This is a genomic window from Kineosporiaceae bacterium (assembly GCA_016713225.1).
In the GTDB taxonomy this organism is placed as follows: Bacteria; Actinomycetota; Actinomycetes; order Actinomycetales; family Kineosporiaceae; genus JADJPO01.
Window position 1 is genome coordinate 1 of sequence record JADJPO010000008.1, and the last position, 43,409, is coordinate 43,409.

Annotated in this window: 29 protein-coding genes, 2 tRNA genes and 10 pseudogenes; 25 read left to right on the forward strand and 16 right to left on the reverse strand. The window is 71.4% G+C overall.

The window, feature by feature from the left end; translation table 11 throughout:
- Together IPK24_22220 and IPK24_22225 are read right to left on the reverse strand one after the other, a co-directional pair.
- Positions 1–382 (reverse strand): annotated as a pseudogene (locus IPK24_22220) (Nif3-like dinuclear metal center hexameric protein).
- Positions 383–808: 426 nt separating this feature from the next.
- Positions 809–1,172: pseudogene (locus tag IPK24_22225) on the reverse strand (DUF3052 domain-containing protein).
- A 249-nt stretch (positions 1,173–1,421) separates the two neighbouring features.
- Between IPK24_22225 and aceE the strand changes: the two are divergent.
- Positions 1,422–4,287, forward strand: a pseudogene (gene aceE, locus IPK24_22230) (pyruvate dehydrogenase (acetyl-transferring), homodimeric type).
- On the opposite strand, the gene IPK24_22235 reads toward aceE, so the two are convergent.
- Positions 4,196–5,005, reverse strand: coding sequence for a hypothetical protein (locus tag IPK24_22235; GenBank protein MBK8078191.1), 810 nt, complete (start codon positions 5,003–5,005; stop codon positions 4,196–4,198). The pseudogene aceE and the gene IPK24_22235 overlap by 92 nt on opposite strands.
- 228 nt (positions 5,006–5,233) lie before the next feature.
- On the opposite strand from IPK24_22235, the pseudogene ppk2 reads away from it, so the two are divergent.
- The 6 genes and pseudogenes from ppk2 to fabF all read left to right on the forward strand — a co-directional run bounded on the left by ppk2 (position 5,234) and on the right by fabF (position 11,214).
- Positions 5,234–6,199: pseudogene (ppk2, locus tag IPK24_22240) on the forward strand (polyphosphate kinase 2).
- Between the two features lie 122 nt (positions 6,200–6,321).
- Positions 6,322–7,468: pseudogene (locus IPK24_22245) on the forward strand (helix-turn-helix domain-containing protein).
- Between the two features lie 27 nt (positions 7,469–7,495).
- Complete coding sequence (locus tag IPK24_22250; protein ID MBK8078192.1) at positions 7,496–8,542, forward strand: ACP S-malonyltransferase; 1,047 nt, start codon at positions 7,496–7,498, stop codon at positions 8,540–8,542.
- Positions 8,529–9,481, forward strand: a pseudogene (locus IPK24_22255) (ketoacyl-ACP synthase III). Before IPK24_22250 ends, IPK24_22255 begins: the two are co-directional and overlap by 14 nt.
- Positions 9,482–9,561: 80 nt before the next feature.
- Positions 9,562–9,809, forward strand: a pseudogene (locus tag IPK24_22260) (acyl carrier protein).
- A 153-nt stretch (positions 9,810–9,962) separates the two neighbouring features.
- A pseudogene (fabF, locus tag IPK24_22265) lies at positions 9,963–11,214 on the forward strand (beta-ketoacyl-ACP synthase II).
- A 167-nt stretch (positions 11,215–11,381) separates the two neighbouring features.
- Here the strand turns inward: fabF and IPK24_22270 are convergent.
- Positions 11,382–11,869: pseudogene (locus tag IPK24_22270) on the reverse strand (DUF3145 domain-containing protein).
- Positions 11,870–12,150: 281 nt separating this feature from the next.
- On the opposite strand from IPK24_22270, the gene IPK24_22275 reads away from it, so the two are divergent.
- The 3 genes from IPK24_22275 (at position 12,151) to IPK24_22285 (ending at position 14,379) form a co-directional block, all read left to right on the forward strand.
- On the forward strand, positions 12,151–12,573 hold the full coding sequence (locus tag IPK24_22275) for a hypothetical protein (protein ID MBK8078193.1): 423 nt from the start codon (positions 12,151–12,153) through the stop codon (positions 12,571–12,573).
- Between the two features lie 73 nt (positions 12,574–12,646).
- Positions 12,647–13,732 (forward strand): S-(hydroxymethyl)mycothiol dehydrogenase, encoded by a 1,086-nt coding sequence (locus IPK24_22280; GenBank protein MBK8078194.1) that lies wholly within the window; start codon positions 12,647–12,649, stop codon positions 13,730–13,732.
- 5 nt (positions 13,733–13,737) lie between these two features.
- The gene (locus IPK24_22285) at positions 13,738–14,379 is read left to right on the forward strand and encodes an MBL fold metallo-hydrolase (GenBank protein MBK8078195.1); all 642 of its coding nucleotides are present in this window, start codon (positions 13,738–13,740) and stop codon (positions 14,377–14,379) included.
- 14 nt (positions 14,380–14,393) lie between these two features.
- Here IPK24_22285 and IPK24_22290 read toward each other — a convergent pair whose 3' ends face one another.
- Positions 14,394–15,413, reverse strand: coding sequence for a hypothetical protein (locus IPK24_22290; protein ID MBK8078196.1), 1,020 nt, complete (start codon positions 15,411–15,413; stop codon positions 14,394–14,396).
- Positions 15,414–15,554: 141 nt separating this feature from the next.
- Between IPK24_22290 and IPK24_22295 the strand changes: the two genes are divergently transcribed.
- Positions 15,555–15,628 (forward strand) — tRNA-Ile (locus IPK24_22295).
- Positions 15,629–15,653: 25 nt separating this feature from the next.
- Here the strand turns inward: IPK24_22295 and IPK24_22300 are convergent.
- Positions 15,654–16,334 (reverse strand): SDR family oxidoreductase, encoded by a 681-nt coding sequence (locus IPK24_22300; protein ID MBK8078197.1) that lies wholly within the window; start codon positions 16,332–16,334, stop codon positions 15,654–15,656.
- An 83-nt stretch (positions 16,335–16,417) separates the two neighbouring features.
- Between IPK24_22300 and IPK24_22305 the strand changes: the two genes are divergently transcribed.
- The 3 genes from IPK24_22305 to IPK24_22315 all read left to right on the forward strand — a co-directional run bounded on the left by IPK24_22305 (position 16,418) and on the right by IPK24_22315 (position 18,700).
- Positions 16,418–16,822, forward strand: coding sequence for a MerR family transcriptional regulator (locus IPK24_22305; protein ID MBK8078198.1), 405 nt, complete (start codon positions 16,418–16,420; stop codon positions 16,820–16,822).
- A gap of 57 nt (positions 16,823–16,879) precedes the next feature.
- Positions 16,880–17,866, forward strand: coding sequence for a pirin family protein (locus IPK24_22310; GenBank protein ID MBK8078199.1), 987 nt, complete (start codon positions 16,880–16,882; stop codon positions 17,864–17,866).
- A 63-nt stretch (positions 17,867–17,929) separates the two neighbouring features.
- Positions 17,930–18,700: a PIG-L family deacetylase gene (locus IPK24_22315; GenBank protein MBK8078200.1), complete on the forward strand. Its 771-nt coding sequence runs from the start codon at positions 17,930–17,932 to the stop codon at positions 18,698–18,700.
- A gap of 46 nt (positions 18,701–18,746) precedes the next feature.
- Here the strand turns inward: IPK24_22315 and IPK24_22320 are convergent, their stop codons facing one another.
- The 8 genes from IPK24_22320 to IPK24_22355 form a co-directional block, all read right to left on the reverse strand.
- Entirely contained in the window at positions 18,747–21,140 is a 2,394-nt protein-coding gene (locus IPK24_22320; GenBank protein ID MBK8078201.1) for an aminotransferase class III-fold pyridoxal phosphate-dependent enzyme, read from the reverse strand.
- 237 nt (positions 21,141–21,377) lie between these two features.
- Complete coding sequence (locus tag IPK24_22325; protein MBK8078202.1) at positions 21,378–22,433, reverse strand: transposase; 1,056 nt, start codon at positions 22,431–22,433, stop codon at positions 21,378–21,380.
- A 279-nt stretch (positions 22,434–22,712) separates the two neighbouring features.
- Positions 22,713–23,372 (reverse strand): peptidoglycan DD-metalloendopeptidase family protein, encoded by a 660-nt coding sequence (locus IPK24_22330; protein MBK8078203.1) that lies wholly within the window; start codon positions 23,370–23,372, stop codon positions 22,713–22,715.
- 3 nt (positions 23,373–23,375) lie between these two features.
- Positions 23,376–24,332, reverse strand: coding sequence for a phosphotransferase (locus tag IPK24_22335; protein ID MBK8078204.1), 957 nt, complete (start codon positions 24,330–24,332; stop codon positions 23,376–23,378).
- 10 nt (positions 24,333–24,342) lie between these two features.
- On the reverse strand, positions 24,343–25,728 hold the full coding sequence (locus IPK24_22340) for an NAD-dependent malic enzyme (protein ID MBK8078205.1): 1,386 nt from the start codon (positions 25,726–25,728) through the stop codon (positions 24,343–24,345).
- A gap of 95 nt (positions 25,729–25,823) precedes the next feature.
- Positions 25,824–25,896 (reverse strand) — tRNA-Asn (locus IPK24_22345).
- Positions 25,897–26,016: 120 nt separating this feature from the next.
- The gene (locus IPK24_22350) at positions 26,017–26,571 is read right to left on the reverse strand and encodes a hypothetical protein (GenBank protein ID MBK8078206.1); all 555 of its coding nucleotides are present in this window, start codon (positions 26,569–26,571) and stop codon (positions 26,017–26,019) included.
- A gap of 38 nt (positions 26,572–26,609) precedes the next feature.
- Positions 26,610–28,517: a DNA primase gene (locus IPK24_22355; protein ID MBK8078207.1), complete on the reverse strand. Its 1,908-nt coding sequence runs from the start codon at positions 28,515–28,517 to the stop codon at positions 26,610–26,612.
- A gap of 124 nt (positions 28,518–28,641) precedes the next feature.
- On the opposite strand from IPK24_22355, the gene IPK24_22360 reads away from it, so the two are divergent.
- Positions 28,642–29,175: a hypothetical protein gene (locus tag IPK24_22360; protein ID MBK8078208.1), complete on the forward strand. Its 534-nt coding sequence runs from the start codon at positions 28,642–28,644 to the stop codon at positions 29,173–29,175.
- 12 nt (positions 29,176–29,187) lie between these two features.
- On the opposite strand, the gene IPK24_22365 is transcribed toward IPK24_22360, so the two are convergent.
- Both IPK24_22365 and dusB read right to left on the reverse strand, forming a co-directional pair.
- On the reverse strand, positions 29,188–30,471 hold the full coding sequence (locus IPK24_22365; protein MBK8078209.1) for a deoxyguanosinetriphosphate triphosphohydrolase: 1,284 nt from the start codon (positions 30,469–30,471) through the stop codon (positions 29,188–29,190).
- 8 nt (positions 30,472–30,479) lie between these two features.
- Positions 30,480–31,682 (reverse strand): tRNA dihydrouridine synthase DusB, encoded by a 1,203-nt coding sequence (dusB, locus tag IPK24_22370; GenBank protein ID MBK8078210.1) that lies wholly within the window; start codon positions 31,680–31,682, stop codon positions 30,480–30,482.
- Positions 31,683–31,732: 50 nt separating this feature from the next.
- Between dusB and IPK24_22375 the strand changes: the two genes are divergently transcribed.
- From IPK24_22375 to IPK24_22420, 10 genes and pseudogenes are all read left to right on the forward strand, one after another.
- Positions 31,733–35,569 carry an amino acid adenylation domain-containing protein gene (locus IPK24_22375; protein MBK8078211.1) on the forward strand — a complete coding sequence of 1,279 codons (3,837 nt, stop codon included), beginning with the start codon at positions 31,733–31,735 and terminating at the stop codon, positions 35,567–35,569.
- A gap of 81 nt (positions 35,570–35,650) precedes the next feature.
- Complete coding sequence (locus IPK24_22380; GenBank protein ID MBK8078212.1) at positions 35,651–35,884, forward strand: type II toxin-antitoxin system Phd/YefM family antitoxin; 234 nt, start codon at positions 35,651–35,653, stop codon at positions 35,882–35,884.
- A complete protein-coding gene (locus IPK24_22385) occupies positions 35,881–36,270 on the forward strand; it encodes a type II toxin-antitoxin system VapC family toxin (GenBank protein MBK8078213.1) in 390 nt (129 codons plus the stop codon). The genes IPK24_22380 and IPK24_22385 overlap by 4 nt, the downstream gene beginning before the upstream one ends.
- A gap of 46 nt (positions 36,271–36,316) precedes the next feature.
- Positions 36,317–36,847, forward strand: a complete 531-nt coding sequence (locus IPK24_22390) for a hypothetical protein (GenBank protein ID MBK8078214.1) — start codon at positions 36,317–36,319, stop codon at positions 36,845–36,847.
- 138 nt (positions 36,848–36,985) lie between these two features.
- Positions 36,986–37,498, forward strand: coding sequence for a hypothetical protein (locus IPK24_22395; GenBank protein MBK8078215.1), 513 nt, complete (start codon positions 36,986–36,988; stop codon positions 37,496–37,498).
- Complete coding sequence (locus IPK24_22400) at positions 37,479–38,036, forward strand: hypothetical protein (GenBank protein MBK8078216.1); 558 nt, start codon at positions 37,479–37,481, stop codon at positions 38,034–38,036. The genes IPK24_22395 and IPK24_22400 overlap by 20 nt, the downstream gene beginning before the upstream one ends.
- Complete coding sequence (locus IPK24_22405) at positions 38,033–39,727, forward strand: 50S ribosome-binding GTPase (GenBank protein MBK8078217.1); 1,695 nt, start codon at positions 38,033–38,035, stop codon at positions 39,725–39,727. The genes IPK24_22400 and IPK24_22405 overlap by 4 nt, the downstream gene beginning before the upstream one ends.
- 157 nt (positions 39,728–39,884) lie before the next feature.
- Positions 39,885–40,229: pseudogene (locus tag IPK24_22410) on the forward strand (AAA family ATPase).
- A gap of 986 nt (positions 40,230–41,215) precedes the next feature.
- The gene (locus IPK24_22415; protein ID MBK8078218.1) at positions 41,216–41,998 is read left to right on the forward strand and encodes a hypothetical protein; all 783 of its coding nucleotides are present in this window, start codon (positions 41,216–41,218) and stop codon (positions 41,996–41,998) included.
- Positions 41,999–42,092: 94 nt separating this feature from the next.
- Positions 42,093–42,296 carry a hypothetical protein gene (locus tag IPK24_22420; GenBank protein MBK8078219.1) on the forward strand — a complete coding sequence of 68 codons (204 nt, stop codon included), beginning with the start codon at positions 42,093–42,095 and terminating at the stop codon, positions 42,294–42,296.
- The last annotated feature ends 1,113 nt before the right edge of the window (positions 42,297–43,409 follow it).

Sequence of the window (43,409 nt, forward strand, 5' to 3'; positions counted from 1 at the left end):
CAGGCCGAGCACCCGAGCGAGGCGTCGGAGACACCGAGCGCCGCGGCGTCCGCATTGGTGTGGGCGGTGTACGGGGCACAGTCGGCGCGCACCAGCCGATGCACCAGCCGAAGCCCGCTGGCGGTGGTGGCGAGCTACGCCTTGCACCGGGGCGCAGCAACGGCACGGGTGGTGGGTGAGCACCAGGTCGGCGTGCCAGTCGAGCGCCTCGTCGACCACCGCGGTCACCGGGTCGACGGCGAGCAACACCCGCCGGATCGGCGCTCGCGGATCGCCACCAGACCAAACCCACGCGATCCCAGTCACGGGCCCAGGTGGGGTCGTAGAGGTCCTTTCGAGGACGTCGATGACCTCGGCGAGGACAGGAGGACGAGGTGTCGATGGTCACCTTGGGCACACTAGTGCGGCGCCGCACCCGATGACGTCACTCGGCGCTCGACTGATAGCGACAAAACAGATTACTCAGAGCAAGTAACGGCGTGGAGGTGACGCTTCGTGACCGCTGGGCGAAGAATCATCGAACCGGCGGGCCCGCTTCTCGACCAGTCGACCGCCGACCGTTCGACCACCGACGGCCCGACCGCCACTGGTCCACCGCCAACGGTGGGCGGCCGGACTCGAACAAACGACACCCGCAGTGTAGGCGCCTCGGTGCTCTACCAACTGGGCTACAGGCCCCGAGGGGACGAGTCTGCCCGAACGCGCAACCGCACAACAACGCCATCGTGCGGCCAGGCGTCAACCACCGGGTACACAGATCGAGCTGCCTCGAGACTCACCGCCGTGGTGAGCACCGGCCGGCGCCGGGTCAGCGCCAGCCACCTCGCGGGGTGGCCAGCCGGGTTCGGTCCAGTCCGCACAGGCGCTGACCGTGCTGGTGGCGTGCAGTCCGGCGGTCGGCGCAGCCTCCCCTCGATCTCGGAGGGCTCGACATGGCCGTCACGACCCGCCTTCGGCGTGAACAGCCAGATCACCCCTTCGGCGAGGTTGGTCAGGCTGTCCATCAAAGGCATCCAGACCAGGTCGCCCGTCCTCTTCGCGCCACCAGAAGATGACCGCATCGACAACAACGTCCTGATTGTCCTCGTCGACCAGCTCATGGCCGGTCACATCCTCGATCTGCGTGCGCAGGTCAGGTCGACGTCGCCGTCGTACCCGAACTCCTGGACCATCTGACCAGGCTTGAAACCCAGCTTCCCGGCCCTCGACTGCTCCGCCGCGGACTCCCGCGGTCGCGCCCGTCCTGCCCTCCAAGTCTCACTGCTGGTTCCCGTCGCACGCGCATCCGGGAGTGGTTCGACGCTAGTGCACTGCACGGCGGGCCTGATGCGCAACAGGTCCCCCCGGTGAGTCGGCACTGGAAGAACCTTCTCATTTCGCCACGCGCGAAAGGTGACGTGGCGACCGAGGACACAGCCAGGATGGACCTTGCACACCCCCGCGCGACCACCGCGTCACAGCCGTCACCGCTGTCCACCTCACCACGACGAAGGGATCCTGCCGTGCCACACAAGCGGGGACCGATCCTGAACGGGTTTGCCCAGTTCGCTGCCGGACATCGATCCGGATGGGACCTCGGAATGGTTGGCCTCCCTCGATGCCGCGGTGGACGACCGCGGTCGCGAATGCGTCTCCCTTTACCTGATGCTCGCGTTGTTGCAGAGAGCGCGAGCGCGGCGTCGGCGTCCCCAGGCTGTCGCGGACGGACTACATCAACACCATCCCGCCGGGCGGAGCCCTGGTTCCCCCGGTGACGGACGCCGAGCGCGCCACCGCCGGTGGATCCGCTGGAACGCCGCGGTCATGGTGCACCGCGCCCAGCGGCCAGGATCGGCGTCGGCGGCCACATCTCCACCTACGCCTCCTCCCGCGACCCTGTACGAGGTCCGGCTTCAACCACTTCTTCCACGGCGAGGACCACCCCGGTGGTGGCGACCAGATCTTCATCCAGGGCCACGCCTCCCCGGCGTCTATGCCCGCGCCTTCCTCGAGGGCGCATCTCCGAATCGCAGATGGACGGCTTCCGGCAGGAGAAGTCCGACGTCAGCGGCGGTTTGCCCTCCTACCCTCACCCCGGCTCAAGCCCGACTTCTGGCAGTTCCCGACCGTCTCGATGGGCCTCGGCCCGATCAACGCGATCTACCAGGCCCAGTTCAACAAGTACCTGCAGGGTCGCGGCATCAAGGACACCTCCGCCCAGCGGGTGTGGGCCTTCCTCGGCGACGGCGAGATGGACGAGCCCGAGAGCCGCGGTGCCCTACGGCTGGCCGCCTACGAGGAACTCGACAACCTCACCTTCGTGATCAACTGCAACCTGCAGCGCCTGGACGGCCCGGTGCGCGTGCAACGGCAAGATCATCCAGGAGTTCGAGGCGTTCTTCCGGGGCGCCGGCTGGAACGTGATCAAGGTGATCTGGGGCCGCGACTGGGACCCACTGCTGGCCAGTGACCGCGACCAGGCGCTGGTCAACCTGATGAACCGCACCCGGACGGCGACTACCAGACCTTCCGGGCCGAGGACAGCGCCTACATTCGCGAGAACTTCTTCGGCCGCGACCCCGCGCCCGCAAGCTGGTCCGAACACCTCTCGGACGACGAGATCTGGGGCCTGCGCCGCGGTGGGCACGACTACCGCAAGGTCTACTTCTCCCACAGAAAGGCCGCCACCGAGCACACCGGCCAGCCCGCGGTGATCCTGGCCAAGACCATCAAGGGCTGGGCGCTGGGGCCGACGTTCGCCGGCCGCAACGCCACGCACCAGATGAAGAAGTTCAGCCTCGAGGACCTGACCATGTTGCGCGACCGGCTGCGCATCCCGGTCAGCGACGAGCAGTTGGCCGCCGACCCGTACCTGCCGCCGTACTGCACCCCGGGCGAGGGCAACGAGGTCATCGAGCACCTGCGCGACGTCCGGCGCCGGCTGGGCGGTCCGCTGCCAGACCGCCGACCGAGCACCACGACGCTCGCGCTGCCCGACGAGAAGGCCTACGACGTGGTGCGGCGCGGGTCCGGCAAGCAGCCGGTGGCGACCACCATGGCCCTTCGTTCGGCTGCTGCGAGACCTCATGCGAGACAAGGAGATCGGCAAGCGGATCGTGCCGATCGTGCCGGACGAGGCCCGCACCTTCGGCATGGACTCGTTCTTCCCGACGGCCAAGATCTACAACCCGCACGGCCAGCAGTACACCTCGGTCGACCGCGACCTGATGCTGGCCTACAAGGAGTCGACGTCCGGGGCGATCCTGCACACCGGCATCAACGAGGGCGGCTCGGCGGCCGCGTTCACCGCAGTGGGATCCTCCTACGCCACCCTCGGCGAACCGATGGTGCCGATCTGCATCTTCTACTCGATGTTCGGCTTCCAGCGCACCGGCGATGCGTTCTGGGCGCCGCCGACCAGATGGCCCGCGGCTTCGTGGTCGGGGCCACCGCCAACCGGACGACGCTGACCGGCGAGGGGCTGCAGCACGCCGACGGCCACTCGCCGATCCTGGCCGCGACCAACCCGGCGGCGGTGATCTCCCGGCCTACGGCTACGAGCTCGGGCACATCATTGCGGGACGGCCTGCGCCGGATGTACGGCCCGACGCCGGAGGACATCTTCTACTACCTCACCGTCTACAACGAGCCGTACCCGCAGCCGGCCGAGCCGGACAACCTGGACGTCGAGGGCGTGCTGCGCGGCATCTACCGGCTCGCCCCGGCTCCCTCGCCGGAGGGTCGGCCACGGGTGCAGCTGATGGCCTCGGGCGTCGCGGTGCCGTGGGCCCTGGAGGCCCAACAGTTGCTCGATCAGGACTGGGGGGTATCGGCGGACGTCTGGAGCGTCACCAGCTGGTCGGAGCTGCGCCGCGACGCGCTGCGCTGCGAGGAACACGCCTTCCTGCACCCCGACGAGCCGGCCCCGGTGCCGTTCGTCACCGGGCGGCTGGACGGCGCCCCGGCCCGGTGGTCGCCGTGAGCGACTACATGCGCCAGGTACCCGACCAGATCCGGCAGTGGGTGCCCCAGACGTTCGTCTCGCTGGGTACCGACGGGTTCGGGTTCTCCGACACCCGGTCGGCCGCTACGGCGGTTCTTCACCGTCGACGGCCCGTCGGTGGCAAGCCCGGCGCTCGGGCTGCTGGCCCGGCGCGGCGAACTCGACCCGGCGCGTTGGCCACCGAGGCGGTGCAGCGCTACAAGCTGCTCGACGTCACCGCGGGGACGACGGGCAGCTCTCCGGCAGCGACGCCTGAGCCGGACGACCCAAGCAGAACGCGAGGGCGTCACCCGACGTCGGGGTGACACCGCCCTGCGCCACTCGCTCTCGCGCGGCGCGCAATTCCCGCAGGTCGATCAGCGGCAGCCCGCCGCCAGGGTGGGCGGCGGTGGGGCCCGCCTGAGCAGCCTCGATGAGCAGCAGCAGCTCGTCGTGCAGCTGTTGGAGCCGGGCCGGTCTCGGGATGCGCCCCAGCGCCTCCAGGTGGCGACGCGCCTCGGGCCGGGCCGACTCGATCGCCGACTCGACCATGTGCCGACCGTCGGTGTGCTCGCGCGGACGCCAGTGGCCCATGCCCAGATTGAGCGCGACGCCCGGCAACCCGGCTTCGCGCAGCATCTGCAGCGAGGTCGCCAGGCCCAGGCCCACCGGATCCCGTTCGGCTGCGGTGCCGAGCCGGCGCATGGCGGCGTCCCGGTCATCGTGCAGCGACAACCGGGCCAGCTCGACCAACGGGTACCAGGCCTTGCCCGAGTGGGCCAGCTCCTCGGCGAGCGACCACACCGCGTCGTCCATCGCGCGTTGCCGGTCGACCCCCGGACTGTCGACATGGCGATCGGCCGCGTGACGTCGGACGACGTCGGCGAGCCGGTGGAAGGCCGCCACGTCGTTGGGGTCCTCGCGCAGGATCTGCCACAACGCCGCCTCGGCCGCGGCATCGGGCGATCCCTCGACCTGCGGACCCGAGGCCGGATCACGTTCGGGCCCAGGGGATGTCGCCAGGTTCGTCTCCAGGGCCGGCACGGCCTCGACGCATTCGGTCCAGGCTACCCCATATCGGCCCCTATCGTCATGACTCGACCCGGTACTGACCCTAACCCTTGCCGCGAGACCGGGCGAGGGCTGGACGGATCCGCCGTCGTCACACGAACGGGCCGATATGGCCGTTGGTGGCGTCTGCAACACCTTCCGGATGAACAACTGGGGCCAGCCACTTGCGCTGGGCGATGTCGGCACGCTGAGGTTTGGCGCATGGCACACGACAAGGCGAAGAGCGCCTCCTCCACCCGTCGCGCCGTTGTCACGCCCCCGGGGGCGGCGGAAGACAACAAGCCGAAGGTCCACCGGCTCTCCCGGATCGAGTATGAATCCGAACTGATCAAGCTGCAGAACGAGCTGGTCCAACTGCAGGAATGGGTCAAGGCCACCGGGCAACGCCTCGTCGTGATCTTCGAGGGCCGTGACGCCGCCGGCAAGGGCAGCACCATCAAGCGGGTCACCGAGTTCCTCAACCCCGTGTCGCCCGCATCGTCGCGCTGCCGGTCCCCACCGAGCGCCAGCGCACCCAGTGGTACTTCCAGCGCTACGTCGCACATCTGCCCGCGGCCGGTGAGATGGTCTTCTTCGACCGCTCCTGGTACAACCGCGCCGGCGTCGAGCGGGTCATGGGCTTCTGCACCCCCGAGGAGTACCGCCGCTTCCTGCACCAGTGCCCCCGCCTTCGAACGGATGCTCATCGAGGACGGGATCATCCTGCGCAAGTACTGGTTCTCGGTCAGCGACGAGGAGCAGGAGCGCCGCTTCCGCTCCCGCGTGCAGGACCCGTTGCGGCGGTGGAAGTTCTCGCCGAACGACCTGCTCACCCGGGACCGCTGGGTCGACTTCTCTCGAGCCAAGGACGAGATGTTCGTCCACACCGACCTGCCCGAGGCGCCCTGGTACGTCATCGAGGCCGACATCAAGCGCCACGCCCGGCTGAACACGATCGCCCACCTGCTCTCGACCGTGCCCTACGAGCACGTGCAGGCGCCCCCGATTCAGCTGCCGCCGCGACCCGCCGCTCAGGACTACGAGCGCCCGCCGCGCGAGCTCTTCCACGCGGTGCCCGACTACGCCGGTGGCATGCTCGAGAAGCTCGACGCCGAGAAGGCTCGGCGCAAGGTCGAGAAGGAGACCAAGAAGGCCGCCAAGCCCGCCACCAAGCAGGCCGGCGCCTGATTCACGGCCCGGACGATCAGCCGTTCCCCGGCACGCCACCACCAGGTGAGCGCGCCGGGGATCCGACCGTGCGCCGCCTGGAGCGCGGCATCGGCGCCCTGTCGACCGCCGCCGTCCAGCGGATGGACGAGCGCCTGGCCTGGTATCGCGCGCTGCGCCCGGAGGACCGCACCTGGGTCGGGGTGATCGCCCACGCCGGGATCACCGCCTTCGTGGAGTGGTATCGCCGCCCCAGTGACCCGGTTGCGTTGACCGCCAACGTGTTCGGCGCCGCACCGCGCGAACTGACCCGGTCGATCTCGCTGCAGCAGACCCTCGACCTGCTGCGCACCGTGGTCGACGTGGTCGAGGAACGGGCCAGCCTGCACGCCGCCCCCGAGCCCAGCAGGCGGTGCGTGAGGCGGTGCTGCGTTTCTCGCGCGAGGTCGCCTTCGCCGCCGCCGGCATCTACGCCCACGCGGCCGAGATGCGCGGCGCCTGGGACGCCTCGGCTCGAGGCGTTGGTGGTCGACGCGCTGGTGCGCGGCGAGCCGGACGAGGCGCTGCACTCGCGCGCCGCCGCGCTCGGCTGGGCCGAGGGCTATCAGGTGGCGGTGCTCGCCGGCCGGGTGCCACCGGTCGCCGGCCAGGACTCGGTCGAGGACGTCGCCGCCGAGATCCGGCGGCATGCCCGCAAGCTCGGGGCCGACGCCTTGGTGAGCGTGCAGGGCGAGCGGCTGGTCGTCGTCCTGGGTCACCCGGAGGATCCCGGCGTTGGCCCCCGACCTCACCAGTCACTACGGCGACGGCCCGGTGGTGACCGGCCCCGTCGTGGCGGCCCTGGGTGAGGCGAGCCGCTCCGCCCGCGCGGCGATCACCGGCCTGGCCGCCGCACGCGCCCGTCCCGACGCACCACGCCCGGTGAGCGCCGACGACCTGTTGCCCGAACGGGTGCTCGCCGGCGACCCCGATGCCCGAGCGGCGCTGATCGAACGGGGGTACCGGCCGCTGGCCGCAGCCGGCACCTCTCTGCTCGAGACCACCGCCACCTATCTGGCACTGGGCACCTCGGTCGAGGCGACGGCTCGCCATCTGTTCGTGCACTCCAACACCGTGCGCTACCGGCTGCGACGCACCACCGAGATCACCGGATGGGATCCCACCGACGCCCGCGATGCCTTCGTGTTGCAGGTGGCCATCGCGCTCGGGCGGCTCGGCCCCCCCGATCGACTCTTTAGAGGAAACCTCCAAGTCTTTGGTCCCGGCTTCGTCGGCGATTCGGCCACCTGACACCCCGCGACACGGCACGCTGAGACCGTGCTCGCCATCACCTGCCCCGGGCAGGGCGCCCAGACGCCCGGCTTCCTCCAGCCCTGGCTCGACGTGGACGGGGTGGCCGAACGACTCGGCTGGCTCTCCGCCGTGTCCGGCGTCGACCTGCTGACCCACGGCACCACCTCCGACGCCGACACGATCCGCGACACCGCGATAGCCCAGCCGCTGATCGTGGCCGCGGCGCTCGCCGTGGCCCCCGCGATCCTCGGCGGAGCCGGCGGCCCAACGGGCTCCGGCGGCTCCACCGGTGCAGCCCCGGCCGACGCCGTGGTGGCCGGGCACTCGGTCGGTGAGTTCGCCGCCGCGGCGCTGGCCGGCGTCCTGAGCGCCGAACAGGCCATCGTGCTGGTCCGCGAACGGGGTCGCGCCATGGCCGCTGCCAGCGCCGTCACCCCCACCGGCATGAGTGCGGTGGTCGGTGGCGACCCGACCGAGGTGAGCGAGGTCATCGAGAAGTTCGGCCTGACGGCAGCGAACGTGAACGGGTCCGGCCAGGTGGTCGCCGCCGGCACCCTCGAGCAACTGGCCGAGCTCGCCGCTGCCCCGCCGGCGCGGGCCCGCGTCATTCCGTTGCAGGTCGCTGGTGCGTTCCACACCCACCACATGGCCCCGGCGGTCGACGTCCTGGCCCAGCTCGCGGCGGCGGTCACGCCGGCTGCGCCGACGGCCCGGCTGCTGTCCAACGCGGACGGCGCGGTGCTCGACTCGCCCACCCAGGCGCTGGGACGGCTGGTGACCCAGGTGTCGAACCCCGTCCGCTGGGACCGCTGCCTGCAGACCCTGGCCGACCTCGGGGTGACCGCACTGATCGAACTGCCACCGGCCGGCACCTTGGTGGGTCTGGCCAAGCGCGCCCTACCCGGAGTGGAGTTGCTCGCGGTGAAGACCCCGATGATCTGGACGCGGCCCGCGACCTGGTCGCCCGGCACAGCGGAGCAACCGCCGCCGCGGCCTCCGGAGCAATCGCGTGAGCGGCCGGCTGACGGCGGCCACCGGATCCCCGCACGCCCGGATCATGTCGGTGGGTAGCTACCGTCCCGAGCGGGTGGTGACCAACGAGGAGATCTGCCAGAACATCGACTCCTCCGACGCCTGGATCCGCGAGCGTTCCGGAATCGTCACGCGACGTTTCGCTGCCCCCGACGAGTCCGTGACCGACATGGCCGAGCAGGCCGCGATCGCGGCGATCGCCAAGGCGGGTATCGCGGCGTCCGATGTCGACGCGGTGCTGGTCGCCACCGTCACCCACCCCTACCAGACCCCTCGGCCGCCACGCTGCTCGCCCACCGCATCGGCGCCACCCCGCCGCCGCGCTGGACATCTCCGCCGCCTGCGCCGGCTTCTGCTACGCCCTGGCCCTGGCCACCGACATGGTGCGCGGCGGCTCGGCCCGGCACGTCCTGGTCGTCGGCGTCGAGAAGCTGTCCGACTTCGTCGACCCGCACGACCGGGGCACCGCCTTTCTGTTCGCCGACGGAGCCGGTGCGGTGGTGGTCGGGCCGAGCGACACCCCGGCCATCGGCCCCACGGTATGGGGCTCGGACGGCGCCCAGTGGGAGACGATCAGCAACAAGTCCTCGTGGATCGACTACCGCGACGGCGGTCACCAGGAATGGCCGTGGCTGCGGATGGACGGTCAGCCGGTCTTCCGGTGGGCGGTCTGGGCGATGTCCCCGTGGCCCAGAAGGCGCTCGATGCGGCGGGCATCGGCGCGGCCGAGCTGGACGCCTTCATCCCCATCAGGCGAACGTCCGGATCGTCGATGCGATGCTCAAGCAGCTGCGGCTGCCCTCGAACGTCGTCATCGCCCGTGACATCGTCGAGTCGGGCAACACCTCGGCGGCCTCCATTCCGCTCGCGATGGATCGGATGTTGTCCTCCGGCGAGATCCACTCCGGCGGACTGGCACTCTTGATCGGCTTCGGCGCCGGGTTGGCCTACGCCTCCCAGGTGGTCGAACTGCCCTAGGTCGCCCCGACCCGGGCATCACGGATAGCACCACGCACACCCCGCACCACCCCATCCCCGCCGACGCAGCGAGACACGCCCTGGCAGTGAGCGAGCAGGAGATCCTCAGCGGTCTGTCCGGGCGGGCCACGACCGAGATGGAGATCCCGGCCGGGACCATCTCCGCCGAGCAGAGCCTGACCGACGATCTGAAGATCGACTCCTGTCGATGATCACGATCGTCTACAACGCCGAGGAGAAGGTCGGGGTGCGCATTCCGGACGACGAGGCGAACAAGCTCGTCACCGTCCAGGACGCGGTGGACTACATCAAGAACAACCAGGGCTGAGCTCGTCCCAGACCCTGCTCAGAGGCTGCGCTGCCGTCGGGGCCGGTGTCGGGCGAACCCGCACCGAACCCCGGCGGCGACCGCAGCCCACCGGGCACCGGAACCCACCACAGCACTCATCACAGCACTCACCCACGCATGAGGAGCACCACCATGGCCAGCGAGACATCCCGTCGAGTCGTCGTCACCGGACTCGGCGCCACCACCCCGCTGGGTGGTGACGTCGCCAGCACGTGGTCTGCTGCGCTGGCCGGCACCTCGGGTGCCCGTCCGCTGGAGCAGGACTGGGTCGCCGAGTACGACATGCCCGTGACCTTCGCCGCGCAACTGGCGGTCTCGACCGACCAGGTGCTCTCGCGCGGACAGCGCCAGCGGCTGGACCCCTCGGGCCAGATGGCGCTGATCGCGGCCAAGGAGGCCTGGGCCGACGCCGGCGCCCCCGAGATGGACGGCGACCGCCTCGGTGTCGTGATCGCGTCGGGCATCGGCGGGGTGTGGACCCTGCTGAGCTCCTACGACACGCTCAAGGAGAAGGGGCCGCGGCGGGTGTTCCCGCTGACCGTGCCGATGCTCATGCCCAACGGACCGGCCGCTGCCGTCAGCCTCGAGCTGGGCGCCCGCGCCGGCGTCCACACCCCGGTCTCGGCCTGCGCCTCGGGCGCGGAGTCGGTGGCCTACGCCATCGACATGATCCGCAACGGTCGCGCCGACGTGGTCGTCGCCGGGGGCACCGAGGCGTGCATCCACCCACTGCCGATCGCCGGGTTCGCCGCCATGCAGGCGCTGTCCACCCGCAACGACGATCCGCAGGCGGCCTCACGCCCCTATGACACCGGCCGGGACGGCTTCGTCATCGGCGAGGGATCGGCCGTGCTGGTGCTCGAGTCCGAGGAGCACGCGCGGGCTCGCGGCGCGAAGATCTACGCCGAGGCCGCCTCGGCCGGGCTGACCTCCGACGCCCACCACATCGCCGCCCCCCGACCCGGCCGGCACCGGGGCAGGTCGCGCCATGGCCGCCGCGCTCACGGCCGCCGGGCTCACGGCGTCCGACATCTGCCACGTGAACGCCCACGCGACGTCCACCCCGGCCGGCGACATCGCCGAGTCGGCAGCGATCCGCTCGGTGCTCGGCGAGGCCGCCGACTCGGTGGCGGTCACCGCGACGAAGTCGATGACCGGCCACCTGCTCGGGGCGGCCGGCGCGCTGGAGTCGCTGTTCACCGTGCTGGCGCTGCACGAACGGCAGATCCCTCCGACGATCAACCTCGACGACCAGGACCCGGAGATCACGCTGAACGTCGTCCGCAAGGCACCGCTCGCCCTGGGCGAGGGCGACCTGGCCGCCCTCAACAACTCCTTCGGCTTCGGCGGCCACAACGTGGCTCTGCTGTTCCGCACCGTCTGACCCCACCAACCCCGCTCAGAACCACCCCCAAACCTGCTCATGCTCCACTGGTGACCGCTCATGCTCCGCTGGGACCCGGATTTCCCGGTCTCAGCGGAGCACGAGCTGCACACCTGCGGAGCATGAGCACTGGAGTGTTGGTCGGGCGCTGTTGGTCGGGCGCGGCGTCAGCCGACGCGGTGGAGCCAGCGGACGGGGGCGCCCTCGCCGGCGTACCGGAAGGGCTCGAGCTCGTCGTCCCAGGCCCGCCCGAGGCCAGGTCGAGTTCGGCCAGCATACCGGTGGAGTCCTCGGCGCTCATCGCGCAGCGGATCCGGTCCTCCGGCACCAGCACGTTGCCGTGGGCGTCCGTCACCGCGTGGAAGATCCCCAGTTCGGGAGTGTGGCTCCACCGGGCGCCGTCCACCCCGGAGCTCGGCTCCTCGGTCACCTCGTATCGCAGGTGAGCCCAGCCGCGCAGCGCTGACGTCAGCTTCGCCCCGGTACCGGGGCTCGCCTGCCAGGACAGCTCTGTGCGCAGCATGCCGGACGCCGCGGGCTGAACGATCCAGTCCAACGACAAACGGACGCCGAGTACGCCGCCTGCTGCCCACTCGATGTGCGGGCACAACGCACGCGGCGCCGAGTGTACGAACAGGACGCCGCGCGTGGTCACACCGGCCATCTGTGCCTCCTTCGCCGACCGAGGTGCGTCTTCCCCAACGACCTCGACTTGCGCAGGGCTGCCGATGAACCGGGGCTTATTCTGCACCACCGGCCGCCCGCGCACCACCTCGTCGGACGGACCGATCGCACAGGGACCATCTTCACCCGTCCAGGGGGTCCAGATGGGGGTACGGCGCGCCGATGAATGATCAGGACCTCGTGCGGCCACAGCGGCCTGTTCATCCCCGCGAGGGCCACGGATCCGGGACCGGCAACAAGGGGACGTGAGACGTGCAGGACGCCGACGCCATGGACGCTGCCTACGACCAGGACGTCATCTCGCAGGTGATCCGACCTGCCGCCATCGTGCCCGAGGAAGCCGCCAACGCCATCCTGATCGAGCTGTCCCTCAACAGCGCCACCACCGGCGGCCTGTGGATGGCCGAACCGAGCCGGTGGAACCGCTACGACAGCCCGTGGCAGAGCACGGATTCGCCCGGCACCTCGTCGCTGGTGGGCAGCATCCAGGTCGCCTACGGCACCCCGACCAAGTACGAGCTGACCATCTATCGCGTGATCATCACCCGGCGCGGTCACGAGCTGGGCTGGTCCGTCGAGTCCCTCACCGACGAGGCGCTGGGGCTCGGCGGCCTGAGCCTGCGCGAGTGCCCGCGCGCCGAACTCAAGACCCCGCCCAAACCGTTCCGCTTCTGAGCGATCTGTGCAGCCGACCCCGTAAGGTCAGCCCGACAGGTCCACGGGACACGCGGGAGCACGGAGGTCGGCAATGGCCAGCAGAGTTCAGGGTGTGGTGGCACGGGCCAAGGGGGCACCGGTCAGCGTCGAGACGATCATCGTCCCGGACCCCGGCCCCGGCGAGGCCACCGTGAACGTGCAGGCCTGCGGCGTCTGCCACACCGATCTCCACTACCGCGAGGGCGGGATCAACGACGACTTCCCGTTCCTGCTGGGCCACGAGGCCGCCGGCATCGTCGACGCCGTCGGCGAGGGCGTCACCTCGGTGGCCCCGGGCGACTACGTGATCCTGAACTGGCGGGCCGTGTGCGGCCAGTGCCGCGCCTGTCTGCGCGGACGCCCCTGGTACTGCTTCGCCACCCACAACGCCACCCAGAAGATGACCCTCGAGGACGGCACGGTGCTGTCCCCCGCCCTCGGCATCGGTGCCTTCGCCGAGAAGACGTTGGTTGCCGCCGGTCAGTGCACCAAGGTCGACCCCACTGCTCCGGCCCAGGTCGCCGGCCTGCTCGGCTGCGGCGTCATGGCCGGCCTGGGTGCCGCGGTGAACACCGGCAACGTCGGGCGGGACGACACCGTGGCCGTGATCGGCTGCGGCGGCGTCGGGGACGCCGCCATCGCCGGGGCGCGCCTGGCGGGTGCCCGCACGATCATCGCCGTCGACGTGGACGACCGGAAGCTGGAGTGGGCGCGTGACTTCGGCGCCACCCACACCGTGAACTCGCGCAACGCCGACCCGGTCGAGGCGATCCGCGCCCTGACCGACGGCCACGGCGCCGACGTCGTGATCGACGCGGTGGGCCGGCCGGAGACCTACCAGCAGGCGTTCTACGCGCGCGACCTGGCGGGCACCGTCGTCCTGGTCGGGGTGCCCTCGCCCGACATGCGTCTCGACCTGCCGCTGCTGGACGTGTTCGGCCGCGGCGGCTCGCTCAAGTCCTCCTGGTACGGCGACTGCCTGCCCTCGCGGGACTTCCCGACGCTGGTCGACCTGCACCTGCAGGGTCGGCTGCCGCTGGAGCGGTTCGTCAGCGAGACCATCGGTCTGGGCGACGTCGAGGAGGCCTTCACCAAGATGCACCACGGTGACGTGCTGCGCTCCGTCGTGGTGTTCTGAGCGTCATGACCGAGACCACACGATTCGAGCGCCTGGTCACCTCGGGCATCTTCAGCCTCGACGGCGGCGACTTCGAGGTCGACAACAACGTCTGGCTGGTCGGTGACGAACACGAGGTGATCGTGGTCGACGCCTCCCACGACGCCCAGGCGATCCTCAGTGCCATCGGCGGACGGCGCCTGGTCGCCGTGGTCTGCACCCACGGCCACAACGACCACATCAACGCGGCCGCCGCCGTGGCCGACGCCACCGGGGCGCCGATCCTGCTGCACCCCGCCGATCGGATGCTCTGGGACGTCGTCTACCCCGACCGCGAACCGTCGCCGTTGGCGGACGGCCAGGTGATCACGGTGGCCGGGCTCCACCTCACCGTGCTGCACACCCCGGGGCACGCCCCGGGGGCGGTGTGCCTGTACGCACCGGACGCCGCACCCGACGGGGTGTTGCTGAGCGGGGACACCTTGTTCCGCGGCGGGCCGGGGGCGACCGGACGCTCGTTCAGCAGCTTCCCGACGATCCTGGACTCGATCCGCGAGCGGCTGTTGGGTCTGAAGGGCTCCACCAGGGTGCTCACCGGACACGGTGACGAGACCACGATCGGCGCCGAAGCGGTGGACTACGACGCCTGGGTGGCCCGGGGTCACTGAGCCGGTCCGGGCGGTCAGTTCAGCGATTCCTGGTAGACGATCACTCCGGCCGCCTTCAGCCGTTTGGCCGCGGCGACCTCCGACTGGATGGTCGCCTGCGTGGGCACGACGCCCTTGAAGCCGTTGGCGTACACCATCACGTAGACCTTCAGCTTGGGCTGTTCCTTCAGGATCAGGCGGTACTGCTGCTCCAGCAGCCCCGAGCCGATCTGGGTGAAGGGCCAGATCACCTCGGTGGTCTCGGCCTTGATCGAGGGGTAGATCGAGCGCCGTCCGGCAACGTCGCGGAAGTAGAGCACCGGCATCACACTGATCGGTCGGCCGGCCTCGGCGCGCAGGATGTTCTTCCACCGCGTGATCGTGCCGGGTGCGAACAGATTGCAGCGATTGGGCTGGCGCGTGGTGGTGTCGTAGGCGAAGTCGTCCATGGCCACGGCCGTCAGGTTCGGGAACCGCTTGGCCAGCTTGCCGATCTCACGCATCCAGGTGTCGTAGTTGCCCTTGAAGGGCAGAAGTCGATTGGCCGTGCACGGGGCGTCGTCCGTCGAGGTGGTGAACGGCGGCGTGAGCGTGATGTGCACGGCGATGCCACGAGCCTGCGCCGCCGCCAGGAAGGCCGGGAACGTCCGCCAGTCCTGCGCCGGCCGGTAGCCCGCCCGCGGGTAGATCAGGTAGGAGTAGGTGCGCGACCCCCGTGCGGTCACGCGCTCGAGTGTGCGCACGATGTCGATCACGCCGGAGGCGGTTCGCACCGGGGCGGCATAGTGCACCTGCAGGGTCCGCGAGCCGGACGACGGCGTGGCCGGCGTGGTCGATTTCGGAGCGACGCCCGAGACCGGCACACGCGGTGGCCGGGGAGCCTTGCCGACCGAGACCGAGCCGAACGATCCCCTGGACCCGACTGGCGGGACCGTCGTCTCGGCCTGCGCGGGGGTCATCTGGGTCACGACAGCTGCGACCAGGCACCCGGCAAGGGTCGCGGCCCAGTTCATCGGCTGGCGTCGTCGTCGAGGTGCGGCGTAGCGCCCGCCCATCTGCCCTCCGCCATGGTCGATCGGGGACGCCGATGCGTCCGCCCGTGCACGGTGTTCATCGACACGCCACCGGTGGGGTCTTGAGCCACCGAGCCGGACAATCGACACCGACCAGCGGTCACTGGCTACGCTTCTCCCCGGGGGGCGGTAGCTCAGCCGGTCAGAGCAAGGGACTCATAATCCCTCGGTCGTGGGTTCGAGCCCCACCCGCCCCACTCGATCCAGTTCGCTGGGTACGCCTCAGGCCGCCGTGACCACCTCCGGTGCATCGTCGGCCAGCGCCAGGTCGAGCAGCAGGCGGGCGACGTCCGCGCGTGAGACCTTGGGGTTGCCGCGCACGGCGCGGTCATCGGTCTGGACCCGGCGGCCCGTGGCCGGGCCGTCGGTGAGCGTGACCGCTCGGGCCACGGTGGCCCGCCATCCCGTCGAGCGCACGAGCTGCTCGGCCTGCGTGAGGCCGGAGTACGAGATTCTCAGAGCACTGGTCGAGATCACCGCCCGGACGACGGCGGGCAGGGCCCGCCAGGAATCGCCGGCACCGAAGGCGCTCAGCAGCACCACACGCTGCCAGGGCTCGCCCGCCGCGAGAAGCGAGCGGACGGCCGTCGGCGCGACATCCGGGCGACCGCTGATCCCACTCCACGGATGGCGGCCGCGGTAACGCACCCCCACCGCGACGACGATGGCCTGGCTGCCCGACACGGCGGCCCGCATCGCGGCGACGTCGTCCAGCTCGCCGTGCACGACGCGGAGCAGGCCATCGCCGCGGGCGGTCAGTTCCGCCGGCAGCCGTGACGGGTCACGCACCAGCGCCGTGACCGACAGACCCCGGTCGAGTGCCTGAGCCGTTACGAGGCGGCCGACCCGGCCGGTGGCGCCCAGGACGGTGATCGATCGGGTGGTCTCGAGGTGGGTGTTCATGACGTTCTCCTTCTCGCGAGGCGTGATGATGAGCGATGACACACCTTCGAGTTCACTCGAAGTCAAGCGCCGAGGGAGCCGTCGTGAACCTTCGCTGGACCGTCGCCGACTTCGCCGCACGCAGCGGCGTCCCGGCGAGCACCCTGCGGTATTGGGACGACATCGGCCTGCTCCCGGCGGGCCGACTCGACAACGGACACCGGCGATACGGGCCGGATCACCAGGCCCGGCTGGAGATGGTGCGCATGTGCCAGGCCCTCGGCTGCTCCACCGAGGAGGTGCAGCTGATCCTGGACGCACCGAATCCCGCCGTGCGAGCCGCCTATGCCGAGCGCACACTGCCCGTGGTGCGCGAACGCCTCGAGGTTCTGCTCGTCGCCGTTCGAGTCCTCGAGCACGTTGCCGTGTGCCAGCATCCGGACGCCGCCAGTTGCGGCGCCTGGATGCAGTCGGTGATGGGTCCGAGTCCGAGTCGTGGAAATAGTTAAATGATAAACTATGTTGTTTGGAGAGCATCAGCCGATCGACACTGAGGAGAAGCCGACATGCCCGCCGTGACCGTCGAGAACATCCTGACCCTGCCGCGGATCACCGCGCCGGACGCCACGACCACCCCCGAGCGCCCCGTCGTGTCGGTGACCACCGCGCCGAGCGGGTTCGAGGGTGAGGGCTTCCCGGTCCGTCGTGCCTTCGCGGGCGTCGACCTGGCCAGGCTCGACCCGTTCATCCACATGGACCAGATGGGTGAGGTCGAGTACGCCCCCGGCGAACCCAAGGGCACCCCGTGGCACCCGCATCGCGGCTTCGAGACCGTCACGTACATCATCGACGGGATCTTCGACCACCAGGACTCCCAGGGGGGCGGCGGCACCATCACCAACGGCGACACCCAGTGGATGACCGCCGGTTCCGGGCTGCTGCACATCGAGGCTCCGCCAGAGCACCTGGTGGTCTCGGGCGGTCTCTTCCACGGCATCCAACTCTGGGTGAACCTGCCCCGCACGCTCAAGTTCGCCCCGCCCCGCTACCAGGATATCCGCGGCAGCCAGGTGGCCCTGCTGTCGTCCCCGGACGGCGGCACACTGGTTCGTGTGATCGCCGGTGAGCTCGACGGCCACGCCGGCCCGGGCATCACCCACACCCCGATCTCGCTGGCCCACGCCACCCTGTCCCCCGGTGCCGAACTGCATCTGCCGTGGCGTCCCGACTTCAACGCCCTGGTCTACGTGCTGTCCGGTAGCGGCACCGTCGGCTCGGCCGGCATGGACCGCCGTCCGGTGCGGATGGGCCAGCTCGCCACCTTCGGCGCCGGCGGCGCGCTCACCATCGCCGCCGACCCCCACCAGGAGAGCCGCAGCCCCGACCTGGACGTGCTGATCCTGGGCGGTGCCCCGATCCGCGAGCCCGTGGCGGCCTACGGCCCGTTCGTGATGAACACCCGCGACGAGCTGATCCAGGCCTTCGAGGACTTCCAGGCCGGGCGCATGGGCAGCATCCCCGCCGAACCTCACCCCGGCCACGACGTGCTCTGACCCGACGACCGGCGCTGACCCACCGCGCTCGCCGGGCCGGCCCAGCGCCCCTACGCTGCGACGATGACGACACCGCCATCGGCCGCACCACTGCCGCCGTTGCCCACCGACGCCTTCCATCGGGTGCTGTGCGTCGTCGCCCACCCGGACGACGTCGAGTACGGCACCTCGGCCGCGGTGGCGGTCTGGACGGCGGCCGGCATCGACGTCGCCTACCTGCTGCTCACCCGCGGCGAGGCCGGGATCGACAGCCTGGATCCGGCGCGCACCGCCGAACTGCGTACCGCAGAACAGATTGCGGCCTCGCACCTGGTCGGAGTGCAGCAGGTCGAGTTCCTCGAGTACCCGGACGGCATGCTCGAGTACTCCCTCGACCTGCGCCGCGACATCGCGCGAGCCATCCGCCGATACCGGCCGGACGCCGTCCTGCTGGGCTCGTGGGAGGTCGAGTTCATCGCCGGGCTGAACCAGGCCGATCATCGGGTGGCCGGCCTGGTGGCGCTGGACGCCGTCCGGGATGCCGGCAACCGCTGGGTGTTCCGCGATCTGCTCGAGCAGGAGGGCCTCGAACCCCACGCACCACGCTGGGTGCTGGTCAGCGGCGACACCCGCCCCACGCACGGCGTGGACGTCACCGGGCAACCCCTCGAGCGCGGCATCGCCTCACTCGAGGCCCATGCCGACTACCTCGCCGCCATCCCCGGGCATCCCCCCGCACGCGCCATGCTGACGATGATCACCAGCATGCAGGGACGCGCCATGGGCGTGGCGAACGCAGTGCTACTGCGCGCCATCGACCTGCAGGCCCCGCCACCGATCGCTCTCGGCGACTGAGCCGCAGGCTTCGTCGCGTTGACCACCGATGTCGGTGGTCAACGCGTCAAAGCCCGGCGCCCAACCCCACGCCCAGGGCCTCGTCGAAGGCCGTCACGAACAGCTCGACGTGCTCGTCCTGCCACACCAGGGGCGGGCGGACCTTGAGCGTGGCGCCGGTGCGTCCCGTGGTGCCGACCAGGATGCCCCGGGCTTTCAGCCCCTCCTTGACCGCCGTCGCGACCGGTTTGGAGGGGAGGTCGATTCCGGCGATCAGCCCGTGGCCGCGCACCGGCTTCGCCTCGTCGGCCTCGCTCGCCCCGAGGTGCTTCTCGCGCACCGCCGCCGCTCGCTCACGCACCTGCTGCCCCAACCGGACGGCGTGCGCCGGGATCGTGAGCCCGTCGATCACCTGGTCCTCGAGGATGTCGAGCACCGCCAGGGACGCCGCCGTGCCCACCGGATTGCCCGCGAAGGTCGAGAAGAACTCGTACCGCGAGGCCAGCACGTCGGCGATCTCGCGCCGGGTGATGGTGGCAGCGATCGGGTAGCCGGCCCCCATCGGCTTGCCCATCGTCACCACGTCGGGCCTGACGCCCAGCTCGGCGAACCACCACAGCTTGGGTCCGCTGCGCCCGAACCCGATCTGCACCTCGTCGGCGACGTAGAGCGCGCCGGCCGCGTGGGCGCCGTCCACCAGAGCCGCCATGAACTCGGGCGGCACGGTCCGCACGCCTTCGCTGGTGAACATCGAGTCGGCGATCACCATGGCCGGGTGGCGCCCTGCCGCGCGCAGCTCGGCCGCAGCGGCCTCGATGCGCGCCAGCCCTTCGGCGCGCGTGAGCAGGGCGTCGTGCTGCACCGGGCCGTCGAAGGTGGCCACGCCCGCAGGCCGATACCCGGCGGGCCACTCCATGGACGACAGGTCGGCCAGCCACCGCGAGGACCCGTGATAGGCGTTCGAGCCGATGATCGCCCCGACGTCCCCGGCGGGATACCCGGCAGGACGGCCCGCGACCGCGCTGGTGTACTCGACGCTCAGTCGCCAGGCCAGTTCGTTGGCCTCGGTGCCCGAGGCGGTGAACAGGCAGGTGTCCAGCCCCGACCCGGGCGGCATCGAGGCCACCAACCGCTCGGCCAGCTCGATCACATTGGGGTGCAGGTAGCGGCTGTGGGTGTGCAGCACCGGTGCCTGCCGGGTGATCGCCGAGACCACACTCGGGTGACTGTGGCCGACCACGGCCACGTTGTTGTAGCCGTCGAGATAGCGCCGACCGTCGCGGGCGGTCAGCCAGACCCCTTCGGCCGCCACGATGTCCAACGGTTCGGCGTAGAACAGCGGTGACAGACCCCCGGCCTGGACGGCGCGTCGCCGGGTGAGCAGATCCTGCGAGGACGACGCCGGGGCGCCCGGAAGGCCCGGCGCCCCCAGCCCGGCCAACCGGCGCAGCCGACCACGCAGCGCACCGGGCGTGATCGCCGTCAACCGGTCGAGCAGAGCCTGCGAATCAGCGTCGTACTGGGTGATGTAGTCGGTGTTGTCGAGATGCTGCGGCGCCCGGTGGGCCGAGACCGCGAGCGTGATCAGCAACCGGGCGATCACCAGCTCCCCCAGCACGTCCACCTCGGCGGGTTGCAGCGGGCGGTGACGCTGATAGCCGCGCAACACCGCGGCGGTGAGCGACCAGAGCGTCTCGCCCTCGACCCCACGCAGCACCGAGGTGAGCGTGGCGGCCAGGTCGCACACCGCGGCGGTGTGGTGCATGTCGCCGAGGTCGACGATGCCGGTCAGGACACCATCGGTGTCGGTGAGCACGTTCGTCAGCGTGACGTCGCCGTGCTGCACGCCCGCCGGCAGCGCCGTGAGCCGCGCCAGGGCATGAGCCGTTCGAGACGGGATCCGCGGCGCGCCACGACGGGCGGACAGCTCCCCGAGCCGTCGCACGTCCCAGTCGAGCTCGCGGCCGGCCGCGGGATGGAAGAACCCTTGCAACGCCACCGAGAGTCGGGCACATCCGGCACCCACCGCCTCGGCGGTGATCTGGCTGACGGGCTGCCCCTCGTGGACCCGGCTCTGCAACGCCCGGCCGGGCAGCGCGGTGATCACCCGGACCAGGTGAGTGCCCGCCGGTCCGTCGATCGTGGTGGTCGGCTCGCCGGCGAGGGTGCGGACCAGCCGCGGAAGCGGCAGGTCGGAGGCGACCGCGGCCAGGTGCTGCAGCGCAGCGTTCTCCATGTCGATCACGGCGGGATCCTCGGCCGCGTGGGCGATCTTCAGCACGAACCGACGCACGATGCGGTGGGGGTTCGCGACCACGGCCTCCACCAGGAAGTTCTGGTCGCGCTCGCTCGGGAGCGGGCTCGCCTGGAGGGCGTCCGAACCGTAGAGGTTGCGGACCAACGCGAGGACCTCGGCCACCCCGACGGCAGGAGCGGGCAGGTCGAAGACGGCGCGACTCACCCGCCCATCCTCACATCTCCCCGACACCATCCCCCACGCACACCCCACGCACACCCGACCCACCCGCCGTGATCATGCAATCCGTGCACGTTTCGTGCACGGATTGCATGATCACGGGCAAAACGTGCACGGATTGCATGAAGCTCTCTTGTCAAGCGGCGGTGGCGGTTTGGGGTGTTTGGGTGGTTGGGGTGGGTTGGGTGGTGGTGCGGGCGTCGCGCCACATGCGCCTGATGATCACGTTGGCGAGGAGGCGTTTGTGGGCGCGGCGGGCCATTCTGGGGTCTGGCCGGGTCTGGTGTCCAGGCGGTGGGTGAGGTAGTCCCGGGCGGCGCCCTGGGTGCGGGCCTGGGTGACGTGCATGATGTGCAGGACGCTGTTGACGGCGCGGTTGCCGCCCAGGTCCAGGCGGTGACGTAGGGGCCGGGTGTCGCCTTCGCCGGAGGAGATCTCCAGTGGGGCGATGCCGCACCAGCGGGCGAAGGCGCCCTCGGTGGCGAACCGGGTCGGGTCGCCGATCTCGGCCAGCAGGGTCATCGCCGCGACCACCCCCACGCCCGGCAGGCTGGTCAGGGTGCAGCCCAGGGCCGCCAGCAGTGGCTTGGCCTGACGTTGCAGGTCTTTCAGGACCGCATCGGCGGCCGCGACCCGGGCGGCGATGGCCAGGGCCCGCCGGACCCGGACGACATCGCCGCCGGACAGCCGCTGCTGGTGCTGTGGGAGGTGGGTCAGGGCACCCAGGCGACGGGCGACGCTGCGGGTGTCGGGTAGCAGGTCCCGGACCGGGGCCGACAGGCCGGTCAGGACCGCTTCGGCCTCGTTCAGCAACCGGCGGCGGGCCTTGACCTCACTGGCCCGCCACGCGTGCAGGGCGGACAGCTCCTGCCAGGCGCCGGGCATCTGGGCGTGCTTACCCGCCGGCGGCAGGTCGGCATCGGCCAGCACCTCCCGGGCGATCGCGATCGCGTCGTGGGTATCGCTCTTGGCCCGGGTGCGACGCCGGCGCCTGAGCGCGGTCCGGTTCGCCGGGACCTCCCGCACGTCATACCCCAACGCCCCCAGAGCCGTGGCGACCTGCATCCCCAACCCTGCCGAGCCCTCCACCCCGATCCGGGACAACGGCACCCCCACCTCGACCAGCCACCCCGCCAACGCCGCGATCCCGGCCGCGGTCATCGCGAACGAGGCCGACGCGACCAGCCCACCGACCCCGCTCAGCACCGCCACCGTCGCCGACCGCTTGTGCGGATCGATCCCCGCCACCGCGCCACCGACCTGATCACCGATCTGCACGAACTTCTCCTCACCCGATCCGAGCCCTACCGTGGAGGACGCGGACCGGCCGAGCCGGCAGATCTAGGTCGAGAATGCTTCCAGGCTCTCTTCAAGCCAATGCCCGGCCGGTCCGCGTCACGATCGAGCAGCAGGCCCCAGCACTTCATGCACCAGACAACCCGTCACCGGGCGTCAATCACCAGCAGAGCCAGACCTGCCACCCCAACACCGAGCCAGGCAGCCAACCCAGCCCCGCAGCCACCATCCCAACACCTAGATCACCGCGGAGGGGTGGGGTCAGGGACGGGCGTCCAGGGTCTCGGGGACGCGGAGCAGTAGGTTCGGGTCAGGGCACCGGCTCGCCCACTCGGCCAGGTCCGAGCGGGTGCCGACGCCGGGCACGTCCAGGCCCATGCCGAGCAGGTCGGTGAGGATCTGCAGGTGCACGTGGGGCGCCCAGCCGCCGTTCTCGGCCTCGGTACCCACCGTGGCGAACTGCTGCCCGGCGGCGACCGACTGCCCCACCGACAGCCCGGGCAGGCTGGTGCGCGCCAGGTGCCCGTACAGCGTGAAGAAGTCCACGCCGTCCGAGGTGGTGTGCCGCAGGATGATCACCGGGCCGTAGTCGAGCGGGGCGGTGTTGTCGCCGAGTGCCTCGACCACGGCGTCCAGCGGGGCGAACAGCGGGTGCCCGGCCGGCACGAAGAGGTCGACACCCAGATGGATGGTGCGCCGCTCACCCGAGGGCGTCTCGTAGGCGGCGGTGTGGTAGACGCTGCGCTCCTCGAGATAGCGGCCGATGAAGACCATGCCGTCGCGCACCTGTACCGGAGGCGGGTCGGGCATCGACCAGTCCATGACCTGCCGGTCGAGCTCGGCCAGGGGGCGTCCCAGCACCGGCGACGGGGTCGAGGCGGCCAGGTGCTGTCGCACCGCCGTGGCGGCGTCCTCACCCATGGGTCACCTCGAGGATTGCGTGGTCGAGAGTCGTTGCAGCGCAGGGGCCACCGCGTCCTGACTCGCCAGAAGATAGTCGTTGCCGGGGTCGCGGGAGTGCTGCCAGCCCGCCATCACCACACTCAGCGCGAGCCGGGTACGGACCAGCGCGGGCAGCAGCTCGAGCTCCACCGAGTCCAACGGCGCGACCGCCTGGTAGCCCTGGATCAGCGGGGCCGCCGGCGCCCACGGATTCACCCCTTCGGCGCTCCGGCCGGCGATCGCGTAGGCGCATGCCACCGCGAGCCCGCAGACCCGTGGCGCCCGGCACAGGTCCCCGAAGTCGATCAGGCCCGGGCGCGCGGTGTCGTCCAGCACGATGTTGGCGTCGTTGGCGTCGTTGTGGATCACCTGCCAGGGCAGCCTCGCCAATCGTGGCGCCACCTGATCGACGAACTCCTGCAGGACGGCGCGCGCCACCTCGCGGCGGTCGGCGTCCGGCACATACCCGATCAGGTCGAGGGCGCGTCCGGCCTCGACCAGGTTCCAGCGCAGCAGGCGCCCGGCGTGCGGATGCTCGAACGCAGCCAGCGCGGTGTCCACCTCGGCCACGGTGGTGCCCAGCGCCCGCAGCGCCTCCGCGGTGGCGTCGGACGGCGTCCAGGTGCGCCCGGGCAGCCAGGTGAGCGCGCGCGCCAGCCGGACGCCGTCCGGCGTGACCTGCTCGATCACCGCCTCGCCGGCCGGAGTGCGCAGCACGCGGGGCACCCGGCCCGACAGCGCCGGGTGGGCTGCCAGGTGTTCGAGCGCCGCCGACTCGAACCCGATGTCGTCGGCCTCGCTCGTCGGGTGCAGTTTGAGCACCGCCACCGCCTGCCCGGAGGCGTCGATCAGTGCCGCATTCGCGGTGCGCTCCCCCACCAGCTCACGGACGTCGCCGGACAGCGCGAACCGGGCGATGACCTCGGCCCAGGGCCACATCGATGCCTGGTCAGTCCTGACGGGCCACGGCGCGCACGGCTGCCGCGACGGCCGGGGCCACCGCGGGGTCGAACACGCTCGGCACGATGAAGCTCGGGTTGCGCTGCTCGGGCGGCACCACGTCGGCGATCGCCTGGGCTGCGGCGACCAACATCGCGTCGCTGATGTGGTGCGCACCGGCGTCCAGCAGCCCCCGGAAGAAGCCGGGGAAGGCCAGCACGTTGTTGATCTGGTTCGGGAAGTCGCTGCGGCCCGTGCCCACCACGGTGGCGTGCTCGATCGCCGCCATCGGGTCGACCTCGGGGTCGGGATTGGCCAGCGCCAGCACGATCGCGCGGTCGGCCATGGTGGCGATGTCGTTGCCGTTCAACAGGTTCGGAGCCGAGACCCCGATGAACACGTCGGCCCCGGCCAGACCCTCGGGCAACTGGCCGTCGAACGCGGCCGGGTTGGTGTTCTCGGCGATCCAGGTCTTGAAGCTGTCGAGGTCGGTGCGGCCGGTGTGCACCGCACCCTGGGTGTCGAAGGCCACCACGTGGCTCGCGCCCTGCGAGAGCAACAGCCGGATGATGGCCTGCCCGGCCGCACCGGCGCCGCTGACCACGATGCGGACGTCGTCCAGCGCCTTGTCGACCACCCGCAGGGCGTTGATCAGCCCGGCCAGCACGACGATCGCCGTGCCGTGCTGGTCGTCGTGGAAGACCGGGATGTCGAGCATCTCGCGCAGCCGGGCCTCGATCTCGAAGCAGCGGGGCGCCGCGATGTCCTCGAGATTGATGCCGCCGTAGACCGGGGCGATCGCCTTGACGATGGAGATGATCTCGTCGGTGTCCTGGGTGTCCAGGCAGACCGGCCAGGCGTCGACGCCGGCGAAGCGCTTGAACAGGGCAGCCTTGCCCTCCATCACCGGCAGCGCCGCCGCCGGACCGAGGTTGCCCAGGCCGAGCACGGCCGAGCCGTCGCTGACCACGGCGACGGTGTTGCGCTTGATCGTGAGCCGGCGGGCGTCGTCCGGATTGGCGGCGATCGCCTGGCAGATGCGGGCGACGCCGGGGGTGTAGGCGCGCGAGAGGTCGTCGCGGTGGCGCAACTCGACCGTGGGCACCACCTCGAGCTTGCCGCCGATGTGCATCAGGAAGGTGCGGTCCGAGACCTTGCGCACCTCGAAGCCGTCGAGGTCGCGCACGGCGTCGGTGATCTCGTCGGCATGCTCGGCATCCGAGGTGTTCACCGAGACGTCGAGCACGATCCAGTCGTAACTGGACTCGACGACGTCGAGCGCGGTCACCACGCCGGCGGCCTTGCCGATGGCCGTGGTGAGATCACCCGTGGCATGCGGGTGGATGGGGGCCTGAACGCGCAGGGTGATCGTGTAACCGGGGCTCGGGGACGCCATTCGCCTACTCCGTGAGGTGGACTCGGAAGGCAGTCACGATACGCCCGAACAGGGTGGTTGCCGTGCACAAACGCTCGAGGGCGACGATTGAAGGGCTCCCGCACTTGGACTCGAACCAAGAACCTGCCGGTTAACAGCCGGCTGCTCTGCCAATTGAGCTATGCGGGATTGGCGCGGGCAGAACTCTACCAAGTCTGAGGAGTGGTTCCTGCACGCATATCGCGCCTGCACCTGCTGGTCGACCCGACGGCCGTCGCGACGGCTCTCGAACGCCTCCACCGAGGGTGATCAAGAGCGAGAACCCCACACCCCGGACGTCGCGCCGGCCTGCCCCGCGTCCAGGCCGGCCTCCTCCCGCAGTCCTGCCTCGGCCGCTCGCAGCGTGGCCGCCACCGCGGGGTCGTCGGCCGAGGCATCTGCGGGCAGGTTGACCTGACAGGTCACGACGCCTGCGGCATCGCGGCGCAGGGCCAGGGTGGCTCGACGGCCTCCGGGCAGCCCGACCTCACGGGTCAGCATCATCGAGGCCCGCAACCGCTCGTAGACCGTCTCCGGGAGGAACGAGGCCTCGACCGGTTCCAGGCCGATCGCCTGTCTCGAACCCACCCACCAGACCGCCAGGGTGCGCGATTCGTCGTCCCAGGCGACGTGGTCGACCTCGACCCAGGTGCGCACGAACTGCTTGCCATAGGGGGTGAGCACGTGCAGCCGCGCGGCTGTCGCCGCGGCGTATCCCCCGCCGACCAGCTCCGACCAGGCGAGCACCCGCTCCCCCGGTTCGAGACCGACGGCCTGCCGGGCGTCGTCCGGCATCGTGGGGCGGCGGCGAGGCAACAGGCGCATACCGTCAGCCTACGAGTCGGCGGCCATGATCTTCTGGGCTACGAACCACCGGTACGCAGGTCGCGCAACGCCCGGCGCCGCGACTCGGCCGCCAGCAGCTCGAGGTAGGCCTCGGCGTGCGCCGGGTCGTCCTCGGTCATGCGCTGCACCTGGCTGCGCAGATTGCTGATCACGCGGCTGATGTCGACCTCGGCCACCCGGATCACCAGATCGGCGGCGTACCGGGCCAGCCTCTCCTCACCGTCCGACGGCACCGGTGAGACGGCCATCTCGGTGATCAGGTTGTGGATCACCGAGGGCGCCTCCTCGCGCACCCGGTCGAGCCAGGCGTGCACCGACAGCGTCTTCGCCGTCGCGATGCCCCCCGCCGAGCGCACTGCGTGGTGCACCGCCCGATAGGCCGGCACCTCGAAGGCGTTCTCCCCCAGCCCGTCGGCGATGTCCTCGGGCACCAGGTTCGGCACCTGCAGCATGCACTCCAGCGCCCCACGCTCGGCCATGGCGACCGGGTCGCGGGGGTCGGGGCCGCGACGCGCCCCGCCGCGGCCCGGCCGGTCCCGCGACCCCGAGCCCGGGCCGGAGCCGGAGCCCCGGCGGACCGCCCGCGTCACCTGCTCGACGTCCATGCCGAGCCATCCGGCGAGCTGACGGGCGTACTCCGGACGCAACGAGGCGTCCCGGATCCGCGCGACCACCGGCGCCGCCGCCCGCAGCCCCTGGATCCGACCCTCCGCGGTCGACAGGTCCAGATGCTCGAGCGTGGCCCGGATCGCGAACTCGAACAACGGACGCCGCGCGGCCACCAGCGCGGCCACCGCCTCGTCGCCGTGGGCCTGGCGCAGCTCGCACGGGTCCATGCCATCCGGCGCGACGGCGATGTAGGTCAGGGCCGCGAAGTTCTGGTCACCGCCGAACGCCCGCTGGGCGGCTTTGAGCCCGGCCTCGTCCCCGTCGAAGACGAACACCACCGAGCGCGAGAAGGTCTTGCTGATCAGGTCGATACTGCCCTTGCCGGCCTCGTCGCCCAGCAACCGCCGCACGATGCGCAGATGGTCCTCGCCGAAGGCCGTGCCACAGGTGGCCACCGCCCCGCCCACGCCCGCCAGGTGGCAGGCCATCACGTCGGTGTAGCCCTCGACCACCACGACCTGCCGGTCACGGGCGATCGCCTTCTTGGCGAGATCGACGCCGTAGAGCACGTGCGACTTCTTGTAGATGGGTGTCTCGGGGGTGTTGAGGTACTTGGCCTCGATCCGGTCGTCGTCGAACAGCCGCCGCGCCCCGAAGCCGACCACGTCACCCGCGACGTCCCGGATCGGCCACAGCAGCCGCCCCCGGAATCGGTCGTACAACCCCCTTTGCCCTCGCCCGGCCAGCCCCGAGGCGACCAGCTCCTCCTCGGTGAACGAGCGTCCGCGCAGGTGGCGCAACAGCGCCTCGCCCGAGCGCGGTGCGAACCCGATGCCGAACTGTTCGGCCGCGCTCCGGTCGAAGCCCCGCTCGATCAGGAAGGTCCGCCCGGCCAGGGCATCGGGGGACGTCGCGAGCTGTTCGGCGTAGTACTGCATCGCCACCCGGTGGGCCTCGACCAGTCGCTGGCGCTGCCCGGCACCCTCGCGGCGCGCGCTGGAGGCCCGGCCGTCGTCGTCCTCGTAGTGCACCTCGTAACCGAGCCGCGCAGCGAGCCGCTCGACCGACTCGGCGAAGGCCAGATGATCGACCTTCTGGACGAAGTCGATGACGTCGCCGCCCTCGCCACAGCCGAAGCAGTGCCACATGCCCACCTGGGGCCGCACGTGGAACGAGGGGGTCTTCTCGTCGTGGAACGGGCACAGCCCCTTCATGGAGCCGACCCCGGCTGCGCGCAGCGTGACATGCTCCGCGACGACGTCCTCGATGCGCGACCGTTCGCGGACGTGCTCGACGTCCTCGCGCCGGATCTTCACCGGCGGCACCTCCCGGACGACGCGCAGCTCACGGGCGTGAGTCTAGGTCTCACGCCCGACACGAACCGCGCCGATATGCCCAGTTGCCTGCACGAGCCCACTCGAGTAGGACAGACTCCTCTTCGTGACATTCGCCCCCGACCCTCGCCCGGTCTGGCTGCTGGACGTCGACGGCGTGTTGAACGCCGCGATGCCCGGCTGGGGTGAGACGCCCGATCAGGGTCAGGCGTTCGTCCACGGCAACCGCTACCTGCTGCGCTGGGCTCCCACGCTGGCCCGCCGGATCGCCGCACTGCACCACAGCGGGGGCGTCGAGGTGCGGTGGGCGACCACCTGGGTCGACCACATCGCCCAGGTCGAACGGCTGCTGCACCTGCCGCCGCTGACCACCGCGTTCGGCGGGGTCGACGTGGTGGACGCCGAGGCCTCCGTCGCCCGCAAGGTGGAGGCCGCGCTGCACGTGGTCGAGGTCGAGCAGCGCCCGCTGATCTGGACCGACGACGACGCCATCCCGGACGACGGCCCGGCCCTCGAGCGGCTCGACGCCGCCGGCTTGCCGGCGCTGCTGGTCGCGCCCAGCTCGCGGTACGGCCTGCAGCCCGAAGACCTGGACGCCATCGACGACTTCCTGGCCGAGCTCACCGAACTGGCCAGCTGAGCGCGCTCACCCTCAGGCTCGCCCTCGCCGCAACGCGGCGTGCCAGCGCACGGCCCCCGCATCGGTGAGCGAGGCGATCTGGTCGATCACGACCCGTCGTCGCACGTCGTCCGCAGCGGGCTGGACGGCGGCCTGGGTCCAGTCGGCGGCGAACGCCGGTTCCAGCGCCTCCGGGGCCCGGTCGAGCACCATCTCGTAGAGCTCGGCCAGCAGCTCACGCTGACGGGCGTAGAGCGGCTGACGCTCGGCCGTGGTCATCACGTACACCGCGGCGATGCCCTTCAGCGTGGCGATCTCGCACCAGGTCTCACGCGGCACGACGACGTCGGCGGCGTACCGGGTGAGTCGGCTGCCGCCGGTGACCGGGGCGGTCTGCGCCCGGGTGGCCCGCTCGACGTCCCGGGCGAACCGCCCGATCAGCTGGCTGGTCAGGTCTTTCAGGGCGGCCGACGCCCGTCGGCTGCCGTCGTAGGAACTCACCCAGGTGGGCATCGCCTGCAGCCGGTGCAGGGCGGCGGCGACCTCGCCGTCGGCGGCATCCGGCAGGTACCAGGACCGCACCTGCTCGGCGAGGCGATCGACCTGGTCGACCTCGCCGAGCCGGCCCAGGTCGAGGCGGCGGCCGACCACGGCGTCCTCGACGTCGTGCACGCTGTAGGCGATGTCGTCGGCCAGGTCCATCACCTGGGCCTCGATGCAGCGGCGGTGGGGCGCGGGTGCCCCGGAACGCAGCCAGGCGAACACCGCCCGGTCGTCGGCATAGACGCCGAACTTTCCCGAGCCGGCGGTGGGCGCCTCGCCGCGGCCCCACGGGTACTTGGTGCAGGCATCCAGCGTGGCTCGGGTCAGGTTCAGACCCGCCCCGGCGCCGCTCTCGGGGTCGATCACCTTCGGTTCGAGCCGGGTGAGCACGCGCAGCGTCTGGGCGTTGCCCTCGAACCCGCCGAAGCCGGCGGCGATGGCGTCCAGGGCGTCCTCACCGTTGTGCCCGAACGGCGGATGCCCGAGGTCGTGCGCCAGGCACGCGGTGTCGACCACGTCGCCGTCGCACCCCAGCGCCTGGCCGAGTTCGCGGCCGACCTGAGCCACCTCGAGGCTGTGGGTCAGCCGGTTGCGGACGAAGTCGTCGGTGTCGGGTTCGACCACCTGGGTCTTGGCCGCCAGCCGGCGCAACGCCGACGAGTGGACGACGCGCGCCCGATCGCGTGCGAAGGCGCCGCGCCCGGGGTTCTTGGGGCTCTCCTTCGCCCACCGCGCGACGTCGTCCGGGCCGTAGCCCGACATGGACTCAACCATGCTCAGACTCAACCACCGGACACCGACAACTCGGCCTGGCTGACCGCGGCGACGTCGGCTGCGTCGAGCTCTCGGCTGTCGAGCCAGCCGTCCGGCAGGCTGACCCGCCGCGCCGATCCGGTGCGTCCGCGCGGTCCTTCGGCCGGTCCACCCGGGTGCGGCTGGGCGCCGTCCAGCGTCGCGGTGATCCGGTCGAACTCGGCCGGCGTCGACACCAGGGCCAGGGCACCGCGGACGTCGTGTCCGACCGCATATCCCTTGAGGTACCAGGCGATGTGCTTGCGGATGTCGCGGCAGGCCCGTCGCTCGGCGTCGTCCGGGTAGACCTGCGCGTAGTGCTCGATCAGCACCTCGATGTGGCGGCGCATGGTCGCCAGCACCACGCCGAGGGCGGGCCGAGCCTCGGTCAGGGTGGGGGCGAGCCCGGCAGACGGGTCGGCGAAGGCCGCCGCCAGATCGGCGAACAGCCACGGCCGGCCCAGGCAGCCCCGGCCCACGACAACCCCGTCGCAGCCGGTGCGACGCACCATGTCGAGGGCATCGGCCGCCGACCAGATGTCACCGTTGCCGAGCACCGGGATGGTCGTCACCGCCTCCTTGAGCCGGGCGATCGCCGTCCAGTCGGCACTGGGCGCGTAGTAGTCGGCGGCGGTGCGCGCGTGCAGCGCCACGGCAGCCACTCCCTCGGCCTCGGCGATCCGGCCGGCGTCCAGGTAGGTCAGGTGCTCGGGGTCGATCCCCAGGCGCATCTTGACCGTCACCGGAACCCCGGCCGGGGCGGCCATCGCCACCGCCCGTGCCACGATCTCGCGAAACAGGCCGAGCTTCCACGGCAGTGCTCCCCCGCCGCCCTTGCGGGTCACCTTGGGCACCGGGCAGCCGAAGTTCAGGTCGATGTGGTCGGCCCGGTCCTCACTGACGAGCAGGTGGACGGCGGCCGCCACGACACCCGGATCCACCCCGTAGAGCTGCACCGACCGCGGCGACTCGTCGGCGTCGTGGGCGATCAGCCGCATCGACTCGTCGTTGCGCTCCAGCAGTGCGCGCGAGGTGACCATCTCGCTGACGAAGACCCCGTCCCCGCCGCCCAGCGCCGCCTGCTCGCGGCACAGCCGCCGGTAGGCCTGGTTGGTGATACCCGCCATCGGCGCCAGGACCACCGGGGTACGCATCCGGTGGGGGCCGATGGTCAAGGGGGTCACGCGGAGCATTCTCGCAGGGGCACCTGCCGGTACCGCGCCCGAGCGCCATACTGACCGCCATGCCCCTGCGTCGCGCCGACCGAGCGGCCGCGCCCCGCACCCTGGTCGACATCTTCCGGCGCACCGTGGCCGAGGTGCCCGACGAGCCCGCCCTGGACAACGGCGCCCTCGTGTTGACCTATGCCGAGTTCGCCGAGCAGGCCGACGACCTCGCGACCGAACTGGCCGCGTTCGGGGTCGGCCGCGGCGACAAGGTCGGCATCCGGATCGCCTCGGGCACCACCGATCTGTACGTCGCGATCATGGGCACGCTGCTGGCGGGCGCCGCCTACGTGCCGGTGGATGCCGACGACCCGGACGAGCGGGCCCGCACCGTGTTCGGCGAGGCCGAGGTGGCCGCGGTGATCGGCAACGACCTGACCATCACGCCGCGCCGGCTCGACGCCGCCCCGATCGATCCCGACCCCACGCCGGACGACGACGCCTGGGTGATCTTCACCTCCGGCTCGACCGGCAAGCCCAAGGGCGTGGCGGTCACCCACCGCAACGCGGCCGCCTTCGTGGACGCCGAGTCACACCTGTTCCTGCAGCAGTCCCCGATCGGCCCGGACGACCGGGTGATGGCGGGGCTGTCGGTGGCTTTCGACGCCTCGTGCGAGGAGATGTGGCTGGCCTGGCGCTACGGAGCCGCGCTGGTGCCGGCGCCGCGTTCGTTGGTGCGCAGCGGCATGGACCTCGGCCCCTGGCTGACGGCCAACGACATCACCGTGGTCTCGACGGTGCCGACCCTGGTGGCGTTGTGGCCGGCCGACGCCCTGGCCCGGGTGCGGCTGCTGATCCTGGGCGGCGAGGCGTGCCCGCCCGAGCTGGCCGCCCGGCTGGCCACCCCGACCCGCGAGGTGTGGAACACCTACGGCCCCACCGAGGCCACCGTGGTCGCCTGCGCGGCCCAGCTGACCGGTGAACCGCCGGTACGGATCGGGCTGCCGCTGGACGGCTGGGACCTGGCCGTCGTCGACCGCGAGGGCAACCCGGTGCCGGACGGCGAGAGCGGCGAACTGATCATCGGCGGGGTCGGTCTGGCCCGCTATCTCGACGCCGCCAAGGACGCCGAGAAGTACGCCCCGATGCCCTCCCTGGGCTGGGAACGCGCCTACCGCAGCGGGGACATCGTGCGGTTCGACGGCACCGGGTTGCTGTTCGGCGGCCGCGCCGACGAACAGGTCAAGGTCGGCGGTCGGCGGATCGAACTCGGCGAGATCGACAGCGCACTGCTGGGCCTGCCGGGGGTCAGCGCGGCCGCCGCCGCGGTGCGCCGCACGGCGTCCGGCAACGCGATCCTGGTCGGCTACCTGACCGTCGACGACACCTTCGACGTCGCCGCCGCCACGGCGGTGCTGCGCCGGGACATGCCCGCAGCCCTGGTGCCGCGCCTGGCCGTCGTCGAGGATCTGCCCACCCGCACCAGCGGCAAGATCGACCGGGACGCGCTGCCCTGGCCTCTGGTCGAGGCGGACGACGACGATGACGGTCTCGACCTGCGCGGCACCCAGGCCCGCCTGGCCCAGCTCTGGCGCGAGGTGCTCGGGGCCAGGATCGCCGACGTCGACGCCGACTTCTTCGACCTCGGTGGCGGCAGCTTGACCGCGGCACAGATGGTCTCGCTGCTGCGCAGCACCCACCCCGAGATCACCGTCGCCGACATCTACGAGCACCCCTCGCTGGCGGCCATGGCCCGTCACCTCGACGAGATGGCCACCCCGACCGCTCGGCTCAACGCCGACGTGCCCCCGGTGCCGTTGAAGACCCAGGTCGGGCAGGTGGTGGCCACCTGGCCACTGCGCACCATCGCCGGCGCCCGCTGGCTGGTCTGGATCGCCGCCGGGACGACCCTGGCCCACGGCCTCGGGGTCACCTGGGCACCGGTGGCCTCCTGGTGGTGGATCGGCCTGGGCTGGGCGCTGTTGCTGCTGCCGCCGGGGCGGATGCTGCTGGCCGGGATCGGCGCCCGGATCGTGCTCGCCGGCATCGGGCCGGGCAACTACCCGCGCGGTGGCCGGGTACACCTGCGGTTGTGGTTGGCCGAGCGACTGGTCGACGAACTCGGCGCCGCCAACCTCACGGGCGCCGTGCTGATGCGCTGGTATGCCCGGCTGCTCGGGGCCCGGGTCGGCAAGGACGTCGACCTGCACTCGGTCGCCCCGGTCACCGGCCTGATGACCCTGGGCGCCGGCTGCGCGATCGAACCCGAGGTCGACCTGGCCGGGTACTGGCTGGACGGGTCCCGGCTGCACATCGGCCGAGTGGCGGTCGGTCAGCGAGCCCGGGTCGGTGCCCGCAGCACCCTGGCACCCGGCGCCCACGTCGGCGCCGATGCCGAGATCGCCCCCGGTTCCGCCGTGTTCGGCATCGTGCCGCGGGGTGAGTTCTGGTCCGGTGCTCCGGCGCAACGGATCGGCCCGGCCCGCGGGCCGTATCACGACACCCGCCCGCCCAATCGCGCCACGTGGCTGGTGGCCTACACCGTGGCCTCGCTGGTGATCGGGTTGCTGCCGGTGCTCGCCGTCCTCGCCGGGCTGATCCCGGCCTGGCCCGCGCTGCGATCGAGCGAGAGCTGGGGTGAGGCGGTTCGGACGGCGCTGGCCTGGCTGCCGCTCGGCGTCCTGGTGGCGATCGTGGTGCTGGCACTGGTGGTCTGGCTGCTCACCCGGGGGTTCGGCGTCGGGTTGCGCCCGGGGGCCTACCCGGTGCAGGGCCGCATCGCCTGGCAGGCCTGGTCGACGGTGCGGCTGCTGGACGAGGCGCGCACCTGGCTGTTCCCGTTGTACTCCAGCACGCTGACCCCGGTGTGGTTGCGGGCGCTCGGCGCCCGGATCGGCCCGGACGTCGAGGCGTCGACGGTGCTGATGATCCCCGCGCTGACCAGCGTCGCCGAGGGCGCATTCCTGGCCGACGACACTCTGATCGGTGGCTACGAACTGGGCGGCGGGTGGCTGCGGGTCGAACCGGTCAAGGTCGGCAAACACGCCTTCGTCGGCAACTCGGGCATGGCCGCCCCCGGTCGCAAGGTGCCCAAACACGGTCTGGTGGCGGTGCTCTCGGCCGCCCCGCAGCGCACGGTGGCCAAGGCCGGCACCTCCTGGATCGGCAGCCCCCCGGCCCTGTTGCGGCGCAGCGCCTCACGCCAGGACGACGCCCGCACCTTCCATCCGCCGACCCGACTGCGGGTGGCCCGGGCGCTGGTCGAACTGTGCCGGTTGGTGCCGCTCTGGCTGCACGCCGCGCTGGTCGTCGCCGTGGTGGCGGTCATGACGTCGATCGTGCAGGACGCCGGGTGGTGGATCGCACTGGCCGCCGGCGGCCTGGTGCTGATGACCGCCGGGGCCCTCGCGGCGCTCATCGCCACCGTGGCGAAATGGCTTCTGGTGGGCCGGGTCTCGCGGCGCGACCACCCGCTCTGGAGCAGCTTCGTCTGGCGCAACGAGTTGGCCGACACCTTCATCGAGGTGCTCGCGGCGCCCTGGTTCGCCCGGGCCACCGCCGGCACCGTGGTGCTGAACGCCTGGTTGCGCACCCTGGGTGCCAAGGTCGGGCGCGGGGTGTGGTGCGAGACCTACTGGTTGCCCGAACCCGACCTGATCGACCTGCGGGACGGCGTGACCGTCAACCGGGGCTGCGTCGTCCAGACCCACCTGTTCCACGACCGGGTGCTGAGCATGGACACCGTGACGCTGCGTGTCGGCTCGACGTTGGGTCCGAACGGCGTGGTGCTGCCTGCCGCCGTGATCGGCCGCCACGCCACCGTCGGCCCGGTCTCGTTGGTGATGCGCGGTGAGTCGGTGCCCGACAAGACCCGCTGGATCGGCAACCCGATCGCCCCCTGGGGACAGACCTGACCGGACGGCTGACCGGACGGGACGCCGGACCAGACGCCAACCGGACTAGACTTAGTCCAGTTCGACTGCAACCATGGCGACGTGGACGATGTGGTGAACATTCACGAGGCCAAGACGCATCTTTCCCGCCTGCTCGAACGGGTCGAGGCCGGGGAATCGATCACCATCGCCCGGGCCGGCAAGCCGATCGCCGATCTGGTGCCCCACAGCAGGCAACCGCTGCGGCTGGGCACGCTGAAGGGGCAGCTGTCCTACGACGACGCCACGTTCGACACCCCGGACGACGAGATCATTGCCGCTTTCGAGGGCTCATGACCTCGATCCTGATGGACAGTCACGTCCTGCTGTGGGCGCTGGACGACGCCACCCGCCTCGGTCCGCAGTCCCGGGGCCTGCTGCTCGATCCGACCACGACGGCCTACGTCTCGGCAGCGACCTCGTGGGAACTCCAGATCAAGCGTCTGCTGGGCAAGCTGGACTGCCCTGCCGACCTCGAGCAACGCATCCAGGACGCCGGGTTCAGCGAACTCCCCATCCGGCAGCGGCACACCCAGGCCCTCGACGGGACCTCGCTGCCCCATCGAGACCCGTTCGACCGCATGCTGCTCACCCAGGCCAGGTGCGAGGGCCTCGCGTTCCTCACGGCCGACCGCATCCTGCTGGACACCGCTCTGAGCTTCGTCCGGGACGCGGGTCGATGACGGATCGCCTTCCGGCAGGCGAGCGTTCGGATAGCGTCGCACCATCATGACCACCGACATCGCGGGCCTGCAGCAGACGGCCGTCGAGCTGCGCGGCGCACTCGCGTCGCTGCACCTGGACACCGCGCTGCCCGGCGCGACGGCTGCCGGCCGGGACGCCGCCGCGATGGTGCGCGAGTTCGACGACCACGTGCTGCCCCGCCTCGGCAACCTCGAGGCCCCGGCGCTGGTGGTGATCGGCGGCTCGACCGGATCGGGCAAGTCGCTGCTGACCAACAGCGTGCTCGGCGCCGACGTCACCCGCCCCGGCTACCTGCGGCCCACCACGATGGCCCCGGTCTTGGTGCACGACCCGGTGGACGCCGCGTGGTTCCAGGCCGGGCACGTGTTGCCCAACCTGGCCCGGGTGCTCGAGAGGGCGAGGCGAAGGGGCACCGCGAGCTGCGGCTGGTCGCCAGTGACGCCGTCCCGGACGGGGTGGCGCTGCTCGACAGCCCCGACATCGACTCGGTCTCGGTGGCCAACCGCGAGCTGGCCGCCGACCTGCTCGCCGCCGCAGACCTGTGGATCTTCGTGACCACCGCGGCCCGCTACGCCGACGCCGTCCCGTGGGACTTCCTGCGCTCGGCACGCCGTCGCGGCACCCCACTGGTGATCGTGATGAACCGGACCCCGCCGGAGGGCGCCCCAGGCGCTCGCCGCGCATCTGAGCCAGATGCTGGCCGAGGAAGGGCTGCCGGAGACCCCCGTCATCACCGTCACCGAGCAGCCGCTGGTCGAAGGCCGGTTGCCCGCCGGCGAGGCCGCCCCGCTGCGGGACTGGCTCGATCGGCTCGGTGCCGATCACGAGGCCCGGGCCGCCTCGATCCGCCGCTCGTTGCAGGGCGCCCTGGCCGACCTCGCCGCCCGCACCCACGCGGTCTCCGCGGCCGTCGACGAGCAGGTGCAGATCGGCCAGAAGCTGCTCGGCGACGTCGACGCCGCCTACGCCGACGCGTTGACCACGGTGCGCAAGGACATCGACGCCGGCGCGCTGTTGCGCGGCGAGGTGTTGGCGCGGTGGGAGGAATTGCTCGGCACCGGCGAGTTGTTCCGCCAGCTGCGCACCGGGCTGAGCAAGTTGCGCGACCAGGTGGCGGGCCTGCTCACCGGACGCCGCCGCACCCACGCCGAGTTCACCGAGGCGGTCGAGCACGTCGTCCAGACCCTTGATCCGCACCCATGGTGACGCCGCCGCCGCGGACGTGGCATCCCGCTGGCGCGCCCGACCGGGTGGCGACCGGCTGATCGCCGCAGACGTCCAGGGCCGGCTCGCCCGCTCCTCCGCCGAGCTGGACTCCCGGGCCGCGGCCGCCGTCCGGGCCTGGCAGGGCGAGCTGCTCGAGCTGGTGCGCAACGTCGGTGGCGATCGCAAGTCGACCGCCCGGGTGCTCTCGCTCGGTGTCAACGGCGTGGCCGCCGTGGTGATGATGGTGGTGTTCGCCCACACCGGCGGGCTCACCGGTGCCGAGGCCGCCGTCGCCGGCGGGGCCAGCGCGGTGGGTCACACCCTGCTCGAGGCCCTGCTCGGTGACCAGGCGATCCGCACCCTGGCGAACCAGGCGCGCGAAGCGCTGGACTCCCGGGTGGCGGCGGTCTACCACGACGAGGCCGAGCGCTACCGGACGGCGGTGGCCTCACTCGGCATCGACGCCGAAGCTCCGGCGCGACTGGACGCGCTGGCCGATGCCCTGGCGCGGGGCAGCGCCGCAGGAGGCCGGGCATGATCCGCCGCACCCCCACACCGCAGGGCTCCCCCACCGGTGACGTCGACCAGCTTCGCCGTCGGCTGCGGGCGCTGCACGACATCGCCGACCTCGGCGAGGGCCGGCTCGACGAGGCCGTGCTGGCCCGGATCCGCACCACCACGCAGACCGCCTCCGAGCGGCTCGGGCACGGCACCAGCCACACCGTGGTGGCGCTGGCCGGGGCCACCGGCAGCGGCAAGTCCTCGCTGTTCAACGCCATCACCGGCACCGAGTGGGCGACCACCGGGATGCGTCGACCGACCACGTCGTCCCCGTTGGCTGCCGTCTACGGCGACGGCGCGCAGGACCTGCTCGACTGGCTCGACATCCCCAACCGGCAGCGCCACGAGGGTGGGGACCTGACCGGACTGGTGCTGCTCGACCTGCCCGACCACGACTCCAAGGTCATCGCCCACCGGGCCGAGGTCGACCGGCTGGTCGCGGTGGTCGACGTCTTCGCCTGGGTGGTCGACCCGCAGAAGTACGCCGACGCCGCGCTGCACGAGGGCTACCTGCGTCAGTTCGGCGGCCACGGCGCGGTCACCATGGTGCTGCTCAACCAGATCGACCGATTGGACGCCGAGGCGCGCGCGGGCACCGTCGCCCACCTCGGCCGGCTGCTCGCCGAGGACGGCCTGAGCGAGGTCCGGGTGATCCCGACCTCGGCCACCACGGGCGAGGGCGTGGAGGCATTGCGCCGTGAACTGACCGCCCGGGTCGCCGAGCGCCGCGCCATCGTCACCCGCATCGATGCCGACATCGACTGGCTGGCCACGGATCTCACCTCGTCCCTGGCCGGGCTGGCCGATCGCTCGGTGAGCCCGGCGGCGCGAGACCGGGTGGTCCTCGCGGCCACCGAGGCCGCCGGCGGCGCCAGCCGAGGCGGCCGTGGCCGGCTCGTACCGGCATCGCGGTTCGCTCGCCGTCGGCTGGCCGCTGCTGCGCTGGATCCGCAAGGCCAAGCCCGACCCGTTGGCTCGGCTGGGACTGAGCACCCGGCGTCCGGACGCCGCCGCACCGGCGCCGAGTGCCGGGCTGCGCGAGGGGGTCGCCGTCCGCCGGACGGCGATCGCCGCCAACCCGCTGGCCGTGGCCCGGCTGGAGGAGTCGCTGCGTCACCTGGGTCAGGACGTCGGCCGCGGCCTGCCCGAGGTGGCGCGGTTGCGGCTGGAGTCGGTGGTCGAGGGCACCCGTGCCGGTCTGCCGGATGCCCTGGACGAGGCCGCCGGGCTCACCGATCTGCACCTCGACCCGCCGCGCTGGTGGCGGGTGATCGGCGTGCAGTGGGCCGCCGCCGCGGCGCTGCTGGCCGGTCTGGTCTGGCTGCTGGTGTTGTGGGGTCTGGCGTGGCTGCAGTTCCCGCCGCCGCCCACCCCCCGCTGGCGCGACATCCCGCTGCCCAGTCTGCTCGCGGTCGGCGGCGCGGCGATCGGTGCGCTGCTCGCCGTCCTGGGCCGCCGACTCACCGCCGTGGGGGGCCGCGCGCCGCGCGAGGCTGGCCGGGCCTCGCTCGCCGAGCACGTGGCGTCCGTTATCGACGAGGACGTCGTGCTGACCGTGACCAGCGAACTGGGCTACCTCAGCGAGTTGCGCCGCGCGCTGGAGCGACTGTGAGCTCAAACGATCACGGGACGATTTGTGCACTAGACCTCGGACGATTCTGCCATTAGACATCGGACGATTCATGCACTAACTTCAGGACGATTCCTCTCTTGGACACGGGATGGCCGGAGGGCGGTGCGTTGACATCGAGCCGGCTATCAGCACGCTGATCCGCCGGGACGCCGAGGCCGTCCTCCACACCTTGCTCGCCGAGGAGCCGCCCTCCTGATCGAGGGACCCCGCGGCTCGGGTAAGTCGACGATCATTCGACAGATCGCCCAGACTCGATCCGCGCACGTTATCGATCTGGACGACGACGGCGTGGCCTCGGTGGTCCGGGAGGACCCGGAGTTCGCCCTGGCCCAGGACGGCCTCGTCGTCATCGATGAGTTCCAGCGAGCTCCCGCGGTCCTGTCGGCGATCAAGCGAGCGGTCGATGCCCGATCCTCCCCCGGACGATTCCTGCTCGCGGGCTCGGTCAGTGCCTGCCTGTTACCGACCGGCAGCGAAACCCTGACCGGTCGCGCTCACCGCCTGGTCTTGCCGCCACTCGGCGCAGGTGAGCTACTGAGGGCTCCCACTCGGCTCATCCCCGCCTTGCTCGCCGGCAACGCGGTGCCTGCCACCCGCTCGAAACTCACTCGCGCCGACTATTTTCAGTTGGTGGCCGCCGGCGGCTACCCGGCGGCGCTCCGCCAAGCGGAAGCGCCGCACGACGACGCTGGTTCGCCAGCTACCTCGCCTCGGTGGCCGAACGCGACATCCCCCAGCTGGCTGATGCACGCCACCCCCGGAGTGCTGCCGCGCCTGTACCGCCTTGTCGCCGAACAGACATCGGACATCATCGCGCGGTCCACGATCGCGCAGCAGCTGGGGCTGTCGACCACCACGACCGCGGCCTACCTCGACCTGCTGCGCCATGTCCACCTGCTGCGTGAGCTACCCAGCTGGACCATCGGCGTCTCGAGCAAGGTTGGACGTCGACCCAAGATGCACGTGGTCGACACCGGTCTCGCCGTGGCGTCCCTCGGATTCGATGGTCGGCGTCTGGCCGGGAGCGCCCTGGCTGGCGGGTTCCTGGAGAGCTACGTCCTGGCGGAGGTGGCCCAACAGGCTGGTCTGATCGACGAACCCGTGAACCTGGCCCATTTCCGTGACCGCTCTGGCATCGAGGTGGATCTCCTGCTCGAGCGATCCGATGGCAGCGTGATCGGCATCGAGGTCAAGTCGGCCACCAGCGTCAACCAGACCGATGGCAAGGGACTGCGTTTCCTACGCGATCGCCTCGGCGACCGATTCGCCATGGGTCTGGTGCTCTACACGGGGCAACTCTCCGCACGGCTCGGCGACCGCGTCTGGGCCACACCCGTCAGCGCACTGTGGGCGGCAGCGGATTCGCCGAATCCGGAGGTACCGATGCCCCAGCGTGACTACGTCCCCGGCCACGGGGACCGGCGCTACGCCGTCCGGCACTACGACCTCGAGCTGACCTACAAGGTGCCCACCAACCACCTCGCGGGCACGGCGACGCTGACCGTGCGGGCGCGCTCGAGGCGGTGCGTGAGCTGGCGATCGACCTGGCCGGACTGCACGTCGGCAAGGTGCTCGTCGACGGCAAAACCCCGGCCCGCCACACGCATCGCGGCGGGCGGCTCGTCGTCCGGCTGCGCGAGGAACGCCAGAGCGGGGCCGAGTTCGCCGTCCGGATCACCTACTCCGGCAAGCCGACACCGATGATGGGCATCGACGGTGCCGCCGGCTGGGAGGAGCTGACCGACGGCGTCCTGGTCGGCTCGCAACCGCACGGCGCGCCGTCCTGGTTCCCGTGCAACGACCGGCTGGACGACAAGGCGAGCTACCGGCTGGCCCTGTCCACCGCCGAGGCCTACCAGGTGAGCGCCTCTGGCGAACTGACCGGACGACGCACCCGCGGCGGGTCCACGACCTGGACCTACGAGCAGCGCGAGCCGACGTCGAGCTATCTGATGAGCGTGCAGATCGGCCGCTACACGGTGACCGATCTCGGTGGTGAAGGCCGCCGGCGCCAAGGTGGGCGTGCAGCTGGTGCACCCGCGCCGGGTCAAGGTCGGTACCGGGACGGCGTTCGCGCGGCAGGGCCAGATGCTCACCACGTTCGCGGACCTGTTCGGGCCGTACCCGTTCGGCAGCTACCGCGCGGTGATCACCGACGACGAGCTGGAGATCCCGCTCGAGGCGCAGGGGTTGTCGAGCTGGGGCCAACCACGCCGTCGCCGGGTGGGAGGAACGAACGCCTGGTGGCCCACGAGTTGGCCCACCAGTGGTTCGGCAACTCGCTGACGGCCTCCGCACTGGCGTGACATCTGGCTGCACGAGGGCTTCGCCTGCTACAGCGAGTGGCTGTGGTCGCGGGCGGCGGCGGGCCGAGCGCCGGCAAGCCCGCGCGGACCCACCATGCCCCGCCTGGCCAAGCTGCCCCAGGACCTGCTGTTGGCCGACCCGGGACGGCTCATGTTCGACGATCGGGTCTACCTGACAGCGCTGACGTTGCACGCGCTGCGGGCCGCCATGGGCGACGGCCCGTTCTTCGATGCCCTGCACGGTTGGACCACCGCGCACCGCTACGGCCTGGTCCCCCAAAGTTCGTCAAACACCTGACCCCGGTTCACCAAGGCACGGTGGCCGAGGTCGCCGGTCGTTGGCTGGCCCACCGCAAGCTGCCGCCGCTGTCGCACTGAACGCGCGGGTCAGGGGAAACCAGCTGCCCATCACGGCGTTGCACGGGGGTACTTCGCGGCCCGACCATCGGGGATCACGGGGATCGGACGGTGAGAGTCATGACGAACACCTGGGAATCAGCGGGCCGACCTACCCTGCTCGGCTACGCCGTGCACCGCCCTGGTCGCCCGGTCGCCTTCCAGTTGCGCGGCTCGGCGTTAGCCGAACGGCCGTCGGACAGGCTGAACGAGGCGACCCGACGCTGTTGGCCTATCTCAGCGGTGGTCCGGCCCGTGCCGCAAGACGGCCGTGGTGCGACTGCGGCCGTCGGGCCGGATCGGGCCGATCGAACCCGGCCGCTGGTGCGCCTGACCACCACCTCCCGCCCCGACCGAGGCCGGCCCGTTCGAGGACGCCGTCCTCGAGGCGATAACCGCAGGCGAGCCATGCGACCGGCTGCCCGATCGCACGGTCGCCACGCAGCTCCGCGCGTTGCGGCACCGCCGAAACCCGGGCCGGGGCACTGCTGCCCCGAGATGGTGCGCCGCCGGGCACTTGCGCCAGGTGTGGCCGATGGTGGCGATCCTGGCCCTCATGGGTCCGGCTCATCGCCGGGCGGTAACCACAAGCCCGGTGGGCTGGTTGCTGCTGATCCCCTGGCGGTGGTCGCGGGCGGCACGGTGCCGCCTGCTCGTGGTGCGCCGCCAGCATCCACGGTTGGCAACAAGCCTCACCTGGCTCCGGGATCGTCATGCCGTCTCAGGCGGCCTGACCGGCCCCGCCCTCGCCTCCACCGCGGCGCTGACCGTGGCCCTGGCGGGATGGGTGGGGATCGAAGGCTGGGACTGTTCCACCGACATCAAGCACGAGCGGCTGGCGGCTGCCGGGACCATCGCCGCCCAGCCTTCTCGGCGGCCGACACCCCATGGGTCTGGACCTGGCACCGATTCGGTGGATCGAGCGGGTCGGGTGCTGACAACTCCTCCGGTGGCGATGGCGGCTCCTCCGGTGGGGACGGCGGAGGTGGGCTGTGGTGGCGGCGGATGCGGTGGC

Coding starts and splice junctions, on each gene's coding strand:
- IPK24_22350 (MBK8078206.1), bottom strand. CDS start 26,571: ATGCGCCTGTTGCCTCGCCGCCGCCCCACGATGCCGGACGACGCCCGG.
- IPK24_22285 (MBK8078195.1), top strand. CDS start 13,738: ATGACCGAGACCACACGATTCGAGCGCCTGGTCACCTCGGGCATCTTC.
- IPK24_22375 (MBK8078211.1), top strand. CDS start 31,733: ATGCCCCTGCGTCGCGCCGACCGAGCGGCCGCGCCCCGCACCCTGGTC.
- IPK24_22280 (MBK8078194.1), top strand. CDS start 12,647: ATGGCCAGCAGAGTTCAGGGTGTGGTGGCACGGGCCAAGGGGGCACCG.
- IPK24_22300 (MBK8078197.1), bottom strand. CDS start 16,334: ATGAACACCCACCTCGAGACCACCCGATCGATCACCGTCCTGGGCGCC.
- IPK24_22420 (MBK8078219.1), top strand. CDS start 42,093: ATGCCCCGCCTGGCCAAGCTGCCCCAGGACCTGCTGTTGGCCGACCCG.
- IPK24_22330 (MBK8078203.1), bottom strand. CDS start 23,372: ATGGGTGAGGACGCCGCCACGGCGGTGCGACAGCACCTGGCCGCCTCG.
- IPK24_22315 (MBK8078200.1), top strand. CDS start 17,930: ATGACGACACCGCCATCGGCCGCACCACTGCCGCCGTTGCCCACCGAC.
- dusB (MBK8078210.1), bottom strand. CDS start 31,682: ATGCTCCGCGTGACCCCCTTGACCATCGGCCCCCACCGGATGCGTACC.
- IPK24_22385 (MBK8078213.1), top strand. CDS start 35,881: ATGACCTCGATCCTGATGGACAGTCACGTCCTGCTGTGGGCGCTGGAC.
- IPK24_22290 (MBK8078196.1), bottom strand. CDS start 15,413: ATGGGCGGGCGCTACGCCGCACCTCGACGACGACGCCAGCCGATGAAC.
- IPK24_22405 (MBK8078217.1), top strand. CDS start 38,033: ATGATCCGCCGCACCCCCACACCGCAGGGCTCCCCCACCGGTGACGTC.
- IPK24_22395 (MBK8078215.1), top strand. CDS start 36,986: ATGCTGGCCGAGGAAGGGCTGCCGGAGACCCCCGTCATCACCGTCACC.
- IPK24_22365 (MBK8078209.1), bottom strand. CDS start 30,471: ATGGTTGAGTCCATGTCGGGCTACGGCCCGGACGACGTCGCGCGGTGG.
- IPK24_22310 (MBK8078199.1), top strand. CDS start 16,880: ATGCCCGCCGTGACCGTCGAGAACATCCTGACCCTGCCGCGGATCACC.
- IPK24_22340 (MBK8078205.1), bottom strand. CDS start 25,728: ATGGCGTCCCCGAGCCCCGGTTACACGATCACCCTGCGCGTTCAGGCC.
- IPK24_22335 (MBK8078204.1), bottom strand. CDS start 24,332: ATGTGGCCCTGGGCCGAGGTCATCGCCCGGTTCGCGCTGTCCGGCGAC.
- IPK24_22390 (MBK8078214.1), top strand. CDS start 36,317: ATGACCACCGACATCGCGGGCCTGCAGCAGACGGCCGTCGAGCTGCGC.